The sequence below is a fragment of the Algoriphagus sp. genome (genome assembly GCF_013373065.1).
Taxonomy (GTDB): domain Bacteria; phylum Bacteroidota; class Bacteroidia; order Cytophagales; family Cyclobacteriaceae; genus Algoriphagus.
Genome location: NZ_JABXIN010000015.1, coordinates 1 through 57,671 on the forward strand (window position 1 = coordinate 1; position 57,671 = coordinate 57,671).

Below are 57,671 nucleotides of genomic sequence, written 5' to 3' on the forward strand. Positions count from 1 at the left end.
AACGTAATTTCCATTACGGACGGTCAGATCTTCTTGGAGACCAACCTATTCAACTCTGGTATTCGTCCTGCGATTAACGTAGGTATTTCCGTATCCCGAGTAGGTGGTAACGCCCAGATCAAAGCGATGAAGAAAGTTGCTGGTACCTTGAAATTGGATCAGGCGCAGTTCCGTGAATTGGAAGCCTTTGCTAAATTCGGTTCCGATCTAGATGCGACTACGAAGCGAACCATCGAAAGAGGTCGTCGTAACCAAGAGATCTTGAAGCAAGCGCAGTATGCTCCTGTTTCTGTAGCACATCAGGTAGCGATTATCTATGCTTCTACAAGAGGCTTGATGGATTCTGTTCCTGTTGAAAAGGCACGCGCATTTGAGAAAGAATTCTACACCTTGTTGGATACTTCTTATCCTGAGGCATTGGAATTGATCCTGAAAGGCGACATCGACGGTGCTGGCGAAGTATTGAAGAAAGCAGCCGCTGAATTGTCTCCAAAATTCGCAAACTAATTATTGAATCTGATCCGGAGGCATCGTCCTCCAGCATTTATACCACGTAGTAGAATAAGGCACGAATGGCTAACCTGAAGGAAGTAAAGCAGCGAATCAACTCGGTAGTTTCTACCCAGCAGATCACCAAAGCGATGAAAATGGTGTCTGCTGCGAAACTGCGTAGAGCACAGGACCGCATTATTCAGATGCGTCCCTATTCTCAAAAGCTGACCAATATCCTAAACAATGTTTCTGCAGCTTCTGAAGGAGCAGCGGATATTGTTTATGCCCAAAAGCGTGAGGTAAATAAAGTATTGCTTGTACCGGTAACCTCCGATAAGGGCCTTTGTGGCGCATTTAACTCCAATATCATCAAGGCTACAAATGCTGCCATCCGTGAGCAGTTTGAAGGAAAAGAAATCAGCATCCTTCCGATCGGAAAGAAAGCTTTCGAGACCTTCAAAAAGCGTGAGTTTACCTTAATCGATCAATTTTATGGGGTGTTCTCTGACCTTTCATTCGATGTGGTTCGAGAAGCTGCTGAATTTGCGATGAAGGGATTTGCTTCAGGAGAATACGATCAGGTGGTATTGGTCTATAACGAATTTAAAAACGTAGCTACGCAGATAATTCGTACAGAGCAATTTTTGCCAATGGCAAAAGAAGAAGCTAACCAAGAGGAAGTTACAGTTGAGACGGACTACATCTTGGAACCTTCTCGTGCGTATATCATCGAAGAATTGGTTCCAACTTCCTTGAAGATTCAGTTCTACAAGGCGGTGTTGGAAAGCAATGCTTCTGAGCATGGTGCCCGTATGACAGCAATGGATAAGGCGACTGAAAACGCCGGTGAATTGCTGAAAGAATTACGATTGATGTATAACAGAACGCGTCAGGCGGCTATTACCAACGAAATCTTGGAGATTGTGGCAGGTGCAAATGCACTCGAAGGAAGCTAATTATCAATCAACCCATATTCAAAACCACAGCTCAAAAGGCTGTGGTTTTTTATTATCTCTTCTTTAGCATGCCATCAATCGAAAACTTACCTCCTCCAAATACAGCCAAGCCTAAGAAGGTTAGGAAAAACATAAGTGGAAGTTCTTTCCTTGAAAAAGGATCGTCCCAATGGGCATAAAAAGCAGCCGTCAGCATGGTAATCATCAAAGGAATAGTAGCAAGACGAGTTTTGAATCCGATGATGACCAATACCGCACAAACTACCTCTGCGAAGGTAGCAAGAGCCAAAGAAACGGTTGGTCCTAGACCAAATGGGTCCGCAAATTTAACTTCATCAGCCATCAGTCGACCAATTTTTGGAATGCCATGTGTCATGATCATTGCTCCTGCACCGAGACGAATGATTAATAGAACGAGACTTTTTTCGATGGTTTCACGCATAAGATTAAGAGGGTTAGTTGGTTGAGTAATTCAAAAATATAACGCGAACCCAAAGGCAGAAGTTAAATTTTATTGGCTTGAAATTACTTGGGATGATTGGTTTAAGCCTTTGTTGTCTTGACTTATATTTCCCACAGATTTTCAAAGAAAAAGTCACCGATTAGCTCAGATGAGTTTCTATTAATGGAAAAAAGAATTTTTCAATTAAATCTATCTACTTCAAAACCAGCCAATTCCATCGCTGCCTCTTTTTGTTGATGCAGTTCTGATAAAAGCTTACCGGTAGCCGGGGCCATAGAAATTCCCATCATTGAATGTCCGCTTCCAACCAAGACATTGGAATAGCCTGGAGCAAAACCGATATAAGGAAGCCCATCGGGTGAGCAAGGGCGCAATCCTTTCCAAATATCTTCCTGCTTGGGGAATTTGGCTTGAAAGTCGGGGTAATAACGATTGATGGATTCAAAAATTCCCTGCACCCGCTTCATGTCGATTTTTTGATTGGTTCCGGCGATTTCGAGGGTTCCTCCAAAACGGACCTTATTTCCGTATGGACTGACAGCTACTTTTCGTTCAGTCAGGATAGTAGCCTGTTTGATTTCGGGTTGATTTTCTTGCAGGAAAGAATAGCCTTTTCCCCCCATCATAGGTAAGGTGAAGCCGAGTTTTTGGGCAAGTTCACCTGACCAAGAACCTCCACAAAGCATCACCTTTTCTGCTTCGATTTTTCCATTGTCGGTTAAAACAGCCTGCACTTTTCCACTTGACTTTTCAAATCCCAATACTTGTGTTTCTGTTGAAAATTTTACGCCTTTTTCCTCGAGATACTTTTTCAAAAAACTGTACAACGCTCCGGGGTCCAAGTGAGCATCTCCCGGAAAAAGTACTGCTCCTTTGGCATTGACTTCCAAATTGGGTTCTACTTGGCGAATATCAGCGGGGCTAAGAATTTCAGCCTCTAGTCCATATTTTCTTGCTAAATGAGCAAACTCTACCTCTTCCTTTTCTACGGCTTCCGTTTGGTACAGCATCATCAGGCCCTTTTCCTGAAAGGCTAAGCGGGCTTCCGGATGTTCATCTCGAAACTGTAGGTAAAGTGACTTGGAAAGCAAAGAGATCGTTTTCAGATAGGGGATGGCTTTTTCCACCTGCTTTTGGTTTGCAGCTTTGAAAAAAAGCAGACTCCATTGGAGGAGCTTGTAATCGAATCGTGGATGGATGTAAAAAGGGCTTTTGGAAGAAAACATCCAAGAAATTCCTTTGGCTACCATTCCTGGTGCTGCGAGTGGGATGATATGGCTGGGTACAATCATCCCAGCATTACCCGTGGAGCAATTATCCTTTAAGTCTGTCCGATCTACTAAGATAACTTCGACTCCTTCTTTTTGAAGAAAATATGCCGTAAACAGACCGACAATACCGCCGCCGATGATGATGGTTGGTTTCATAACATTTGTACCAAGTACGAGGTATAAAGTACCAAGAAGCATTGAAATGCTTTGTACTTGGTACTTTTTACTTTATACAATTAAATAACTTGAAATCCGTGCACATAGGGATCATCATCGTCTAAGATGATGGTATTATAACCATAAACTTTGGCCCAACCTTCAATACTGGGAACGATCGCGGGCTTTCCTGCAATTTCGGTCACTTCCTCGATCCTTCCGATGAATTTGGAACCTATAAAGCTTTCATGAATGAATTCATCACCGGGTTTCAACCACCCTTTGGCATACCACTGAGCCATCCGAGCTGAGGTACCGGTGCCACAAGGGGATCGGTCGATGGCTTTGTCTCCATAGAATACAGCATTTCGGGCCGTGCTGTATTCATCCAAGGGTTTTCCGGTCCACATCACATGGGATAGGCCTCGGATTTTTTCATATTCTGGATGAATGAAGTCATAGCGCTCGTTCATTTTTCTACGAAGATTTCTAGCCATGCTAATCAGTTGCTCCGCTTTGAAGTGTTCCAAACCGGGGAAATTTTCCTGTGGATCGACAATACAGTAGAAGTTTCCTCCGTAAGCCACGTCTACGCGTAACTTTCCGAGTTCCTCGATCTCTATCTCCAGATTTTCAGCTGCCAAATAGCTTTTCACATTGGTCAGCTTAACTGATTTGACCTTTTTTCCTTCCTGCTTATACTCGACTAAAACCAATCCTGCAGGGGCTTCCATACGAAGAAATCCCGGTGTTTTCGGATTGATCAATCCCTCTTCAATAGCGATGGTGATAGTTCCGATCGTCCCATGTCCACACATAGGAAGGCAACCCGAAGTCTCGATAAAAAGGATGGCGAAATCATTCTCTGGGTCATGGGGCGGGAAAAGCATGGATCCCGACATCATATCATGGCCACGAGGCTCAAACATCAGCCCGGTTCGGATCCAATCGTAATTTTCAAGGAAATATTGACGCTTTTCCAGCATGGAATTTCCTTTCAAAAAAGGAACACCACCGGATACCACTCGGACGGGATTGCCGCAAGTATGCGCGTCGATACAACTAAAGGTATGGCGGGACGACATTTTAGAGGGTTAGCAGGTTTTTAAAATTAAGAGCCAGAAATACGATTGAAATATAGTTGAAATAGGCCCCGCATGCGGGACGAAATAATAAAGGCGGCATGTTTCAAATTATTTCGCCCGACGAAGGAGGGCATATTTTCACCTTATTTCTATTGTGTTTCACCCGACTAGGGAGAATTTATTTCTATTGAATTTCATTTTTTATATTCTCCATCCACCATTCTCCATATCCCCAAAGGGTTACTATCCCGAAGTGCATCCGGTAGTAATTCTTCTGGCATATCCTGGAAAGCAATCGGACGGGCAAAACGCTTGATGGCGTATACACCCACCGAGGTGCTTCTGGAGTTGGTAGTAGAAGGATAGGGACCTCCGTGCTGCATGGCATAACCCACTTCCACACCGGTAGGTACGCCTTTAAATAAGAGTCTACCGCATTTCTCTTCTATGAGACTCAATAGGAACAATTGGTCTTGAAGTTCCTCCTGCTCCGCCCAAACCGTCACTGTCAACTGTCCATGTAGGTGTTTGGCAATTTCGATTAATTCATCTTCCGTTTCATACACTACCATCATAGCAAAAGCACCAAAAACCTCTTTTTGGAAAACCGTATCCTTTAGCCAATCCGAAGCTTTGATCTCTGCAAGTGCAGTGCTTCCGTTAATCAGGTGCTGCGCATCAGCAACTTTCACCCAGCGTAACTCTTCACGGGATTGTAAATATTGAATGGAATTGTAGTAGGCCTCCGTAATTCCCGGATGCAACATGGGAGCGGAAGCAATGTCGTTCAATTCATCGGCAATAGCTTTTTCAAATGCCTTTGCTTCTGATTTTGGAACGAAAATCAATCCTGGGTTGGTGCAGAATTGACCGACTCCCAAGGTCAAGGAAGCCACAAATGCTTTTGCAAGGCTTTCATTTTCTTTTTGAAGCTTTTTGGAAAAACAGAAAATAGGGTTCACTGATCCCATTTCGGCATAGACTGGAATGGGCTCTTCCCGTTGGTTGGCTAAATCAAACAAGGCTTTTCCACCTGCATGGGATCCAGTAAAAGCTACTGCTTTTGCCAAGGGATGTTTCACCAAGGCTTGGCCTTCAGGAATTCCGCCTTCTACATGGGTGAAAAGCGCTGAAGGCATATTGGTTTTCAAAATCGCATCGTGGATACATTCCGCTACTTTTTGGGAAGTTTTGGGATGGGCAGGATGCGCTTTGTAAATAACTGGACAGCCTGCTGCCAAGGCAGAAATGGTATCTCCTCCAGCAGTTGAAAATGCCAAAGGGAAATTGCTCGCTCCAAAAACAACGACAGGGCCTAGTGGGGTCAACATCCGACGGATATCAGCACGGGGTAGAGGAGTCCGATCGGGCATGGCCGGGTCGATGGTTGCTTCCACCCAGGTACCTTCTTTTACCATCTTGGCAAAGAGTCGGATTTGGCCTACGGTTCGTCCCAATTCCCCATTGATTCGTCCTTCTGGCAAGTTGGATTCAATAACGGCGAGAGAAACGATTTCATCTCTGTTAGTTTCTAATGTATCGGCAAGTTTCTCCAAAAAAGCTCCTTTTTCCTGTCCTGAGACATTTTTGTAGAAAAGAAAAGCTTCTTGGGCAGCGTTGAAAAGATTGTCTAGGTTCATTGAATTATACTATTTCAAGATTGAAAGATTGGAAAATTTAAAGTCCAAAATCAAGGAAAATAATTCTTGGACTTTTCTACAATTTAGGCCTTTTGGCTATGCCTTCCTTAATGATTCTTTCAATTCTTTCCCGCTCTTCTCCAATCAACGTCAATCGAGGGGCACGCACATGTTCCGAACCGATGCCACAGTGCTGTTCTGCAAGTTTGATATACTGAACCAATTTGGGATGAATATCGAGTTCCAACAGGGGTAAAAACCATCGGTAAATTTCCCTGGCCTCTTCGATTTTGCCCTCCTGAACCAGATTGTAAATGGTGACAGTCTCTTTTGGAAAGGCACAAACCAATCCAGCTACCCATCCTACAGCTCCCATTAGCAATTCTTCCATGGCTAGGGTATCCACACCACAAAGGATTTGGAATCGATCTCCAAAACGGTTAATCATGCGGGTCACATTGGAAATATCCCTTGTGGATTCCTTGATCGCCTGAATATTGGGACACTCCGCCAATTCAGCAAACATATCAATTGTGACCAAGGTCTTGTAATCCACCGGGTTGTTATAGATCATCATGGGAAGATTGGTGGAATTTGCCACGGTCTTGAAGTACGTGACTACTTCATGCGCATCGGCGGCATAGCGCATCGGCGGCAAAATCATTAATCCAGAAGCACCCAATTCCTCTGCTTTTTTCGCCCAAAACAGTGCGTCCTGCGTAGCTCCCTCGGCAATATTAAGGATGACAGGTACTTTGCCGTTTACATGTCGAACCGTTTCTTTGGTGAGGGTAATTTTTTCTTCTTGAGATAAAACAGAACTTTCACCCAAGGTCCCTCCCAAAATTATGCCATGGACACCGGACTCCAATTGGAAATCTAGGTTTTTGAAAAATAGGTCCATATCCAGACTTCCGTCTGCGTGAAATTTGGTGGTGACAGCAGGGAATACGCCTTTCCAGTTCATAGGATTTTGGTTTTTTTTATACAGAGAATTCTGTGGGGTTGAAAGAAATTTGAATGAATCAAAAGTAGGCTTGCTTTCCTGGAAATTCTTTTACTGAATTAATAAATAGTAATACAATATTGACTTCTATTTTTATTTTAAGATTGTTTTTGATTCAATTTCATATCATTTTTGGGTAATGGCAAAGGTAATTTCCTTTCAGGTACCCAAATCCCAAAAAGAGTTTGTCCGCTACCAGGAAGACAGAGGAAAGCATTTTTATGACAAATTGCATCAGCACCCGCAACTGCAATTGACGGTAATTTTGGAAGGCAAAGGCCAATTTTTGAGTGGGGATTATGTGGGGAGGTTTCAACCGGGAGATGTATTTTTTTTAGGCGAAAATGCACCTCATGTTTTTCGAAATGATTCAGAGTATTTCGAAGATGAAAGCTCTCTTCAGATAGCTGGAAATACGATTTTTTTTGACTTTGAGGCTATTCAGCTTCTGGGTGAATTAGAGGATTTGGAGCGATTGGCTCACTTTCGAGGTTTTTCAGGCAGATGTTATCAGCTGAAAGGGGATTCTCAGCAAGAGATAAAGGAAGCTGTAAATGGATTTTCCTTCTTAAAGGGACTTGACCGTTTTCAATCCGCTTTCAGATTATTGGCGATACTTGACCGGGCAGGGGATGATTTGATTTCATTGAATGAGTCTGTGCCTAATCGAGGATTTACAGAGCGGGATGGTTCGCGAATGAATCAGGTCATGCAATACTTGCTGGAAAAGCGTTTTGAAAAAATCACCTTGGAAGAAGTAGCAACAGTTGCAAATCTATCGAAAGAGGCTTTTTGTCGATTTTTTAAACTTCGAACGCGAAAGACATTTACCCAATACTTGTTGCAGCTTCGAATCAATGAAGCCCAGAAATTACTTCGAGAATCCGAAATGGGAATTGCTGAAATTGCGTATCAGGTAGGTTTTGATAATTTGTCCTATTTCAACCGGGGTTTCAAGAACATTACTGGGATTACTCCCAAAGAGTGGAGGAAGATTAACGCTTAATATTGGGTCATTTCTTAAGGATTAAAAACTTGGAATCCATCACATTTCCCAAAAACAAATAATCGCCAAAAGGAATGGCTACGGAAGTAGCTGAAAGTGTCTTGCCATCATCTAACCAAATAGATTCAGTGTTGGATTCACCTGCTTGGTAGGAGATTTTCAAAATCTCGGATGGAGCATATTCCTTTTTCCCTGCAGCATAGGCAGAAAATGTCATTAGATTAGGGTGAGCACCAGTCCAAATTTCCCCATTTTTATCCAATTCCAAATTATCGACTCCAGTCCCTACCGGAATATCTTCTATCTGTTCCAAATCACCATTTTCTAGGATGTCAAAAATCCGAATCAAAAATCCTCTGGAAGAAGCGACGAAAAGTTTTTCCCCAGAAGAATTCATTACAAGTCCATTTGGGTAAGCCATTTTATCAGCTACAATTCGAAAGGAATTCCCATCGAAATAACCCACGTTTGCAGCCGCTACTCCCAAATAGTTCTCGGCAAATACTCCCAATTTTGAGGTATTGCCATGATCATTGGAGTAGTAAAATTGATCTTTTCCTACTAAGACCAAGTCATTGGGGGATATGAGGAGTGGGTCTCGCAAGCTTCGGTCGTATTCTACTTTTCCATCCTGAATCAAAAATAATTCGATGGAATGCTTGCCTTCCACATGGTTGATGACAGCCAATTGATATTGATTTGGCCCCAATTCTAAAAGACTGATACCATGTGGAAAAAGCGTCAAATCATCAGGCAAGGCAATCCGTTGGGTCTCGAAGGGAGTTTTTGTCAAATCCATCCAATAGAGCCCATGAAGGCCTTTTTCTCCAGCCCGTCTTTTGGCCCGATCATCCACAGAAAGAATCAAAAAACTGTCCTTTCTTGCTAAGGCCATATCTTCTACCCCGGGAAGTTGAACCGTTTGAAATATCTCTCCAAAACTATGATTGGGTTCGATTTTTCGAAAAAACCCTGTGGATGAAAAAGTGTGGAAGACAAATGCAATCAATCCTAAAATCAGGATTAGAAAAATTAGGGCAATCTTCTTCATGCTGTTTGATAGTTTTGGATAAGACAATATACTTTATTCTAATGTCCGAAATCAAAAGCTGGGATAAAAAGTAGAAAGGCGTGGAATTTTCCACGCCTTCATTGGTTTAGCTTTCTTTATTTTCTTATCAGTTTTCATTGATGACTTTGGCTGCATCCTCTGTTTTCACGTTAATGGTTGGGTTTCCTTTGTAACTAATTTTTGAACCATCAGTGGCTTTTCCCTGTAGGTGATCGATTACAGAAATTTCTAATTTGGATGCATCTTCGGACTTTAGATTCACTGTGTTTGCAAGAAATTCGTAGCCAAAAACCTTACTGGCATCTGTCATATCGATATTCAGAACAGCTGCATTTCCCATTAGGTAAATTTCAGCAGCATCATGCATTTCTATCGTAACCTCATCAGACATTAAGAAAAGTTCTCCGTCTACGGCATCATCAAATCTCAATTTTTTCAGATCAGGAATCTGAATATCGACAATGAAAGTGGAACTCCTGTAGGATCCATTTTTAAGGTCAATTCGCAAGGTGTTGTCCTCAACCAGTGTGATTAAATTTTCGGTCAGATTTGAGTTAGTTGTGACAGATACTTGCTGCACTGGACCTTGGGTAATATTGACGGTCATATGATCTTCGGCAATGATATTTTGGAAAGAACTTAAGTCTCTTTCGATAGTTATCAAGTCATTTGATCCTCTGTAGTCTTCTGTCAAGTCGCAACTGGCTAGAAGGAAAAGGCTAAGTAAGATTAAGCTGTTTTTCAAGGTGTAGTTTTTCATAGTTTTTGGAGTTTAGTTTTATTAGAAGAATCGGATACCGGCTTTCATTCCATACCAGAATTGACTGCCAATATTTCCATTGTCATATGTGCGCTCATGCTGGATTTTGGGATTTCCATAGGCAAAGAGCTTGGGATGGTTTTCTATACCAGTTTCGAATACCCGGAAATTCATAGTAGGGCCACCGAAAACAGCGATTTTAGGATTGATTTGATATTCGAAACCTAGATAAAATCTATTGACTAGGTTCAGGTCTACCAACTCTCCTTTGCTCACTTGTTCGGAGGTCGCTTCAATATTCAGGTAAGTCTTTTTTCCAAGCCTTGGCGATGTACCTATACCATATCCAAATGACCAGGTGACTTTATCCTCAATTTCTGGTCGAATACCTGCAATCAGGATGTTGTAGAAAGGCCTAACCCCCGTTCGCCAGGCAATATTGAATGGCATGACTTCATTGGTGCTCAGCTCCAGCGTGTGATATCCGGATTTAACCACACTCAACAGGCCGATAGGTATTCCAGAAATACTATCGGAATAATTAAAAAGGCCAATTTGAACCCCATTCACCTTTCTGGCAAAGTTGAGGACTCCACTGATCTGAGTTCCATTCACATCGCCGATGGAAAAGTTACTTACTCCTGCAAGTTGGGTTCCTTTTAGGTTTCCAACGGCGAAGTTCATAACTCCGGCTCCTTGAAACCCTTTTACACTTTTTGTGGTGAAATTCAGAACCCCGGCAATTTGGGCTCCATCTACATTTCCAGTTGTGAAATTGGTAACGCCTGCTGCCTGAAAGCCATTAACAGAATCCAAGTTTGAGTTGATTACCCCAGCGAATTGCGCTCCTTTTACTTTTCCATTTACCTGATTAAAGACTCCAGCAAACTGAGCATAACGTGCATCGCTGCGATTGATGTTGAATAATCCGGCAATTTCCAGTTTATTGGTCCCCGCAGAAAATCCTCCCAATACATTGATGGAGTAGTCATTGATAGTGACTCCCGAATTGACCCCATTTGTTCCAACAAATGGAACAATTGAAATCTGAAAATCTTGGTGGAAATACATCCTAGAGTTTTCTTCCTTTTCTGTTTGGGCTTGAAGAGTATTCAAGGTGAAGAGGAAGAATACTGCAAAAATCCGATTTAAATTTTTCATTGGTTTAGTTTTTTTTCGCTTATATGACAAGAGAAAAAGATCTTACCCCTATGAGAGATTTAATTTTTTTTGAAAAAAGTTAAAAAATAGCCTTAGGTGCTTAAAAAAAGCGGATTCCAGCTCTAAATCCCCACCAAATTTCTTGTCCCAGATTTAGGTTTTCAAAGCTTTTTCTTCCAAAAACCCTTGGGCTGAAATAGCTAAACGTTTCCGGATGATCATCATAGCTAGTGTCAAAAATCCGAATATTGAAAGAAGGTCCTCCGTAGAGTGCTACTCCTTTGGCCAATTGATAGTCTAATCCTAAATAAGCGCGATTGATAAGATTGGTAGCAAGTACATTCCCTTTATTCATTTGGGAAGTATTCAATTCGAAGTTGAGATAGGTTTTTTTTCCTAGCCTAGGAGAGGTGCCAATTCCATATCCGAATGACCAAGTAATGGAGTCAGCCTTTTCTGGACGGATCCCTGCAGAAAGAATATTATAGAATCCTCTCGTACCAGTTCGCAAACCAATATTGATTGGGTAAATCTCATCTGCCCCAATCTCCAGGGTATGATATCCTTTTCTTACAAAACTTAATAATCCTATGGAGGCACCGTTAACACTGTCTGCATAATTGAATAGGCCGAATTGAAACCCTTCTACATAGCCGCCTGCAATATTCCCGATAATTCCGGTCTGCACCCCCTCCACATTTTTATGGGTGTAGTTTATTAAAGCCGAAGCCTGAAAGCCATTCATATTTCCTCCAGAGATATTCAACAATGGAGAAATTTGAACTCCCTCTACACTCCGAAGTGCAAAATTGATTAAACCTGCTCCTTGAAATCCTGATAAAGAATCCAGGTCTATATTGGCTAATCCAGCTAGTTGAACCCCTTGTACGTTTCCTCCTACTTGATTAAAAAGCCCTGCCGCCTGAACACCACTGACCTTCCCTCGGTCCAAATTAAAAAGTCCTCCCAACTCGAGTTTATTGGTCCCGGCTGAGTAGCCTCCGAATAGGTTAATGGAATAATCATTCACTACGCTTCCGGAGAGTTTTTGATTGGTTCCGACAAAAGGGACTACTGAAAACTGGAATTTTCGAGCAAGTGTATCCCTTATGTTTTTACTGTTTTTGACTCCCATCGACTCTTTTGCCCATTGGAGGAAATCTTTCATGGGTTTAGTCAATGTCTCAGCGGTCTCTTGCGTCAGAAAAAATCTTTTAAAAGAAGATTTCTCTTGATCCACCAAAAGTGTATCCACATATCTCTCTTGGTTGATAATCAATTCGAAATTCTCATTTGTAGGATTTTTTACAGAAATCTCAAAGAATCCAAATTCATCAGATGTGGAAGATTTGAGTGTGATAGGATCGTAAACCGTAGCATTTCGTATTCTTTCACCAGAATTTTCATCAACTAGGTATCCACTGACCGTGATTTCTTTATCTGAAGGAGGAGCTGGTGAAAGGATAATGTAATTTCCCTTTTGTTTATATCTGATTCTTCCTTGGAAGACTTCTTCAAGAATTTCCCTGCATGACTTGTCGTTAAATTCTCCTGTAATTCTTTGGCTTATATCAATAGCTGAAGGACTGTATGAAAAAACTCCTCCTATCTCTTGGGAAAGTCTATTTAGAAAGTCGTCCAAACGCTCATTTTCTGCTTTTACAGTTACTTCTCTTTCCAGAAGTCTAGTGTCCTCACTATAAGTGGTGAAGTTGATAATAAGAAAAGTGGATATGTAGAATAGGATTTTTCCCATCGATCATGGTCTAATAGCACCCCTCACCTGAAAGTGTGATTCCTTCTTCTGTTTGGATTATTCCCAAACCAAGAGTTTCGGAAATAATAGAGACAATATCTTCCAATTTTTCATCTTCAAAATTCACGGTTAACGTACAATTTGCGATATCTCCTTCAAGGAAAATTGGGACTTGATATACTTCACTTAGCTGTGAGACTATAGTCTCGAGGGTTTGGCCTTGAAATGTGAATACTTTTGATTGATAAGCAGTGACATTACGGTCTGCCAAGTCGATCTGGAATTCACTGGTAGTTTTATTGTAAATAGCCCTTTCTCCTGCTTGGATGTTTATTGCTTCTTGACCTAATTTGTAGATACGAACCTCTCCGGAAATAACGGATACTTCGACTTTGGAGCTCTGGGGATAGGCTTTCACATTGAATTCCGTTCCTATGTCCTCAATGATAAGTTCTTCTACTTTGACCTGCCAGTTTACTTTTTTGTCTTCAGGAATGGATATTAGTGCTTCCCCGATTAGTTCTATGACTCCTGTATTTTTCCGCTTGTTGTAAGTTACTTTCGATTCTGAATCACGGTTTAGGGCAAGAGTGGTCTGATCTGGTAAGGTGTGAATTTGTACTTCTGTTTCACTCGTATAGTTAAACTCTGCTTTTGAACCTATCTGCTGATAGAAAAGGTAGGAAAGAGCTGCTATGAGTATCAATCCTGCTGCAACTTTCCAAAAGCCGATAAATGCTGTTCCTCCTTTAGGTTTGGTTTCTATTCTAGCTGAAACCTTTTTCCAAGCTTCTTTAGAGTCGAATTTTTCATCTACAGCGAATTTTGCTCGCTGAAAAATTTCCAAGGCATCAGCTACGTACTTTTCATTTTCTTCGGATTGAGAACGCCATTTTTCAAGCTGTTTAATTTCAGCTTGATTGCATTCATCCGTAATGAATTTTGCAATAAGGGTCTCTATTTCAAATTCTTCTTTTTCGCTCATGGATCAAGAAAATTTTTCAATAGCAAAAGGATTAAAGGAAGGTATTCTTTGAGTTCCTGACGCATTATTTTCAATGCTTTCCCCATTTGATTTTCTACCGTTTTGACAGAAATATTGAGTTGATCCGCAATTTCCTTGTATTTCAAATCCTCAAATCGGCTTAGAGAAAATACTAACCTGCACTGTTCAGGTAATTTCTGCATGGCCTGTTTGATTTTCTCCTCTAGCTCGCCACGGATAGCCATAGAATCAGAGGACTGTTCCATTCCGTCGCCATCCATTGTGCTCCATTTCTGGTGTTGGATTTTTACCTTTTGGTGTTTTAGCTCATTCAGACAGGAATTACGAATCACCCGATATAAATAGGCCTTGGCAGAAGTCTGAATCGAAATCTCCTGTCGCTTTTCCCAGATCCGTACAAAGGAATTTTGAACAACTTCTTCTGCTTCTTCCCGATCGTTTAGAAAGGAAAAAGCAAACTGACAAAGAGGCTGATAATATTCATGAAATAGCATTTCCAGAGCTTTCTCGTCACCGAGTTTGATAGAATTAAAAATCTCCTGATCAATGTTTTGCATGAAAATGAATTATTCCTTCAAGTTAACACATAAGGAGATTTAATTATAGGACAATCAAAAGCTCTTTTACCCCTATCTCATGAATAAAGAATTAGAAAATAAACGTCAACCCGAAATTTTATTTTTTGAATTCCCGAGTTGAAAATTTCAGTCTATGAAATTCTCCTTATGAATTCAATTGAAGTTCTTAATTAGATGATAACTAAACTGAATAATCTCCTTGTAATTTTCTTTGCTGATTTTTTCATCAATCCCATGAAATCTCTCCATGGACTTTGGATCAAGTCTAACGGGATAGAAGCGATAAACATCCTCAGAAATATCAATGAAGTAGCGGGAGTCGGTGGCTCCGCCCAAAAGTCCTGGGACTACTACTGTCTCCGGGAACATGCTTCGGATAGTTTTCTCAAGGATTTTGTAGGATTCAGAGTCTGCTCTGGATACAGCCGGAGGGTTGGTAAGGAAACCTACCGGTTCGACTTGTACCTTATCCGAAACAATACTTTCAATATGGGCTTGGACGGATTCAATGGTTTCACCCGGAAGAATTCGAAAGTTGATGGTGGCCTCTGCGATCGTTGGGATAACATTATTTTTCACCCCGCCATCAATAATGGTGGGAGCGGTTGTCGTATGGGCATTTAGTCCTTCTAATAGTTGCTTTTTGAACAACCAAGGGTTTGCAAAGGCTACACGAGTCATAAAGGGAAGTTCGGGGCCGAGGTATTCCAATTGTGAGTCAATCGGAGGGATTAGCTTGTAGGGCAACTGATTATTTTCCAAATCCACGATAGCTTTAGCAAGGATGCCGATGGTATTTTCTTTGGGTGGGGCGGAACTGTGACCCCCGTTCGTTCGCACGATCAATCGAAAAGAGGCAAAACCTTTTTCTCCCAAATTAATCATAGCCACAGGTGCTGATACGCCGGGAACCATTCCCTCTGCGATATACCCTCCTTCATCAATGGTCATCGCAGCCTGAACGCCCTGTGCTTTGAGATATTCGGCTATTTTTCCTGCTCCTTTGGGACCGCCTACCTCTTCATCATGTCCAGAAGCAATATAGATGGTTCGGGTTGGCTGAAAATTTTCTTTTAGGAGCATTTCGATTGCTTCCATTACGGCAATCAAGGTGTTTTTATCATCCAATGTTCCTCTTCCAATAATGTGTGTATCGGTGATTTTTCCCTCAAATGGTCCAGCTTCCCATTGTTCTAGGGTAGGTTCATCGACAGGAACTACATCCTGATGGGACATGAGAATAATGGGTTTCAAAGATGCATCGGATCCCTGCCATTTGTACAAAAGGCTGTAGGTGTTGATTTTTTCGAGGCTGAGGTTTTGGTGGATAAGAGGAAATGTTTCTTCCAGAAATCGATGAAAACCAAAAAATTCAGCAGAATCTGGAATGGCATCTTCATTGAATGAAATGGTTTTGAATTGGATGGCTTTGGAAAGGTTTTCATAAACCTGATCCGAAATAGCTACTTGCGGTAGCGGGTCCGCATCTACCTGTTTAGAAGTCATTCTAAGTGTATTAAACAAAAGAATTGCTACTAAAAGGACCAATGCTACTAACAGGCCTAATAGGATTTTTTTCATAGGAGAAGCGTTTACTGGGAAAATCAAGAAAGTGAAAATAGTCAAAAAAGAGTTGGTAAAAGGATCCGATCAGTTGATTTTAATATGACATTTCCCTGGAGCTCATTTAAGGATAGTTCTAGGACAAAATAAAAGTTGACCAGATCGGTTCAAACTATACGCATGATTTTATAGTGTAGCTTTTAACGAACTGTTATATGAAAGCAGTTTTGCTTTCTTTCTTTGATTACGTAGATCTTATTTTCTTTTTGGAAGTGACTCAGCACCTTCTCCAATTGCTTTTGCTTTTTCCAATCCCAAGACTTCTCTCCATCAAATCGAATGTAGGAAATATCAAAGGACAGCCCGAAGGAATGCGAGCTATTTCCTTTGGTAGCATTTCGGTTTCTACGACCCAATTTTTTTTGCTGCTCAATGGTGCGTGTGCCTGAGGTGACGGTAAAAAAGCTATCTCCTCCAACAAGGGCCTGATAAGTTTTACCAATTTGCCCCAAAACTTTTTTGGCCTCCGGAGTAAGGTATGGGTGGCTATGAGTAAGTTTTTCCACTTCATAGCCTAGGCCAGCGTCGATTTCCAATAATGCTCCATCTTTCACCAGTTGAAAAAGCCCCACTTCATCCATGATAAGACCGGCTCCATTTTCCTGGGCAGCAGAAAGGTGATTGGAATAAGCATCTTTACGGAGTCGTGCTTTGTAATCCTTTAAGTCAGGAACGATAAATATTTCCTCCGGCGCTGGTATAGATTCTGGAGTTTCAGTTTCCTCTAGATCTTCGCTGTTTATAGAAAAGTCCAGAAGACTGAGGTAGTTTTCGGAGAGTTGTTTTTTGAGGCTAGGTTGATAGGCGACCATGGCAAGGGTGCCAAGTGAAAAAATCGTTAAAAATGAAAATACGAAGAACAGGGTGGTTTTCTTCATGCGATTTGAAATAGCGCGTATTTAATATGATGTTGGAAGTTAAGAATTGGATGTACCTAAGTCAAATCTAACTATTCCAACGGTCCGAATTCCTGCTTTATTGCAAATTTCATTCTTCACTCAATCAGTTAGGTTGAGCGGCATCGAGAAGTTTTCGACACCGCTCAACTTGACCTAAACTACTGGAGGAAATGCGTTCGCACAGTTACTCAATTTCCACCGAGATGGTATTGTCATCCGGAATTCGATCGATCAGTTTATTGTAAGGATCGATTCCAGCTTTTGCGGGTTCACCTTTTACCCGAACCGTAATGGTGCTCTGACCCGGTTTGATTTTGTATTTCTGAAGGTACAAGGGATTGACACGTGTTCGGCCATTTTCGTCGGTGTCTTCTTCTGCGAATACCCCGATATCGATGTAATCTCCTTCGTACTGAGCCTCGGATTCTTTACCTGTTTCATCTGCATATAGCTTCTGGGATCGGATATTCAAAGTGATCTCGTATTCATCATCTGAAACTTTGGTTGCAGTTACCTCTTCCGCTCGGTTATCGTACAAGGTGATTTTATTCCAGGTGTCATCCAAGTAATAGTGAATACTATCCGGCGTAACTGCCTTTAAATGGCGATAGAGATCTGTACTTCCTGGGAAAGGAGGGCTTTGGCGAAGCCCAAATTCTTGATTAAATGCATGCAAGGCAGAATCCATGGCTGGGGCACCAATCAGATCTCGTAGCCCATACAAAATCAAACTACCCTTATTATACCATTGGTAGGGCCGATTACAATTGATGAAGACATTTTCCTTTTTGCTTTCGTTGGACCGGCCTCGGAGGTAATCATCCAATTCATCTTTAAGGAAGCGCTTCATATTGTCTTTTCCATATCTTCTTTCCGAAAGGATCAGGGCGGAAAATTCAGCCAAGGCTTCTGAAATTAGGTTCGACCCTCGGGTGTAATTTGGTGTGATCTGATGTCCCCACCATTGATGTGCTAGCTCGTGGGCGGTTACATAGTACACATAATCAAAGTCATTAGGATCTGTGAAATTGGCCACCCAGCCAAAGCTTTCGGAGAAGGGTACGGTGTTAGGGAAAGACTGTGCAAAACCTGCATAGCGTGGGAATTCCAGAAGACGCATTTGCCGGAACTGAAAATTGCCATAAGTCTCTGAGAAATAAGTTAGCCCATCTTTGTAAGCCTGTAGGAACCGGTCTAGATTGTATGGATGCTGTTCATCGTAAAAGATCTCGATGTTCACTTTTTGCCCATCCGGAAGGGTGGCTTCGTCACGAAGAACTTCATAATCTGCAGAAACAAAGGTGAAGAAAGCCTGAATGGGAGTATCCTGAATGTAATGGAAATATCGTCTTCCGTTTTCTTCCCATTCTCGCTGCAAATATCCCGGAGCTACAGCAATCTGGGAAGGCACCGTACTCACTACCGCTTCAAACTGAATGAAGTCTGCGTCGTCGGCAAATAAGAGGGTACTTCTTCCTGCAGGGTCATCATGTGGAGGAAGATCTTCGGGTTTTTCGGGTAAGTCATATTTCCTCCTATCCTCGTCAGAAGAAATTTCAGCTTGAGAACTGTACCCAATTTCTGGGATTCCCCCCGAGAAGAATGTTCCATTGTAGACGATTTGTCTTCCAAAGCCAGAATTTGGAAAACCCTGGTAACCTGCTTCACTGATTATTGTGAAATGTAGGGTGTCTCCTGGCATCATGGTTTCTGGTAGCGCGGTGATTTTGTACCATTCCCGCTCAGCTTTCTTTCCAAACACCTGAAATTTGCTTGGCTCATAAACCATTGGAAACCTGTAGTCCAAGGTGTCTCCATCCAAAATGACTTTGAAATCACTTAAATCCGTGGAGTTAAAATGAATGGAATCAATCGGGCTGTCTGTTTTATTAACCATTTCGACTTCGGCTTCGAAATAAGCTTGACGCTCCATGGGATAGAGGTCGGCTTGAATGTTCACCTTAGTGTATTTCGGCTGAGGAATTCCTTCATATTTTTTTAGCTGCTTTTCATAAGCAACTAGTCTCATCGTGCCTTCATCAGGGGTGCGGTAGTTATTTTCGTAAACTACATTATTGTAGATATATGCTCCTGAAAGGATTGCGATGACCAAGAATAAATAGGAAAGTTTAGGCGCTGGATTTGAAAGTTTGGCTTTGGCATTTTTCCATCTGCTTTTCCAAGAGTGCTCTGTTCCTCGAGTGAAGAAAATACTGAAAAACAGTACTAAGAATATTCCTAAAGCCGTCCAATAGAGGTTGAACCAAAATAGAGGTTCTCCAAAATGTCCTAATCCGTTCATGTCACTCCAAGTATATCCCGGCTTGTAACTGTAGAAGAACAAATTGAAATTGTAATCAGCAAAATTCCTTAAAATCAACATCACCAGCCAGATGGCGATGGCAGTCGCATGGCCGGCGAATTTATTATTGACTACCACGTGCACTGCAAATACCAGCATCACCATTTGAAGATAATCTGGCAAGGAAATCAAGTAGCTATCGATCAGGTAGACCGATAGGTCGTAGTTGAAATAACCTTTAAGGCTTTGGATTACAACCCCAACTACAATGGGAACGGTAGTCAGCACCAAGCAAATGAAGGCCATCCCCAAAAATTTGGAGGTAATAACCACGCTGTCTTTCACCGGGAAGGTATCGTTGATGACAGAATATCCGGTCGATTGGTCCCGATGCAAGGCCTCACCCGTGAAGAACACAATGATGATGAATACAAAAAGATTGTAGTCAAAGGTTTTGTACTCCATCAAAAAAGAAGTGGAGGGATAGTTGGGAACACTATAGAGTGTCATTCCAATCCAGAAGTCTAATATCAGGAATATCAGGCCACCCAATAAGATTGAGCGGAAATACACATCCTTGGTGATGTTTTGAACCTCGATGCGAGTAAGTGTTTTAAGGCTATTCCACTGGTATTTATTAGAGAAGTCCGGAATAACGGAAATCATTTTTTGGACAAAACCTGTAGCTTCTTCTTTTTGGGCTTTGCTTTTTTTCTGAACATTCTGGAAGAAATAACTGAAGCTAAATCGGAAATAGGAAGCAACAAAGAGTACTATCCCGACACTAAACCAAAGGATACGGTTAAGAAGTAAGTTGCCCTCTAATGGCAGGAAAAAGCTGTTTTGCTCATAGGGAGTCAGGTACCGTGTCTGAAGATTAAAGGAGTTTATTCCAAATGGGTCGATGATTTGAACCAGGTCTTTGTTTTCGATATCCTGAGAGAGAAAATTTGCCAACAGATAAATAATGAAAACCACAATCCCACCGGAATAAATTGATCGGATATTTCTGGTGAAAATGATTAGAGCAAAAAACAAGGCGCTTGCCAGCCAGAGATTAGGTAAGAGTAAGGTGAACCAAGGTTGGAGGTAATTCACCAATAAGTTAGGCCCATATCGTTCGGCTTCTGTGCCAAATACAGGTCCAAGTAAGCTCCCCAAATAGATACCTATAAGCGCTCCAAGAGAGATGAATAATAGTGTTACAAAGGAGCCCCAAAACCTTCCCATGAAATACCCAAACTTTGTGATGGGATAGCTAAATAGGAAGGTGCCGGTTTTATGTTCCAAGTCCCTGTATAAAGGTACTCCCATGACTGCTGAGGCGATCAGGATTCCGAAAATGGAAATCAGTAAGAGTAGATTGGCGATTACAATGGGGGCATTGTGGTAGACTTTTTCAGATGCCGGAGTATTTCCAAAACCAATCAATAACGTGGCTACCACCAGCAGAAGTAGAAAGTAAATCCAAGTCGCGGGCCGCCCAAATCGGTATTTGAGTTCGAATAAAAAGATGTCTTTGAACATGATCGGAAATTAAATGGTGATTGGATCTACTTTCTTAGAAATAAAGCTGAAGTACACATCTTCCAGATCAGCTGGAGTAGACTCGAATCCATTTCCGGGATCGGTTTCACTTTCAATACGAAGACTTAATTTACCTGAGATCAATTTGGTGGAAATGACATGGAAGTCTTTTCGATAATGATCCAATTCTGATTTTTCAATGGTTTTTTGATAGATTTTCCCATCTACCATAGCCAACCCATCTTTTGGAGTTCCTTGCATCAAAACCTCACCGGTACAAATGATGGCCATGTTGGAGCAAAGTGTATTGACATCTTCCACGATATGAGTGGAAAGAATCACGATCGTATTTTCTCCGATTTCGGAAAGTAGGTTATAAAAGCGGTTTCTTTCGGAAGGATCCAAACCCGCTGTCGGTTCGTCCACAATAATTAAGCTTGGGTTTCCTACCAAGGCCTGTGCAATTCCAAATCGTTGCCGCATCCCTCCTGAATAAGTCCCCAAGGCTTTTTTCCGGTCCTTGTAAAGATTGACCCGGTTCAAAAGTGAGGCAACAACCTCTTTCCGTTCTGATTTATTCCCTATGCCTTTCATTTGGGCAATATGGTCCAACATCGTTTCCGCATTGATTCTGGGATAAAGACCAAAATCCTGGGGCAAATAGCCCAATCGCTCCCGAACTGCTTGTTTATCGTGGAGGACATCGATTCCATCCAATTGAATCGTTCCAGAATCAGCTTCTTGTAAGGTTGCGATTGTTCGCATCAGCGTAGATTTTCCCGCTCCGTTTGGTCCCAATAGACCAAACATTCCTTGAGGAATGGTGAGTGATATCCCGTTCAAGGCTTGGACGCCGTTGGGGTAAGTTTTGGAAAGGTTGTTAATGATAAGTTCCATAGAAAATTTGTTAAGGAAGGCTATGTATTGAAAATTAGAATAATAAAATATGTAGGTTCAATATAAGGAATTGATTTTATGCAACTTAGGAAAATAAAAAATCGCTTGGATTTTTTATAGGATGCAGATTTTATGTGGATGGATGCATAGAGTTTATGAAAAGTCCTTAATTCGGTATCTTCATCATCAAAAGATCTCTTTGCATGAAAACTGATGTTTGGTTTTTATTCCTTCTTGGTTTCCTTAGTGTGGCCTGTCAATCCAAAACTTTTGAAAAGGAATCAGGTCAGGTGGAATCATTTGCCGAAATGGTAGCAGCCGGAGTCAAGCCCATTGCTCTAGGTTCACCTATGCGAAGTGCGGAATTGGATTTGTTTATGCCTGAGGCTGAACGATTGGCTCAGAAATATCAAGTTGAGTTTATCCGAGAATCTGATTTTCCCAAAAATCTTCTTTTCCCGAATGCACTGCAGGAAGGGGAAGAAGTGTTGATTTTTTATGCTGGCGATGAATTGGCAGCCTATCAAAGTTTGAAATCTTCGATTGAAAATTCGGACGGTTCTTTGGCTAGTCAGCTTAAAAATTCGCGGCGATTAGGAAGACTGCTAGGTTATCCGGTATGGAAAATCAACGAATTGATAGAGCAAAACTCTCCTTTTCGAGATTTGGAAGACTTTGGGATTTTGGGACAGGAGTTGAATTGGTACTACCAGGATCTCGCTAGGGCCAAGGCTTTTTATTCCCAAAAAATAGGATTGAAACTTTTGGTAGAGACCGAGTCTTCTGCAACTTTTGAAATAGCCGGAGATTCCCGCTTGGTACTTTATGATCTGTCTAAATCCCCCTATGAAGGAAGCGAGCCCAAATCTGTGGCTTTAGCTCTTTTGACAACCAATTTGGATAGTTGGTATGCTCATTTACAAGCTGAAAACATCCCCGTCAAATATCCCCTGAAGAGGAATCATTCAGGCCCACATGATGGGTTTGTAGCTGTGGATCCAGAGGGTTATTTATTGGAGTTTGAAACCTTTTATCAGCATCCTGAAAATGAGGGATTGATTCCTGAATTAGAAAAGCTAAGTCCTCAAGAGACTAGTTTGGGAGCTGATTTTTCTTTCGTAGGAAGTATAACTTGGCTGTATTATAAGGACATGTTACCGGCTCAGCAATTCATGGAGGAAAATCTAGGACTCCGACTAAGTGCTGATCAGGGATGGGCAAAAATTTATCGTCTTTCATCTAATTCCTACATTGCATTGGTGGACGGATTGAGGGGGATGAATTCCTTTTCGGAAGAAAAGCTGGCTGATTTGAAAATCAGCTTACAGGACCCGGAAGGCTGGGAGGAATATTTGCAATCAACTTCAAGAGACTCTTCTCGTAAATCCGGTAGTTTTAAGGATTCGGGACTATATACCATTTATTTCAAATAAGCTTTTGCTATGAAAAAATTATTACTTACCCTTTCATTCAGTCTGTGTTTAAGTTTGGCATGGGCCACCGAGCTTGCTAACATGATTCAAACCTATCAGGCCGATCGTGGAGCACTCAGTCGTTTGTATACCAATCCACTTTCAGAGGAATATTTCGATCGAATGGAATCCTTCAATAAGGAGTATTTGCAAACTCTTGAAAGCTTCAATTATGATTCTTTTTCTGAAGATGGGAAAATTGATTATGTCCTGTTTCGAAATTATCTGGAAAAAGAACTGGCTGAGCTGGATTTGGAGCGTAGAGCCTTTGATGAAATTAAATCCGTGGTCGCATTTGGAGCTCCTTTGCAAGAATTCGTAGTTGCCCGTAGAAGAGCAAAACAGCCCCAATCCCAAGATTTGGCGGCTACTTGGAACCAAGTTGCAAAAGCAGTGGATGCTCAATTGGCTTCACTTTCGTCTACGCCTAAATACAATTCCTGGCAGAAAGCAGATTTGGCAGCTTCTGCAGTGGAAAGCCTTCAGCGAACAGTCAAAGAGGCCTATGATTTCTACTTCGATTACGATCCGGGATTTACCTGGTGGATGCCTGAACCCTGGAAGAAATTAAATGCGAGTCTTGGCGCTTATGCCAAAGCTTTGCGGGAACATTATACCAATTCTGTCAAGGATGATGGGAGCGGGATCATTGGGAAGCCTATTGGTAGAGAGGCCCTTTTGAATCAACTGGCGTTTGAAATGATCGCTTACTCTCCTGAAGAATTGATCGCAGAAGCTGAGCGGCAGTTTGAATGGTGTGAGAAAGAAATGCTCAAAGCCTCCAATGAATTGGGTTTTGGAGATGATTGGAAAGCAGCCTTGGAAATGGTCAAGGAAACCTATTTACCTGCTGGAGCTTGGCCTGAGGAGGTGGTTCGATTGGGGGAGGAAGCTATAGGAATTATGGAAGAAAATGACTGGATTACCGTTCCGGAATTGGCTAAAGAGACTTGGCGAACGAGCATGATATCTGCAGAGCGACAGCGGGTGAGTCCTTTCTTTTTGGGAGGAGAGGTGATTCAGATTTCTTATCCTACTTCCGAGATGAGCCATGAAGAAAAAATGATGTCAATGCGGGGAAATAATCCTCATTTTTCTCGAGCCACAGTACAGCATGAATTAATTCCTGGGCATCATCTGCAGCAATTCATGAATCAGCGCTACATGACTCATCGCAGATTGTTCCGCACCCCATTCTGGACAGAGGGTTGGGCTTTATACTGGGAATTTGTGCTTTGGGACCGGGACTTTCCTAGAGATGCCAAGGATAAGGTAGGGATGCTATTCTGGAGAATGCACCGTTGTGCGCGCATTATTTTCTCTTTGAATTATCATTTGGAGAAAATGACCCCACAGGAATGTATTGATCTATTGGTTGACAAAGTCGGTCATGAATATGCCAATGCTGAAGCGGAGGTACGTCGTTCCTTTGAAGGACGCTATGGGCCCTTGTATCAAATTGCGTATATGATTGGGGCCTTGGAGTTTTATTCCCTGCGTCAAGAAATGGTGGATTCAGGAAAGATGGAAGAAAAAGCCTTTCATGATTTGATTATGCAACAAAATACCATGCCGGTGGAGATCCTAAGAGCAAAAGTTACCAGTCAGCCACTGGATAAAAATCACAAGGCAACCTGGCGATTTTTGGATGAATAAGGTCTAAGCGGATCCAATTAAAAATAAAAAAGGAGGCAACTGAATTCAGCTGCCTCCTTTTTTATCAGACCATAGGATTTTGAATGAAAAACAGTTCTCTAAAGGAAATTAATTCTAATTCCCGACCAAGAAGTACAAACCAGCAGCTAAAGCAGCTCCAGCTATGGGTCCTAAAATAGGTATCCAAGCATAGGGCCAATCCGAGCTTCCTTTTCCGCTAATGGGTAATAGTTGATGGACAATTCGTGGACCTAAATCCCGGGCAGGGTTGATGGCATAGCCAGTCGTTCCACCTAAAGCCATGCCGATGACCCAAACCAAGAATGCCACAGGCAAAGCCCCCACAGAGCCCAGGCCAATAGGGGTTTGGTTTGCATCTTCGATTTTCGCACCCGTGATGTAAAGTATCACAAAGATCAATACGAAGGTTCCAATCATTTCAGAAAGGAAATTGTTTTTCAAATTTCTGATAGCGGGACTGGTGCCAAAGGGAGCGGCAATTTCCCCCGGGTCCTGCGTTACTTTGAAATGGTCTATATGTACAACATAGGATAAAAACGCTCCCAAGGAAGCCCCGACGACTTGGGCTCCTATATAGCCGGGAACCATTGACCAATCGAATTTTCCCGCCAAAGCCAAGCCAATAGTTACAGCTGGATTCAGATGGGCCCCACTGTATGGTCCAGCTACAACCACCCCAACAAAAACAGCCAAGGCCCAAGCGGTGGTGATGACCAACCAGCCCGAGTTGTTCCCTTTGGTTTGTGGTAATACAACGTTAGCGACCACACCCGAGCCTAATAAAAGCAAAAGGCCTGTTCCGATAATTTCTGCAATGTATGGATTCATGTTATTCTACCCAGTTTTTAGATCTTTCGACTGCTTTGTGCCAAAAATGCAATAATTTTTCTCGCTTTTCTTTTTCCATTTCAGGTTGAAAGCTTTTGTCTGCCTGCCAAAGTGATTGAATTTCAGATTGATCTTTCCAAAATCCCACAGCCAAGCCTGCTAGGAATGCTGCTCCTATGGCAGTCGTTTCGATGATTTGTGGACGTTTGATTTCACAATCCAAGAGGTCAGACTGAAATTGCATCAAGAAGTTATTGGCAGTAGCACCTCCATCGACTCGGAGCTCTTTTGTTTTTTCTCCTGCATCCTTTTCCATTGCTTTGATGACGTCGTAAACTTGGTAGGCAATTGCTTCCAATGCCGCACGGGTAAAATGAGCAGTAGTGGTACCTCGGGTAATTCCAAAAAATGCGCCTCTGGCATTTTGGTCCCAATGAGGTGCGCCCAATCCGGCCAATGCAGGTACAAAATATACGCCCTCATTATCATCTAGGCTTGTAGCTAGTTTTTCAGATTCTTTGGCATGTTTGAATAATTCCAAACCATCCCGAAGCCATTGAATAGCGGCTCCTCCGATAAACACAGATCCTTCTAATGCATAATTGGTTTCATTGCCGATTTTCCAGGCTACGGTGGTAAGCAGTTGATTTTTGGATCTTACGGCCTCTTTTCCTGTATTCATCACCAAAAAGCATCCTGTTCCATAAGTAGTCTTGGCCATGCCGGGCTCGGTACAGAGTTGTCCAAAAAGAGCTGCCTGTTGATCTCCTGCGATTCCGGCAATGGGGATTTTGCTTCGCAAAACATCTCCGGCAGTTTCACAGTATACTTCCGAACAACTTCTCACTTCGGGTAACATGGACTTAGGGATTCCAAATACGTCTAAAAGTTCCTCATCCCATTGCTCGGTGTGGATGTTGAACAGCATGGTACGACTGGCATTGGTGATATCAGTGAGGTGTTTCTCGCCTTTGGTGAGTTTCCAAATCAACCAAGAATCTACGGTTCCGAAGGCTAATTCCCCAGCTTCCGCTTTTTCCCTAGCTCCTTCCACATGATCCAGAATCCACCGGATTTTGGTGGCCGAAAAATAAGCATCGATGATCAAGCCTGTTTTGGAAACGACTAATTCTGCATGTCCTTTTTCTTTCAGTTCATTACAAAAAGCAGCTGTCCTTCGATCCTGCCAAACGATCGCATTGAATACCGGTTTGCCTGTTTTTCGGTCCCAAACGATGGTGGTTTCCCGCTGATTAGTAATACCGATTCCTGCTATTTCGTCGACTGAAATCCCCTTGTTAACCAAGGATTCGATCATGACTGAGGATTGGGAAGTCCAGATTTCTTCGGGATCATGTTCCACCCAACCTTGCTTGGGAAAATGCTGCTTGAATTCTTTTTGGGCGACAGAGATGATTTGCCCTTGCTTGTTAAAAATGATGGCTCTTGAACTCGTTGTGCCCTGGTCCAAGGCCATGATATAGGGTTTACTTTGGGTCATTTTTGGGTTATTGTTTTTTTTTGAAAAAAGGTGGTTCGAAATCTAGGCTTTAATTAAATACTTTTCGCCTACTTTTCGAAAATCAACCAGTTCCTGTTCGATCCAATCATTGTCCTTCTGCAGTTCTTGGGCCATGATTTTTGCAACTTTTTCCGCTGAATCTAAAGCTGCTTGTGCGTCCAAAATCAGCATCCGAATTCTTCGAGAAAGAATATCCTCCACTTTTACTGCCATCTCTTCCCGAACTGACCAAACTACTTCAGCCAAGATATTTGGGAAATCGGGATGGATTTTTTCGGCTAATTCCGGACGATTTTCGGCCAACTTTTGAATCTTGGCAGCGTCTGACCCATAGACTGTCCAGTGTCCACCAGGCAGTGTCGAGGTATATCCATGTAGTTTCATCTCAAAGGATTCACTCGGAGCCAATAGTTCTTTAGTGATTTCCTGATAATGATTCACTGTGTCTTCACCCATTTTGCGGAAGGTGGTCCATTTCCCTCCTGTGAGGGTCACGAGATTGCTTTCCGATACGATCACTTTGTGGGAGCGGGAAATTTCCTTGGTTTTAGCTCCTTCTTCCTTGGGCCGTGCTAAAGGTCGTAAACCGGCAAACACCGCCTTGACATCGGCTCGGGTTGGTTCCTTTGTGAGATATCCTGCAGCAGTTTCGAGGACAAAATCAATTTCTTTTTGTAATGCTTGCGGTTCCAATTTCGCTTTTTCCCGAAGGGTGTCTGTGGTCCCGACGACCAATTTCCCATGCCAAGGAACTGCAAAAAGAATACGTCCATCCTTGGTCTTTGGAATCATTAAAGCATCTTTTCCACCCAAAAAATCCAAATCCAGCACCAAATGAATCCCCTGACTGGGCTGTATCATTTTTGCAGCATCGGGATTGTCCATTTGAAGGATTTTATCAGCAAAAACTCCAGTCGCATTGACAATCATTTTTGCTTTTAATGTATAGTTCGTCTTGTCCAATTCATCCCGAACTTTCAAGCCGGTCAGTTTTCCGTTTTTGTCCTTGATTAGACTTCGAACTGAAGCATAATTGAGAATACAGGCACCGGCATCATCAGCAGTCATGGCAATTGCCAAAGCTAAACGTGCATCATCAAATTGACCGTCGTAATAGACCACGCCTCCTAGTAAACCTGTGGACTTGATACCTGGAAGTCGCTCTAATGTTTCTTCTTTTGAAATAAAGTGGCTTTTTCCGATCCGCAGTTTTCCAGCCATCCAATCGTAAATCTTTAGGCCTGTATTGTATTGGATTCGGTCAAACCAGGAATAAATAGGAATAATAAATGGCTGATTGGAGGTTAGATGTGGAGCATTTTGTAAAAGTTTTCCTCGCTCCTTCAAGGCCTCCAATACCAATCCGATATCACCTTGAGCCAAATAACGTACCCCTCCGTGAACCAATTTGGTACTTCGGCTGGAAGTCCCTTTTGCAAAATCGGCCTTTTCTAAAAGTATGACGGAAAGCCCTCTCGAAATCGCGTCAAGAGCCACGCCTAAACCTGAGGATCCTCCGCCTATTACAGCAATATCCCAAGTTCTGGATGAATCCGAGATTTGCCTAATGTTTTCTTCCCTATTCATATCTATTAAAAATAGCTGAATTGGGCGGAAGGGAAAAAATAAAGGGAGATTATTCTAAACCAAAATTAATCTCGGATAATGAGGATGATCATTTCCTTAAACCAAACACCATTAGGTATTTGCTAAATAATATGATGGCTTTTTTCTAATAATCCTTATACAATTTTCTGACAACCGAACTTCCATTTTTATCTAAAGTCACTTCATAGATAAAATCATATTCGATTTCTTCTAAATCTTCGAATTTTTCCCCGTCACCCACAAAATAATTTGCCAATTGACTAACTGTATTGCTATGACCGACAACCAGGATGTTTCCTTCCAAGCTTCGTAACTGTTCCACAAGCGCATCTTGATTTCTTGGATCGTAGGATTGAATATTCAAGCCAAATTGCGCTGCTGTTGGTTGGGCTGTCTGACGGGTTCGCTTATAATCCGAACTGAAAATATGCTTGATCTCCTCACCTTCAAGAATCTGAGCTAGCTTTTTTGCCCGAACCTGCCCCACTTGAGCCAAATCAGGATCAGGATTATCCACCAACTGCTTTTCAGCATGTCGGACGATATAGATGGTTTTGGGAGAATTTTGGGTTGTGCAGGATGCTAGTAGAAGAATGAAAGCGAAAAGAAGAAGTAGGTTTTTCATGAATTTTAGAAATATGCTTCGCGAAATATAGTGGAAATAGGCCTTCGGCGAAAAATAACTCACTTCATTCGTTGAAATACGCCTTCGGCGAGATATAGCCTCGTTCCTCGGCTGAGATACGGCTTCACCAAAATATTTCGCCCGACGAAGGAGGGCTTATTTCCATAGTATTTCTACTGTATTTCAATCGCCCAACTTGGCGGGAGATTTTTACCCGGAGAAGGTATTATCAATATGCTGATCTTTTGCTTTTACAGCTTCAAACTCATAAAACTGCTCCCAGAATTCATTTTCCGGCAAGGCAGCACGCAAATAGAGTTTTTCCTTTTTAATCGGATGTACAAAAACTAACTGGAAAGCATGCAGATTGATGCTCGCATCAGGATTAGGCTTTGGGAAACCATACTTCAAATCTCCCCGTATCGGGCAGCCCATAGACGCTAATTGTACCCGAATCTGATGAGGACGACCAGAAATGGGACGCACTTCGAGTAGCCAATGATCATTGAGTTTACCAAGGGTTTTGTAGTTCAGTTCGGCCTTTTGTGAACCTGTGACCTCCCTGTCATGTGCTGTGACGATATTTTTTTGTTCGTCTTTGGTCAGCCAATGGGTCAGTTTTCCCATTTCTTCCCGAGGTCGCTTTTTGACGATCGCCCAATAGACTTTATGGATGTCCCGCTTTCGGAATACTTCCATCATACGTTCCAAGCCCTTGCTGGTACGAGCAAAAACAACCAAACCACTCACTGGCCGATCCAAACGATGTACGGGATGTAAAAAGACTGCACCGGGTTTGTTGTATTTTTTGGCAATGTAATCCTTGCAATAGTCAGTCAAGGTTTTGTCACCGGTTTTGTCACCTTGGACGAGAATTCCAGCGGCTTTATTGACCACAAGCAAATGATTGTCTTCGTAAACGACGTTGAAAGGCTGCTTTTTCATAGATTCTGCAAAGGTAGCCAATAAAAATGAGCTTAATTAGAAAGCTTTTCTTTGATGTCCTTCATAATCGACTCTGCATGCACAATGGAGTTCTCGATAAAAAACTCCCGGGTATTCAATCCACCACAGACTACTCCTGCCAAGTAAACTCCCGGTACATTGGATTCCTGATTGGCCTGATCGTAGCAGGGTTGACGTTTTTCATCAAGTGATAATTCCACCCCAAGCTGATCCAATAGTGCAAAATTGGGTTTGTAACCTGTCATCGCTAGGACGAAGTCATTTTCAAATGTGACCTCTCCATCGGGAGTGAAAATCACTACTTCATGCTGTCGAATTTCTTTTACTTTTGATCGGGTGAATGCTTTGATAGAACCTTCCTTGATACGGTTCATGATGTCGGGGCGAACCCAATATTTAACATTTTCATCCACTTCATCTCCCAGCAAAACCATGCTGACTTCCGCTCCTTTTCTCCAGCATTCCAACGCCGCATCCACGGCAGAATTTGCGCCTCCGACTACCAATACTTTCTGTGCTACAAATGGCCAGGGTTCCTTATAATAGTGCATCACTTTTGGCAATTCCTCACCTGGAACATTCATTAGGTTTGGAAGATCATAGAATCCAGTAGCCAAAACAATTTTTCGAGTATGGTAAACTCCTTTCGAGGTGGTGATTTTAAAATTCCCATCTACTTTTTCGAGGGTTTGTACCGCTTCGTAAAGATTGACTTTAAGCTTGAAGTGGAAATAAATCCTTCTATAGTACTCTAAAGCTTCCGTTCGCGTAGGTTTATTCCCAATGGACATAAAAGGAATTCCTGCCATTTCCAACCGGTCAGAAGTGGAGAAAAAAGTCATGTTTACAGGGTAGTTGTAAATCGAATTGGTTAAAGCTCCTTTTTCCAAAATCAGGTAATCCAATCCGTTTTTTTGAGCTTCTACCCCACATGCCAAGCCAATAGGGCCTCCTCCTACAATGATGACGTCATATAGATGATTCATAAAAGTTATTGATTAGGTTCGAGTTCAATGAGCGTATTTGTATCTGTAAAATTAGCATAATCCCATTCAAAGGTTCGTTCTTGGATTTTTAATCGGCCATCTTGGGTTTGAATAACGGCACTGGAAGACCGTGTGCCATAATTTCCATCCGTTCGGATTAATTGAGCTGAGAGTGCTTTTTCTAAGCTTTGGGGAGCTCCTGTATCGGGGAGTTTCTCGATAGGATAAGTTTTCGTGGATTTTAGAATTTGGAGAAGTTTTCCATGATCGATTTTGTCGCTCAAGGTTTCTTCCAATTGCCTTTTGGCAAGTTCTACTTTTGGCCAGGGGTCATTGATCAGCCCATTGCTTAATCCATAAATTCCCGGTTCGATTTCTTGAATTCCTTTTCCATAATTGCTAAGGTAAAAAAGGGAATTTCCGTCACAAACCAGCAGGTTGAAGCCTTCGTAGCGATACTGATCTTTTTGGATTTCAAGAAGGTAATCCTCAGGGGAAATCGAATTTTCGAGAAAGTCTTGGACTAGTTTGCCACGCGAGATTTCTCCGTGACCCATCTTGCGGAAATCACGGTAATTGGTCAAAAGAGACCAACGGCCATTCGGATGAAAACCCATCCAAGTTCCTCCACTCCGAAGATCTTTTCCTGCAAGTATCCCGCTCTCCCATTGGTGAAGGGGAGCTGTAGGGCGATCGAAGAATTCATCTCGATTTGCCGAAATGATCAGTGGCAGATACGAATGGTGTTTCCAAGAAAAGGCTACGAGGCACATAGTTTTTTGGTCTAGAAATTCAACCCAAGACCAGAAGTCTAGGTTCAAAAAAAAGACCGCTTTTATCTTAAAAGCGGTCTAAAAAAATTGGGAAAAGGATGATTAGAAAGTCACCGTGACCTCATTGGAACAAATAGATGTTCCTGCTTCGCAAACTTTATAAGTCATGCTTCCTCCACCTTTATTGGTAGTTTGATCGGTATAGCTTGATGCAGTTACTCCCGAAGCAATTATTTCACCATCTCGGAAGATATCTACTGCCCCTGTATTCCCAGACCAGGAAAGATTGGCACCCCATCTACCCTTAACTTTAAATCCTTGGGCGCTTAGGTCGATTCCTGTTGGATCTCCTGGGTCGCCTCCTCCATCGCCTGGATCACCTCCTCCATCACCCGGAGTTCCCAAGGTGTAGATTAGGTCATTGTTTACGCTAAGAGAATTGGTCACAACTGATTTTTCGGAAGTGCTTGAAAGGTAATCATATACCTCCTGAGCAGATGCGCTTGGATTGGATTCCAAATAAAGTGCGGCCGCACCTGCTGCATGAGGGGAAGCCATGGATGTGCCGCTCATAGTTGCAGTAGCAGTTTGGCTAGTGTAATAAGCTGATCGGATAGAAGATCCTGGAGCAAAAATATCTACGCAATCCCCATAATTAGAGAAAGAAGATCGACTGTCACTACTAGTGGTTGATCCTACTGTGTAAGCATTTGGCGCGCTAGCTGGAGAATAGTTACAGGCATTCGCATTGCTATTTCCTGCAGCTACCATTACTGCAACACCTGCATTATACATTCTATTGACAGCATCATTGATTGAATTGCTTCTTCCTCCTCCAAGTGACATATTAGCCACAGATGGCCCGGAAGCGTTGGATGCTACCCAATCCATCCCTCCAATTACTCCACTAAAGCTGCCCGAACCATTGCAATCCAAAACACGAACCGCAACTAAAGAAACATTTTTTGCAACTCCGTAGATAGTGCCGCCTACAGTCCCGGCTACATGCGTACCATGACCATGGCAATCTTCTGAATTTCCTCCGAAGGCGTCAAAGCCTTGTTGCGCTCTTCCTCCAAATTCTACATGATCTGTACGGATACCCGTATCAAGGATGTAAGCGGTTACACCTTGTCCAGTTGTATTGTAGGTGTAGGTTCCATTTAGTGGAAGAGTTGCTTGATCGATTCGATCAATGCCCCAAGTAGCATTGGTTTGAGTTGCTGTGGTATAGACATAGCCATCAGGCTCGATATAACTAACTGAGGGGTCTTTTTCCAAATCTGCTAATTGGGTTGGGGTTAACTCCGCAGAGAACCCTGGAAGAAGATTTCCATAGACTCGTTCAATTCGCTCTTCCTGAATATTGTGTCTTGCAGCGATTGAATTTGCCACAACGCGCATCCCTGCCTGAACAGATTCGTAGTCATCGGTTCTTCTAAACCGTACGGTTTGATCATTCAGTACGACAATGTATTTTCCTGGAATAAATCCAGGTTCACCCATGTGTGCTGCTTCTTCTAATCCGGATAGTTGGACTTCTTGTTCGACTTCCGAACAAGCACCTAGGATCAAAACCAAACCTAGCAGGATCCCTCCAGTAGGTTTCAAAAATGATTTGAATGATGAGAACATAGTCATGTTTGTTTTTAAATAGGTGTACAAATAGCGAATAAATTTTGAAAAAAATAAAAAATGGTAAATAAAATTTTGTTTTAATAATTTTTACAGAATAAAAATAAAATTTTATACTGATAAAATGGTATTTTGTCTTTTGAAACTTGCATTTTGAATCAAATCATGGATATAAAAAAAATTAGGATCATCACGGGTGCTGGAAGTGGAATAGGGCTCCATCTTGCACAAGTGCTTCAGGAACAGGGTGAATCTTTGCTTCTAATCGATAAACGAGAGGAATTGCTAAAAAAGAATTTTCGAGCCTCTGATCAAGTTAAAATCAAGGTTGGGGATGTTTCTCAAGAGGCGTTTTGGGAAGCAGTGATTGGATCCGTTCAAGAATCTTCTTATCAGATTTCCCATTTGATTAACAGTGCCGGGGTAATTCGGCCCGGCTTCCTGCAAGACTTTGAAATCTCAGACATTGATTTACATCTTGATGTAAATGCGAAAGGAAGTATACTTGGGACAACCTTGATTGGGCGCGTCATGAAAGCTCAAGGTTTTGGTCACATTATCAATATTTCTTCACTAGCTGGTTTAGCTCCCGTTTCGGGGCTAAGTTTATATACTGCCTCCAAGTTTGCCATTCGAGGTTTTTCTCTTGCCGTAGCTCCTGAGTTGGAAAAATGGGGAGTCCATGTATCCGTAGTTTGTCCAGATTTGGTGAATACTCCGATGCTTGACCTCCAATTGGATTATCCGGAAGAAGCAGTTTTGACCTTCAGCGGACCAAAAAAAATCCTTGAACCCGAAGATATTAGCCGTGTACTACTCAAGTTGATGAGTAATCCGAAGCGCTTGGTTTGTATTCCCGAGCATCGGGGACTACTTGCAAAAATTGCCGGGAGCTGGCCAAGAGTAGCTGAAATTTTTAGAAAAGGACTTGAAAAGAAAGGGAAAGAGACGATTAAAAGGTTGAAGTAAACCCTTGACTTTGTTCATTTAACACATTTTAATACGAATACCATCGTACTTTTTTTGGATATTACGATTCCTTTCGTATAACTTTGTACGAAAGCTATCGTATAATGTGCCATGAATAAACCTACAGAAGCAGAATTAGAAATACTTTCCCTGCTTTGGGAAATGAAGGAAGCAAATGTCCGTCAGATTCACGAGCGACTATTAGAGAAAAAGGAAACCGGATATACTACCACGCTAAAAATTATGCAAATCATGCATGCGAAAGGAATGGTAACCCGGGATGAGAAAAGTCGGACTCACATTTATCGGGCAGCGATTAAACAAGGAGAGACTCAAAAGTCCTTGTTAAAGAATCTGATGAACTCAGCCTTTGGAGGGTCAGCGAAGTCACTGGTCATGCAGGCACTCGGTCAAGAAGAACCTAGCAAAGAAGAGTTGGATGAGATTCGAGAATTTTTAGACCAACTTGAAAACAAAAAGTCATGAACCTTTTAAATGATTGGATTCCGAATCAATTGCTCCAGGCCATAGGATGGGCCTTGGTGCATTCCGTATGGCAATGGATCCTAGTTGCAGGATTGCTTTGGGGAGGGTTACGGATTTTTTGCAAGAAATCTCCCCAATTCAAATACAATCTTGCTTTGGTGGCATTAAGCCTGGGAGTTTTTGTTTCGATTGGGACTTTGATTTACGAATGGGTTTTAATTAGCGATGCATCCCAAAATCCCAGTGTGGTTTGGGCTGTTATCGAATTTCAAAACCGTGAGATCCACCAAATGAGTTCTTGGGGAAATATTGTCATTTGGATTGAATCGCAGCTGCCTTTTCTTGTGAATGTATGGTTTTTGGGCGCCGTCCTTTTTCTCTTCCGCCTTTTCAATAATCTATCTGCAGTTAGAAGCCTTCGTTTAGGAAGTACTCCTTCTTCGGATCCAAGATTGAATGAGTACCTGCAAAGAATCACTGAGCGATTGAAAATTTCCCGAAGAGTTTCCTTAAAAATTTCTTCTGAAGGAATGTCTCCCATGGCATTCGGTATTCTTAAACCTATAATTCTTATTCCAGCAGGATTGGTTTTTCAGCTTTCTTCTGGCCAACTAGAAGCGATTTTGGCCCACGAATTAGCCCATATTAAGCGGAATGATTACATCATTAATTTAGCACAGTCCATGCTAGAAGTGGTCTTCTTTTTCCACCCATGTTTTTGGTGGATCAATCAGACCGCCAAAGAACTTCGGGAAAATGCAACAGATGATTTGGCACTTTCTACCGGAATAGAGCCGCAAACTTTAGCCAAAGCACTTGCGGAAGTACTGAACTATTCCCACCAACATGTGCCTGAATTGGCGCTGGCTGCCTCTAAACGGAGAAATCCAACACTTCACAGAATTAAACGCATGCTGGGTTTTCCAGCACAGAACTATCCACAAAACCCTATTATTTCACTACCTATGTTATTTACTTTATTACTTACCGCAGGAATTCTGGCAAATGCCAGTCAACATGATTCTCCAGAAAAGATGGAGGTTAATCCTTTAGTCACTCTTGAAAACCCCGAATTGGGTTTTATCTCTCAAAATCAACAGGTTGATCCATTGATGATTTTGGTTCAGGATACAACCGATCAAGAGAAAAAAGTAATTGTTAATCCAGAAAATGGTGAGCAAACCTGGACGAATGAAAATGGTGCTACCTATGTATTTCGTCAAAACTCAGGGAATCAAAAATTCCACTATGAGATCAAGGGTGACACCTTGATCGTGGATGGAGACACAATTGTGAAGAAAGGAAAGAATGTCTTTGTGGTGCGCGGTATGCCTGCTCCGGAATTTGATTTTGAATCCATGCCAAAGCTGGAATTGGATGAGATGATTCCCGTTCCCGAAATACCTCAAATGCCTTCATTCCCATCTGATTTTGAATTTTTTGCAGAGGCTCCTGTTTTCTTTGAGCCAGGAGAGCCGATGATATTTGACTTTGAAGATTTTGACCAAAGCATGTTCTTTTTCTCCGATACCGCTAACATGAGTAAGGAAGAATTGAAGAATTGGGAAAAAGACCGTGATCGGAAAATGAAGGAATGGGAAGAACAAAGAAAGGTGCATGAAGAGCGTGCGAAAGAATGGTCCAAGCAGATGGAAGAGCGTGCTAAGGAGTTTGAAAAAAGATGGAAAGAAAATGAAAAGGAGCGAGAGGAACAGCTGAAAATGTGGGAGAAACAAATGGCTCCAAAGTTAGAAGCTTGGGAAAAAGAAATGCAAGCTTGGCAAAAACAATGGGAAGAAACTCAAGCTCCAAAAATGGAGGAATTTCAGCAAAAACTGAAAGAGTGGGAAAAAAGTCAAGCACCTAAAATTGAGGAGTTCCAGAGAAAAATGGAGGAATGGAGAAAGGAAAATGAAGCAAAAATTCAGGAGTTTCAGCGATCAATGGAAGAGAAAATGCAAAAACTAAAAGAAGCAGAAAAAGACAATTAAATTTGTGTGTTGATACCTTATGAAAAGCAGTGGCTCCTGGTCACTGCTTTTTTTATGTTTGGGAATTTCTCCCACTTTTTTCACGAATTTTTCCGAGGATAAAATTTTTTAGCGAGCTCTCTTCTGGAAAATCCGTCAAAATCAGCAAAAAAAGGCGTTTTTTGTCGAGTAGGCTTTAAACTTCTAAGCTGCTGATAACCAATTAAAATTCCTTGATTTTTTTTCAAAAATATTGGCATGGTTCAAACTTTTAGCTACTTTTAAGTCAAAGTGGGAAAAAGTGGAGAAAAGTGGTAGAATGTGAAAATCATTTTATTACTTTTGTTTTTACGAGAAACTTGTCCAAAGCGCTAAGGGGAAATGTTTAATAGCCATTACGATTGTAAGCTTGATCCAAAGGGTCGTCTGGCGTTGCCTTCAAAGATAAAGGCATCGATACCAGAGGCTAATGAGTCTACTTTGATGCTTCGAATGGCAGAAGATCGATGTCTGGCTTTGTATCCTATGGTGGAGTACAAAAAGTTGGAAGGTCAGATCAAATCCCTCAATATCAATAATCCCGAACAGCGTGCACTTCAACGGGCATTTTTTAATTCGGTCGTGGATGTGGAGTTGGATAGTGCTGGCCGATTGTTAATCCCGAAGCAGTTTCAGGCATATGCAGGTTTAGAAAAAGAAGTAGTAGTCGCCGGAAATGGAATTCGCATTGAAATCTGGAATCCTGATAATCATGCGAAACATGTTATTCCAGATCCTGCAGACTTGTCAGCACTGATGGAAAAATACCTCTCCTAAGTTATGACAGCTTCTGTGTACCATATTCCAGTGATGCTCGCCCAATGCACTGAAGGCTTGGCTATTAACCCTAACGGGGTCTACGTCGATGCGACTTTTGGCGGAGGGGGTCATTCCCGGGAAATTCTCCGGAACCTGGAACACGGACATCTTTATGGATTTGATCAAGACCCTGATGCTGAGGCAAATGCAATTGCGGATGATCGATTCACCTTTGTTGCAGCCAATTTTCGGGATATCAAAAAGTTTCTTCGACTCTATGGCGTTCGGCAAGTGGATGGAATTTTGGCGGACTTGGGTATTTCATCCCATCAGATTGATGAGCCTAAACGGGGCTTCTCTACACGTTTTGAGGGGGAGTTGGATATGCGAATGAATCCCATGCAAGGGAAAAGCGCGAAAGACGTGCTCAATACCTATGAAGAATCCAAGTTGCATCGGATTTTGGGAATGTATGGTGAGGTAAAGAATGCCAAAACCCTGGCTCAGGGGATTGTATCTGAGCGAATGGAAAGGCCATTTGAAACGACAGAGGGCTTTACGGCTTTTTTGAAAAAATATGCTCCAAAAGGGAGAGAGTTTAAATATTTCGCGCAGGTATTTCAGGCATTGCGAATCGAGGTGAATGATGAGTTGGGTGCTTTGGAGGAATTCCTTCTTAGTGCTGTAGAGCTTTTGAAGCCTGAAGGGAGATTGGTGGTCATGAGTTACCATAGCTTGGAGGATCGACTAGTCAAAAACCTCATTACCAAAGGGAAATTTCAAGGCGAGCTGGAAAAAGATTTTTTCGGAAATCCCATTCGTCCTTTGGAACCTGTCAGTAGAGGTGCCATCACTGCAGATGCGGAAGAAATAGCAGCAAACCCTCGGGCAAGAAGTGCGAAGTTGAGAATTGCAAAGAAACTAGGGAAATGAGTCAAAACACATTTAGGAAAAAATTGAAGTCAGGGAATCGGGCCAAGTCAACGGCTACCCGGAAGACGATTTTCTCTTGGATGGAGGAAAAGCTCAATGTGACCAGAATTTTGGGGGAAGGAGTTCCTGTACAATTGGTTCCCCCGGTTGGCTTTGTGGTTTTGTTGGCTCTGATTTATATCTGGAGTAATCACCGGGCGGAGAATATGGTCCGGAAAATTGAAAAAGTACAACAGGAAGTGGAGGATATCCGCGCTGATGTCACGACGCTGGAGGCAGAGTACATGCTCAGTAGCATGCAGTCCGAATTGGCAAAAAAAGTGGCGAATAAAGGAATTATTGAATTAAAAGAACCACCGGTTAAAATAGAAATCGAAGAGTGAATATTAAGCGTTCCATAGTGCTTCGAGTGAGGGTTGTTTTTATCCTCATTGCGCTCGTCACCACGGCGATTCCTCTTCGTATTGCCAAAATCCAATTTGAGCAAGGGGATAAATGGCGAGAAAAAGCACAAACGATCAATTTTCAGTATCGCGAGGTTCCTGCTACTAGGGGGAATATCTATGCGGGTGATGGTAGTCTTTTAGCTACTAGCTTGCCTTTTTATAGAGTGGCTTTGGATCCTACCATGTCCAAAAATTCAACATTTGAAGAAGGGATCGACTCTTTGGCTCAGTTGCTTTCCGGTTATTATAAAGACAAATCAGCCAAGGCGTATAAGCGCATGATTACTGATGCTCGCTTGGATAAAAAGCGGTACATCGTGTTGAATAGGAGACAAATTGGCTATCAGGACATGCAGAAAATGTCTCAGTGGCCGATCTTCCGGGAAGGCAGACTGGGAGGAGGAGTACTTTTTGAAAAAGTTGAAAAGCGGTATCGCCCATTCAATTCTTTGGCTAGTAGAACCGTTGGTTTTATCAATGAGGTTGAGTACGGTGCCGGTATTGAATACAGCTTTAATGATTACCTCAAAGGCAAAGACGGAAAGGCCCTGTTTCAGCGATTAGCTGGAGGAAGCTGGAAGCCTGTTTTTGATGCCGAAGATATCAAGCCGGAAGACGGATATGACGTAATCACCACTTTGGATGTCAACATTCAGGATGTGGCAGAGACTGCTTTGCTTCGACAGTTGGAAGCTCGTGATGCAGCCTTCGGTTCGGTGATCGTAATGGAAGTCAAAACGGGTAAGATAAAAGCCATTGCCAACTTGCAAAAGAACAAAAGTGGTCGAGGCTATGGAGAGAATTACAACTTCGCCATCGGTGATCAGGGAAATACGGAGCCGGGTTCTACATTCAAGTTATTTTCCATGCTTACACTTTTGGAGGAAAATAAAATTTCCCTTGACGAAAAAATCGAGACCGGAAATGGAGCTCACCGATTCTACAATCAGGTAATGCGGGATGCGAAAAATGGAGGATACGGTACAATCACTATTCGGGAAGCTTTTGAAAAATCTTCCAACGTGGCAATCTCCAAATTGGTAGATGAGCATTTTGGTTCTAGCCCTTCCAAGTTTATGGGCTATTTGGAAAAGGTTGGATTGAATGAAGCTTTTGGGTTCCAATTGGCGGGAGAAGGGAAGCCATATTTCAAGAAGCCTGGCGAAAAGGATTGGTATGGAACTACCCTACCTTGGACTTCTATCGGCTATGAGAGCAAATTGAATCCTATCCACACCTTAGCCCTTTACAATGCTGTTGCCAACGATGGAAAAATGGTCAAGCCTTATTTGATCCAGGCCATTGTAAAAGGCAACAACATTGAAAAAGAATACGGAACAGAAATTATCAGAAAGCAGATTGCTTCTGAGAAAACGATCAAACAGTTACAGGGATTGCTTGAGGGAGTAGTTGTCAGAGGAACTGCCAAAAATATTGCAAATGCAGAATACCCGATTGCGGGGAAAACAGGTACAGCTCAGAAACTAGTGAATGGACAATATACCCGGAAGTATTACACCAGCTTCGCAGGGTACTTCCCAGCTGACCGGCCTAAATACTCCATGATAGTTGTGATTGATAGTCCTACCGGGTTTGCAGCTTATGGAGGAGATGTTTCTGCTCCTGTATTTAAGGAAATCGCTGATAAAATCTACGCTTTGGACTTGGAGTTGAATCCCAATTCCCAAGCTCGAATTGCTGCTGCAAGCCCAGTTCCAGCCTTGCCTTATGTGCGTGCCGGAAAGGCCGAGGAGATCCATCAAATTTTTGAGAAGCTAGGTATTAAAGCTACTCCAACCCAACCTGAAGAATGGGTGAAAGTAGTGGCAAACGAAAATAAAATTGACTGGAAGGTAAATGAGAGTGATCCAGGTACGGTTCCAGATGTGTCTGGTCTTCCCTTGAGAGACGCTTTATTTATTCTAGAAAATAAAGGAATGAGAGTCAATTACCATGGGAAAGGCCTTGTCAAGAGTCAGTCTCTTATTCCAGGAAGCAAATTAGAACCCAATACAACGATCAATCTCGAGCTCGGATAAGTGAAAGTTTTAAAGGACATATTATATAAGGTATCCCTTCTCACCACTCAGGGAGATATGGAAGTAAAGGTGAAGGATTTGGTTTTTGATAGCCGAAAGGTATCAAAAGGATCTGCCTTTATTGCCATTATTGGAACACAGGTGGACGGACATGACTTTATTTCCAAAGCCATTGAGCAAGGTGCTCGGGTAGTAGTTTGCGAGAAATTGCCGGAAGTCTTGGATGAGAAAGTGACTTGGGTGCAGGTACTTGATTCTGCAAAAGCCCTAGGAATCATGGCGTCCAATTACTTTGATAACCCTTCTCGTCAAATCAAAGTGGTCGCAGTAACCGGTACCAACGGAAAGACCACCACGGTAACCTTGTTGCATCAATTGTTTATGGCCATGGGCTATAGCACAGGGCTACTATCAACGGTAGAGAATAAAATCAATGAAGAAATAATCCCGTCAACACATACCACTCCAGATGCGGTAAGTATTCAAGCATTGTTGCGACAAATGGTTGATGCAGGTTGTACTCATTGCTTCATGGAGGCGAGCTCCCATGCGATTGTACAGGAGCGAATTGCGGGTCTACGATTAATAGGAGCCATTTTCACCAATATCAGTCACGACCATCTGGATTATCATAAAACCTTTGATGAGTACATCAAAGCGAAGAAGAAGCTGTTTGATGAATTGCCAAAAGATGCTTTTGCGCTGGTGAATGGGGACGACAAGCGGGGTTTGGTTATGCTTCAAAATTGCATGGCTACCCATCAAACATACGCGTTGAAATCAGCAGCTGATTACAAAGCAAAAATCATTTCAAATACACTTGAAGGTCTCGAATTGGATCTCAATGGGAAGCAGGTTTGGTTTCGACTTATAGGTGCATTCAATGCCTACAATTTACTGGCTGTTTTTGGAGCAGCGGTGCTCTTGGGAGAAGATGAGGAAGAGGTTTTGCAGCATTTATCTGCCATTCCGGGGGCTAAAGGTCGGTTTGATCGCATTTCAAGAGCTGGAATTACAGCCATTGTGGATTACGCTCACACTCCTGATGCCTTGGAAAATGTGCTTAAAACCATTAATGGTGTACGAACCGGTGGCGAACAGTTGATTACAGTTGTGGGATGTGGGGGAAATCGGGATAAGGCCAAGCGGCCTGTTATGGCAAAAATAGCCGTTAAGGAAAGTGATAAGGTCATTTTGACCTCTGATAATCCCCGTTTTGAAGACCCTGAGGCGATTCTTGATGATATGCAACAAGGAATAGGTCCTTCTGACCTTCGAAAGGTGCTTCGAATTGTAGATAGAAAAGAAGCTATCCGGACAGCTTGTATGCTTTCGCAAAAAGGAGACATTATCCTGATTGCCGGGAAAGGGCATGAAGATTATCAGGAAATCCAGGGAGTCAAGCATCATTTTGATGATGCCGAAGTGGTAAGTGAAATTTTAGATCAATTGAGTCAAAACTGATATGCTATATCCGATTTTTGAATATTTGGACCAAGTTTGGGATGTGCCGGGAGCAGGGGTATTTCGCTATATTTCCTTCCGTGCGGGCATGGCTGCATTGGTTTCGCTCATTATCACCATCACTTTTGGAAATCAAATCATTAACTGGATCCGGAATCGACAAATTGGTGAGACCGTACGGGATTTAGGATTGGAAGGTCAGGCTCAGAAAAAAGGAACTCCAACCATGGGTGGTTTGATGATCCTTGCTGCGATTGTGATCCCAACCCTTCTTTTTGGTGACTTAGATAATATTTACATCATTCTTCTCTTGGTGACTACGATCTGGTTGGGAGGAATTGGTTTTGTAGATGATTACATCAAAGTATTCAAAAAGAATAAGGAAGGGCTTAAAGGCCGGTTCAAAATTGTAGGGCAGATCGGTATCGGTGTGATTGTAGGAGCTACCCTCTATTTTCATGAGGATGTGGTTATTCGGGAATTTTCTACACCAGTTTCCGTAGAAAGTGGGGTTGTTGAAACTCCAGCTTTTCAGGATGTCAAAGCCTTAAAAACAACCATTCCTTTTGTAAAGAACAATGAACTGGATTATGAGCGATTATTAGGATTTTTAGGCGAATCCGTCACGCCAATCCTTTACATTTTGGTAGTGATTTTTATTATCACAGCTGTATCGAATGGCGCAAATATCACGGATGGAATCGATGGACTTGCTGCTGGAACCTCGGCTATTATAGGGCTGACCATCGCCATTTTTGCCTATCTCAGTGGGAATGCCATTTTCTCTCAATACCTGAATATCATGTACATCCCTAACTCTGGGGAGTTGGTGATTTTTGCATCCGCATTTATTGGGGCTTGTATTGGATTTCTGTGGTACAATGCCTATCCGGCTCAAGTTTTTATGGGAGATACAGGGTCCTTGATGTTGGGTGGAGCGATAGCCGTCATGGCTTTGACCCTGCGAAAAGAACTTTTGATCCCTATCATGTGTGGGATTTTCGTGATCGAGAATCTCAGTGTGGTTCTTCAAGTCAGCTACTTCAAATACACGAAAAAGAAATATGGGGAAGGACGTCGGATTTTCCTAATGTCTCCTTTGCATCATCATTATCAAAAGAAAAATATACCTGAAGCAAAAATCGTCACCCGCTTTTGGATTGTGGGGATTTTACTGGCAGTCATCACACTAGCAACCTTGAAATTGAGATAAATCTTGAAAAACGTAGCCATCATAGGAGCAGGAGAAAGTGGACTGGGAGCAGCATTGCTAGCCCAGCGGATGGGCTATGGGGTTTTCGTAAGTGATGCTGGCCAGATCAATCCAGATCGGAAGCAGCGTCTGATGGATGCAGGGATTGAATTTGAGGAAGGAAAGCATTCAGAGGAGAGAATATTGGATGTGGATTTGATTATCAAAAGTCCTGGTATTCCATTTTCGATTCCGATTATTCAAAAAGCCTTGGATCAAGGGCTGGCTGTTGTGGATGAATTGGAGTTGGCCCATCATTTTTCGAATGGGAAAGTAATCGCAATCACAGGAACTAACGGAAAAACGACTACCACTTTACTAACCTACCATTTGCTTAAAGAAGCTGGATTAAATGTCGGTTTGGCGGGAAATGTTGGTCATAGTTGGGCAGCTCAATTGTTGGACTCGGATAAGGATTGGTGGGTAATTGAAACGAGTAGTTTCCAGATCGATGGCTTACAGACTTTCCAACCGCATATTGCAATCCTAACCAATATTACTCCTGATCATTTGGATCGGTATGAGGGGAAAATTGTGAAATACATCGTTTCCAAATTCCGACTATTTATCAATCAGAAGAAACAGGATTATGCTTTGTTTATGAGCGAAGATCCACTTAGTCGGAAGGGACTGGATTCTTCCAAAATCAGAGCTAAGAAAATTTTCATCTCCCTTCAAGAATCTGATGCGACCAGCTATTTGGATGGAGAAATGCTCCATATCGGAATAGGAGATGAACCCATTCAGATTTCTGTTGATCAACTTCCGATTCAAGGGAAACATAATGTCCTCAATGCCTTATTCGCCATCTCAGCAGCTCGTTTGGTCGGTCTAAGCCAGGAGGAAATAGAGAAAGCTATAAAAACCTTCCAAAATGCTCCCCACCGCATGGAAAAGGTGGCTGAGTTAGATGGGGTGCTGTATGTGAATGACAGCAAGGGGACCAATGTGGAAGCCACGGCTTATGCACTTGAAAATTATCCATCAGGGATTGTTTGGATCGCTGGTGGGGTGGATAAAGGGAATGATTATTCCTCCATTCTCCCACTAATTGCCGGGAGGGTGAAAGCATTGATCTGTCTTGGAAAGAATAATGAAAAGCTTCTAAAGGCATTTTCAGGAGTTATTCCTGTCATTCGGGAAACACAAAATATTGACGAAGCCATCAACTGGGGAAGGGAATTATCTCAGCCTGGGGATGTGGTATTGCTCTCTCCAGCCTGTGCGAGTTTCGATCTATTCCGAAACTATGAAGATCGAGGTAAGCAGTTTAGAGAAGGAGTGTTGAACCTTAAAATGAAAGTCAGCGCATGAGCCAGTTTAAGTCATGGATCGATGAGCATTTCAAGGGTGATCCCATCATTTGGGGGATCGTGATACTGCTATCTCTATTCAGTATTCTTGTGGTGTATTCAGCGACAGGTTCTTTGGCTTATAAATATGCTGGAGGAAACACTGAATTGTACTTGGTGCGCCATTCCGTTTTGGTTTTTGTCTCCTTAGGAGTCATGTGGCTTGCACATAAAGTACCCTATAGAAACTATGCCTTGTATGCAAGGTTGGCAATGTACCTGTCCATGCCTTTGCTTTTGATTACCTTCCTATTCGGATCCAATATCAATGAAGCGAATCGTTGGTTGACGATTCCGGTAATCAATCAGGCTTTTCAACCTTCGGATTTGGCTAAGTTGGCCTTGATTGCCGCCTTGGCTGCAATGCTGGCCCGCCGTCAGAATAACATCTCTGACTTCAAAAGCACCTTCTTGCCTATCATCATTGCAATAGGGATTATCTGTGCGTTGATCGGTTTAGCGAATATGTCTACAGCCATTTTGTTGCTGTCAACCTGTCTCTTGATCATGTTTATTGGCCGGGTGCCGCTCAAATACCTCATGATTGTCGTGATGGTCGGGGTACTTGGTTTGACTTCTGCGATTTTCCTAGGGCAACGAGGCGAGACTTTCAAGTCACGAATCCAGGACTTTGTAGAGTCCTCTACAGATGAAAGCAAGATCCCATTCCAGGCAGAACAATCTTATATCGCCATTGCTACTGGAGGGATTACCGGTAAAGGTCCCGGTAATTCCGAGCAACGAAATTCACTTCCTCACCCTTATTCAGATTTCATCTACGCCATCATAATAGAAGAATATGGGATGATAGGTGGTATTTCCGTCCTCTTCCTATATCTGGCTTTGCTTTATCGTGGAATGCGCATTGTCGCCAATTCGAATAAGGCCTTTGGAGGCTTACTTTCCGCAGGATTGAGCTTTGCTCTTGTCATCCAAGCCTTGGTGAATATGGCCGTTGCTGTAGGATTGGGTCCAATTACTGGTTTGCCTTTGCCTCTTCTTAGTATGGGAGGGACTTCTTTAGTATTTACCGGGATTTCCTTAGGAATTATTCTTTCTGTTAGCCGTGGTGATCATCAGGATGAAATGCAGACTGGAAGTGCCATGAATAGACCAAAATTTAAAACTGCTTAACCATTAGTACTACACCTACATATCGCCTAATGATCAGTGGAGGAGGAACCGGAGGACATATCTATCCGGCGATTGCCATTGCCAATGCCTGGATGGAAAAGCATCCGGACAGTGAGGTGCTTTTTGTGGGTGCTTTGGGGAAAATGGAAATGCAGAAAGTGCCCGAGGCTGGATACAAAATCATTGGTTTACCAGTAGCTGGACTTCAACGGAAATTGACTTGGGATAATCTCAGTTTCCCGATTAAGCTTTTCAAAAGTTTGATCCAAGCAAAACGAATTGTAAAGGATTTTGAACCACAAGTGGTGGTAGGAGTAGGTGGCTATGCAAGCGGACCGGTACTTTATGCTGCGCAGGGTAAACAAATTCCAACTTTGATTCAGGAACAGAATTCCTATGCAGGCTTGACGAATAAAATTCTCTCTAAGAAAGCGAGCGCAATTTGTGTAGCCTATCCCAATATGGAAAAGTTTTTTCCGGCTGACCGAATCATCAATACCGGAAATCCTGTGAGAAAAGATCTTTTGAATTTGGAAGGAAAGCGTGAAAAGGCTCTAGGGTATTTTGGATTGGAGAGTGACCGAAAAACTGTCTTGGTGCTTGGTGGATCCTTAGGTGCAAGAACCTTGAATCAAGGTATGCTGAAGGATATGGAGGCTTTTGAAAAAGATGGGTATCAGGTGCTTTGGCAATCTGGAAAATATTATTTCAAAGAAATGGCGGAACGGACCGAAAAGTCCGGCCTACAACATATTCATGTACGAGAGTTTATCCGCGAAATGGATTTGGCCTATGCAGCAGCTGATGTGATTATTTCACGAGCGGGGGCCTTGTCTGTCTCTGAACTTTCCCTTGTTGGGAAGCCCGTGATTTTTATTCCTTCTCCGAATGTGGCAGAAGACCATCAAACCAAGAATGCGATGGCATATGTGACCCATCATGCAGCGGTTTTACTAAAAGATGGGGAAGCCATTGGGAATATGAAAAACGAGGTTGACCTGATTTTGAATAATCCAGAATTAGCCCAAAGTCTGGGTTCGAACATAAAAAAATTGGCTAAACCACAGGCCACTGAAACTATTGTCCATGAAATCGAAAAACTGGTAGCGTGAAATTGGAAGGCATACATAGCGTCTATTTCCTAGGAATCGGTGGAATCGGCATGAGTGCTCTTGCACGCTGGTTCCATCAGGCTGGCTATGCTGTTGCTGGATATGACCGCACGCCTTCCCCGTTGACCGATCAATTATTCGATGAAGGGATTGCTATTAGTTTTGAAGACCAGGTTTCAACGATTCCAGAAAATTTCCTTAGAGATAAAAACGGTTTACTGGTGATTTGGACTCCTGCCATTCCGAAGGAATCAGCCTTGTATCAGTTCTTTTCTTCCGGATCATTTACCATGAAGAAAAGGTCTGAGGTTTTAGGTATGCTCACAGCGGAACATTACACTATTGCAGTTGCGGGAACCCATGGTAAGACAACCACCTCCTCTCTAATCGCGCATTTGCTGAAGTCAGCAGGGAAGCCTGTTACGGCATTTTTAGGAGGAATTACCCAAAACTACCAAAGCAATCTGATCCTAAATTCATCCAAAGAAGCCACTATTATGGTAGTGGAGGCGGATGAATTTGACCGGTCTTTCTTAAGGCTTCATCCCGATGTGGAAGTGGTGACAAGTGCTGATCCGGATCATTTGGATATCTATGGAGATGAATCAACTATTTTGGATGGGTTCCGAGAATTTATCCAGCTGCTTAAGAAAAAAGGCAAACTTTTGATTCAGGATAAGGCTGCTTCCAAAATCGGTCAGGATAATCTTCCACAAAAAGGAACAAAGATCTATGGACTTCGCGCCACCTCTGGAATTTACGCTGAGAATGTCCAAGCAAGACCAGGTTCTTTTGCCTTTGAATATGAAGACGGAAAGGTTCAAATCAAAAATTTGGAATTGTTCATTCCAGGCTTTCATAATGTAGAAAATGCGCTTTCGGCTATAGCGATTTCCCTAGATCATGGTCTCTCTCCACAAGAGATAAAGACAGGTTTAGCCACTTTCCGTGGTGTGAAAAGACGATTTGAAATTTTGGTTCAGGAAGGAAGCAGAGTCTATATCGATGACTATGCACATCATCCTGAAGAAATTAGAGCCTGCTTGAGTTCAGTGCGAGCGATGTACCCTGGTAAAAAGCTGACAGTGGTATTTCAGCCACATCTTTTCTCCAGAACCCGAGATTTTGCAGAAGGTTTTTCGGAAAGCCTTTCTTTGGCAGATCAGGTGCTGCTTTTGGATATCTATCCAGCCCGGGAATTACCGATTCCAGGGGTAAGTTCCGAGATGCTTTTTGATGATATCCAAGCCTCGAACAAGAAGATGGTTACGAAGGAGCAGCTTTTTGATGTATTGGAGGATTGGGATCCAGAAATTTTGGTGACCATGGGTGCCGGAGATATCGATCGATTGGTACCAAGAGTACAGGATTGGATGCGCTCACGATTAAAACCACAGGTACTATGAAAAAGATGCGGATTCGAAAGTTAATCGGCTTCTTGATTCTAAGCGTGATTTTGCTTGGGTTCATAGGCTTTGTCGAAAAGCAAAGTCAATACAAGACCTATCAAGGATTAGAAGTACAGATTCAAGGAATCAGTGGACTTTATTTCGTGGATCAAAAGGAAATCGAATCACTTATTCAAGCAGGTTTTCCAAATCTAAAGGCCGGAATGATGCTAGAGGAGGTTCCTTTGAAAGAAATTGAAGATCGCCTCAAGGGGCATCCTTTTGTTAAAGACGCAGATGCCATTTTGGGACAAAAGGGGATTCTTCAGCTTTGGATCGAACAGCATCAGCCGATCGCGAGAATCACTCGCCCACTTGCTGCGGATGCCTATATAACTACAGAAGGAAAAATCATTCCCACCTCGCCTAGTTATACGAGCCGCGTGTTGATCCTCTATGGGGCCCAATTGGAAAAGCTTTTGGATCAGGGAGATGTGATGACAGAAATGCCCGAATTGATGGATTTGATTCGGTATATCAATGAAGATGAATTTTGGAAGGCTCAAATCACCGAAGTAGAGGTGAATAGTAAGACGGATATCCGCTTGTATCAACAGGTGGGAAGACAAGTCATCGAACTTGGAGATGCGGGTAATCTGGCCGATAAGTTTGAGCGGATCCAGATTTTTTACAGCGAAATCTTGCCCCGAAAAGGGTGGGATGCCTACGAGAGAGTCAGTGTGAAATTTAAAGAACAAATAGTCTGTGAATAATAGCTTGGGTATGGAAAATGAAAAATTAATCGTCGGACTGGATATCGGTACCACTAAGATTTGTGCCATTGTCGGCCGGAAAAATGAGTATGGAAAACTCGAAGTGCTCGGAATGGGCAAAGCGGTGTCGGATGGAGTAGAGCGTGGGGTTGTCACCAATATTGACAAGACCGTGCATGCCATCGAAAAGGCAGTGGAAGAAGCATCGGATATGGCCGAGGTTGAAATTGCCGAAGTAATCGTCGGAATCGCCGGTCAGCATATTCAAAGCAAAATCCAGAGCGGAAGCATCATGCGTCAGCCTACCGAAGATGAAATTACGGTAGAGGATGTGCGTCGACTTTCTTCCGAAATGGAGAATATCCTTGTACCGCCGGGGAATAAAATCATTCACGTGATGCCTCAGGATTATACTGTGGATTATGAAGGAGGGATCAAAGACCCTGTGGGGATGTCCGGTACACGCCTAGAAGCAGATTTTCACATCATTACTGCTCAGACTACAGCAATCAATAATATCAACCGCTGTGTTCGAAGAGCCAACCTTTCCTCCAAACAATTAATCCTAGAACCTTTAGCAAGCTCGCTGGCAGTACTCAGTGATGAGGAAAAAGAGGCAGGCGTATGCTTGGTGGATATTGGAGGTGGAACCACAGACGTTGCCATTTTTTATGAAAATATCATTCGCCATACAGCAGTGATTCCTTTGGGGGGAAATATCATCACCAAAGACATCAAAGAGGGCTGCATGGTGATGCAAAACCAAGCTGAATTGCTGAAGACGCGATTTGGAAAAGCTATTGCAGAGGAAGCCAATCCTAACGAGATCGTCTCCATACCAGGTCTCAGAAATCGGCCTCCTAAAGAGATTTCAATCCGAAATCTAGCGAGCATTATCCAAGCCCGAATGGAAGAGATCATTGAGATCGTCCAAAATGAAATCATGCAAAGTGGATACTACAAAAAATTAGCTGGAGGAATTGTCATCACAGGCGGTGGTTCCCAATTGCAATTTGTAGCCCAACTATTTGAGTATATGACAGGCTTGGATACTCGCATCGGTCATCCCAATGAGCATTTGGGTAAAACAGTGATCGAGGAAGTCAAAAGTCCAATGTATGCCACATCGGTGGGTTTGGTTCTGGCCGGATTTAAATCCCTTGATGACCGAGAGGAACTCTACAATCAGCGAATTGCAAATGCTGGCGGGACGACTACCAAAGCAATCAAAAGAGAATTTAATGCAAAAGATATTTTCCGAAACATCGGTGAAAAGCTGAAAAGTATCATTCACGATGATATCGGGGACGATAGTAATTACTAGGGCTTATGATTGGGGGGAGATCAGGGATCCTGTCCTTGATTTCCCCGATTTAACCAGGTTTTAAAACAAGAAAATAACTAGTTCACCAATTCAATAAATATGTCAGATAACATGAAAGATTACAGATTTGATCTTCCAAAGAATCAAAAATCGATTATCAAGGTAATCGGTGTCGGAGGTGGCGGTTCGAATGCCGTCAACCACATGTACAATCAAGGAATTAAAGACGTGGAGTTTGTGGTAGTCAATACCGATGCACAAGCTTTGAAGTCTAGTCCGGTTCCTTTGAGGCTTCAATTGGGTGCCAACCTAACCGAAGGTTTAGGTGCAGGTGCTAATCCTGAGCAAGGCCGAAATGCCGCTCTTGAATCCCAAGAAGAAATTCGAGAACTCCTTGCTGATAATACCAAAATGGTCTTTATCACCGCAGGAATGGGAGGCGGTACAGGAACAGGTGCAGCTCCTGTTTTGGCTAAAATCGCTAAGGAATTGAATATCCTAACTGTAGGTATTGTCACAGCGCCTTTCATGTTTGAAGGCAAGAAAAAAATGGCTGTTGCACAGGCAGGGATTGAGTCACTCCGTGAAAATTGTGATACGGTTTTGGTCATCTTAAATGACAAGCTTCGTGAGATTTATGGAAACTTGGCGATTCGAACTGCTTTTGGAAAAGCTGATGATATTTTGACGACTGCGGCTAAATCAATCGCTGAAATTATTACCGTTCATCAAGATGTAAACGTTGATTTCGAAGATGTTAAGACAGTAATGAAAGATGCGGGTGCTGCCGTGATGGGATCTTCAACTGAGGAAGGTGAAGGTCGAGCTATCCGGGCTGCTGGGGCTGCAATTTCCTCTCCACTATTGAACAATGTCGATATCAAAGGAGCTCAGAAAATCCTTCTTTCCATCATGTCTGGTGAGGAAGAAGAACTTTCTATGGATGAGTTGAGCGAGATTACCGAGTATATCCAAGAGAAAGCCGGTGACAATGCCGAGGTGATCTTTGGTCAGGGAATTGATCCGGAATTAGGAAAGGCAATTCGAGTTACTGTGATTGCTACTGGCTTTGAAATGGATAAACTTGATAAAAGTTCTACTTCAACTGTAGCTACAAAAGCTCAGCCTGCTCCAATTGTATCCGCTACTCCGACAGCTACTCCTGAAGTGCAAGATGAGGACGTGAAAACTGTCATCAACTTGGAAAGCGGGAAGTCTGAAAAAGTGAAGGAAGAGCCGATTTCTAACGGAAGCACCTTCGTTTTTTCTACTCCAAAGACCCCTATTCAAAGTACAGAAGGACCTGTAAAAGAAGAGCCAAAGCAAGAAAGTTTCAAGTTCGATTTCCCATCAGCACAGGAAAAAGCAGCAGAGGTGAAGCCAACTCCTGAGCCTGAAAAAATTGTTCATGATTTGTACGAAGAAGAAGAAACCCCAAAAAAGGAGGAATCTTCTGAGGAACCTTCAAATGAGCCTTCTAAGCCAGTTTTTGCCAATGATTATTATGAGCAAATGAAGCAAAAGGCTATTCAAAGAGCTCATGAGCGCTTTGAAAAATTGAAGGGAAGCCGTTCGTTGAATCCAAGTCCTGAAGAGTTGAAGGAGAAGTTGGAAGTTCCGGCCTACCTTCGAAAGAATGTGACATTGAATGAACCTGAGCACAGTTCGGAAAACCCGATCAGCAAGTTCAATATCAATGATGAAAATGAGATTCTAGGAAATAACAGATTCCTTCACGACAACGTGGATTAATCTTTAAAATTCCAGAAGCATTTCCGCTTGGGTGTGTAGCAATTCTAAATACAACTTGTTGGTGAGCAAGTTATCTGACATATTCTGCTCTATTTTCGCCAGTTTTGGTTTTAGAGCTAGGACATGCATTCCCAAGTAGTGAAATATATCAGTGAGGTGGCTCAATGCGATGCCACCTCCTCCTATTCCAGAAGAAAGGCCGACCAGTGCGGCCTTTTTGTTTCTAAAATTGTTGGGGTAGGTCATCCCATCGATAAAGGTTTTTAAGATTCCTGGAAAGGAACCATTGTATTCTGGAACGATAAAGACAAACTTTTTCCCTTCGGAAACCCGCTTGTGAAATTCATTGAAGGCCTCATTCTTACCATTATTCTCATAGAGGGCAGTTTCTATAAAATCAGCTGGTAAATCCTCCAATTCCAGAATTTCAGAATCAGCTCCCTTTTCCTTTAAAATTTGCTGGTATTGTTGTGCAATCAGTTTCGAAACAGAGTTTTTTCGATTGGTGCCTAGGATGATTTTTATCATAGCAAGAATCAAGTATGAAAGCAATACAAGCTTTGGCCCCCAAAAGTTCGAAGAATCATCGAGTTTCCTATCTTTAAGCTAAAATTTTCCAATATGAACTACCTGTCCCAAATTCATGAAGCTGCCCAATTTTTAAAAAATCTATATCCGGAGCCGATCGAAAATATGATCATTCTAGGTACTGGATTGGGAAAGTTAGGAGAGGATATTAATCCTATTTTGGAGGTGGATTATGGGGATATTCCTCATTTTCCGGTATCTACAGTAGAAACTCATTCCGGAAAACTGGTGATGGGAACATTGGCCGGGAAAAAGGTCTGGGCAATGAAAGGCCGCTTTCATTATTACGAAGGCTATTCCATGAAACAGGTTACTTTCCCTGTTCGGGTTTTACGACAATTAGGAGTAAAACGACTTATCGTTTCCAATGCATCTGGTGGACTGAACCCTGAACAAGCGGTAGGGGATGTAATGATTTTAACCGATCACATTGATCTTTTTCCGGATAATCCGCTTCGGGGAGAAAATCCAGCTGAATTTGGACCAAGATTTCCGGACATGAGCGATGCATATTCAGAGCGCCTTGTACAACTAGCCTTGTCAATTGCTCAAGAAAACGACTTTAAGGTGCACACGGGGGTTTATGCTGGAGTCGCTGGGCCCAATCTGGAGACACCTTCAGAATATAAATACCTCCGAATCATAGGGGCTGATGCCGTAGGGATGAGTACTGTTCCGGAAGTATTGGTTGCCCGTCAATCCGGTATGGAGGTTTTTGGGATTTCGGCCATTACAGATTTAGGAGTCCCCGGTAAAATCCATAAAATCACCCTTCAAGACGTAGTAGACGCCGCTGCCAAAGCGGAGCCTGTCTTGAGCAAAATCATTTATCAGTTAGTGGAGAGAATTTAGTCCTGAGGTAGTTGATCTATTGCGTTTAATACTGATTCCATGTAGGGTTTTATTTCTTCCGGCCAAGTAGCAGGGTCAGTATCTATTTGCCAATACAAGGCCCCTGAAGCATTTTCAAAAGCTAAATAAATAGCCCCTTGGTCATAGCAATCCGGACATCCGATTACGGAGAAAGGATCGTTCCTTAAGTATTGCGGGAAGTTTTGTTCCAAATTTTCCGCAATTGGAACCCACTGGGAATTTAAAGGATTGGGTTTGTAGGTAATTAAGGCAGCTTCTCGGAAACTATTCAGATTGTCCACATAAAGTTTCCCGTTCTCCAGTTTGTAAATTTTAATACAGTTTCCTGTACATAGTGCTGACCACCAACCAAATATAAAGGCATCTTTTTGAGGCTCCTCATCTTCTTGCTTACAACCTCCTAAGAACAATAGTATCAAGAGTCCATAAACATACAATCGATTCATTGCGCTGATATTTTATCGAGATTTACGTGAGATTTTTGATGTAAGTTTCTAAATTAAATTTGAATTCCAATTTGTAAAACCCTGTTTAACCTCATGAGGTTTTTTTTAATTTTTATACTTCTTTTTCTTTCCTCGGTTCAGGTTTTTTCACAGGCTGTTCCAGATTCTTTGAGGTTCAATTTTGGTAAACAAGGAGGTCAGCAACCTTCGACCTATGTGTTGACTGGGAAGATTATGGACAAGGATTCTGGGGAACCTATTGAGGGAGTAGGATTACATGTGGACGGATTTTATGGGGGAGTGAACACCGATCGTTTTGGAACTTATTACTTAACCTTGACTCCTGGTTTTCATCGGGTGACCTTTCGACATTTAGCAAAAGTTCCTGTTTTCACTGAAGTGACCTTATATGACAATGGTGTGGTGAATCTGGAAATGGTGGATAAGAACTACGAATTGGACGGGGTGGTGGTATTATCCGAGGAACCGGACCGAAATGTGCGGAATCCTATAACTGGAATTACCAAATTGACTACCCGGGAACTCCAAGCTATTCCCGCTTTTCTTGGAGAGGCTGATATATTCAAAGGACTTCAATTATTACCCGGCGTAAGTTCGGTAGGAGAGGGGACTTCAGGGATTAATGTGAGAGGTGCAAAAACTGATCAGAATCTTTTGCTAATGGATGAGGCGATTGTGTTGAGTTCTAATCATGCCCTTGGATTCTTGTCCGCTTTCAATACAGATGTAACAGAAACTTTTACCCTTTACAAAGGAAATCTTCCGGCCTCATTTGGTGGCCGAGCGGGTTCAGCTTTGAATATTCAAATGCGGCCGGGATCCGATGAGGATTGGAAAGGACAGATAGGTTTGGGGACATCCAACGGGAAATTGGTTTTGGAAGGTCCTATTAAAAAAGAGAAAGCAAGCTTGATTTTTGGAGGGAGGATTTCAAATGCCAATTGGCTTTTGGGACAAGCCCGGGATTTTGATATCAAAAACTCAAAATTGAATTTTTACGATGGGTATTTCGGAGTCGCTTGGAATATTTCTCCGGGGCATGATATAGAAGCCAGAACCTTATTGACTGGGGACTACTTTAAGTTTTCCAATGAATTTGGCTACGATTGGTCCAATCGGGTAAGTAGTTTGAATTATCGGGGAATATTGGGAGAAAATTGGTCTATACGGGGTATTTTTGCAGATGGTGATTTTACAAATTCGTTTTTTGACCCCGAGGGATTAGATGCTGCTGAGGTTCGCAATGGCATGCGCTATCAACAGGGGAAGGTGACCTTAACCTGGGCCAATCAAAATTTAGCACTTAGCTCTGGATTGGAAGGGGTAGCCTATTCAGGTAAAGATGAAGAATTACGACCCTTCTCCTCTGACTCGAATATTAATCCAGAAAAAATCGGAAAAGAGCAAGGACTCGAATTGGGAGTTTTTACAAGCCTGGAATGGGATTTTTCTGAAAAGACCGGTTTAGTGGCAGGATTGCGATATTCCAATTATCGTCAATTAGGCCCCGACACCGTTTACCTTTATAATGAGATTGGTCCGATTTCCGAGGACCGAATTATAGGAGAGGAAGTATTTGGAAAAGGGACTATTCAATCCTATTCAGGATTCGAACCTCGCTTATCGGTTCGGCATAATTTAGCCAATAATACTTCCGTCAAGGGAAGCTATGCCCGATTATACCAATATATCCAATCGGTAAGCAATACCTTTGGCCCGACCCCTATTGACCTATGGCAACTCAGCACGCGCTATATTCCTCCTCAACAATCCGATAATTTTTCGCTGGGATTTTTTAGAAATAGCATTGAAAACAAATGGGAGTTTTCAGTGGATGGATTTTTTAGAACAACTCAAAATCAAGTAGAGTACCGTGATTTTGCGCAAGTGTTTTTAAACAATCATCTAGAAACGGAGGTGGTTTTGGGAGAAGGGAAAGCCTATGGAGTGGAGTTTTTGATCAAAAAAAATCTAGGGGTAGTGACAGGGTGGATTGCTTACACTTACTCTCGTTCATTTTTCAGAAGTTCAGGTCAATTTGAAGAGACTCAAATCAACAGGGGCGAGTGGTTTCCTAGTAATTATGACAAGCCGCATGAGGTCAATTTTATTTTTAGCAGAAAGATGTATCCAAGAGGTTTGTTTAATCTAAGCGTAAATTATGCTACCGGACGACCCGTGAGTGCAGTCAATGCCAGTTATGTGATTAATTCCTTGGTAATTCCAGAGTATAGTGATCGGAATCAATATCGAATACCTGACTATTTCCGAGTGGATGTTTCGTATACCTTGGAAAAAGTCTTTTCAAAAAAGGGGGATAGCTTGAATTTCAGTATCTATAATTTACTAGGTCGGCGAAATGCCTATTCGGTTTTTTGGCAAAAGGATGGAGATAGCCGACAATTAAGACCCTATCGATTGGCTATTTTGGGATCGATTTTCCCTTCAATTACTTATAGTATTCAATTTGGAGGAGGTGAAGATGAATAAATATGGTAGTTGGGGAATTCTGGGATTGATTTTCTTTCTATTCAATTCCTGTGTGGATCAAATCAGTTTTCCACTGGATCGAGGAGTGGAAAAACTAATTGTCTATGGTCAATTGAGTAATCTGGATGAAGATAAGTTTGTATTCTTATCAGAAACCACTTCTGCAGATCGTGAACCTCTGTTTGCTGGCCAATATTTGGTGCTTAATGATCTTCCAAGACCCGTGACTACCGCTCAAGTTTTTGTTGTCAATACAGAAAATCAGCGCTATTCTCTGAATCAAATTGAGCCTGGAAAGTATATGCTACCTAGG

General features: G+C 42.3%; 48 protein-coding genes and 1 pseudogene (1 of these 49 running past the window's edge). 24 read left to right on the forward strand and 25 right to left on the reverse strand.

The window, feature by feature from the left end; translation table 11 throughout:
• Positions 1–507: pseudogene (locus tag HWE15_RS11025) on the forward strand (F0F1 ATP synthase subunit alpha); the annotation flags it as partial.
• Between the two features lie 65 nt (positions 508–572).
• Positions 573–1,448 carry an ATP synthase F1 subunit gamma gene (atpG, locus tag HWE15_RS11030; protein WP_290507591.1) on the forward strand — a complete coding sequence of 292 codons (876 nt, stop codon included), beginning with the start codon at positions 573–575 and terminating at the stop codon, positions 1,446–1,448.
• Between the two features lie 52 nt (positions 1,449–1,500).
• Here the strand turns inward: atpG and HWE15_RS11035 are convergent, their stop codons facing one another.
• From HWE15_RS11035 to HWE15_RS11055, 5 genes are all read right to left on the reverse strand, one after another.
• A complete protein-coding gene (locus HWE15_RS11035; protein ID WP_290507592.1) occupies positions 1,501–1,890 on the reverse strand; it encodes a DoxX family protein in 390 nt (129 codons plus the stop codon).
• A 200-nt stretch (positions 1,891–2,090) separates the two neighbouring features.
• The gene (locus HWE15_RS11040) at positions 2,091–3,338 is read right to left on the reverse strand and encodes an FAD-binding oxidoreductase (RefSeq protein ID WP_290507593.1); all 1,248 of its coding nucleotides are present in this window, start codon (positions 3,336–3,338) and stop codon (positions 2,091–2,093) included.
• A gap of 80 nt (positions 3,339–3,418) precedes the next feature.
• Positions 3,419–4,423, reverse strand: a complete 1,005-nt coding sequence (locus HWE15_RS11045; protein WP_290507594.1) for a 4-hydroxyproline epimerase — start codon at positions 4,421–4,423, stop codon at positions 3,419–3,421.
• A 194-nt stretch (positions 4,424–4,617) separates the two neighbouring features.
• Positions 4,618–6,063, reverse strand: a complete 1,446-nt coding sequence (locus HWE15_RS11050; RefSeq protein WP_290507595.1) for an aldehyde dehydrogenase (NADP(+)) — start codon at positions 6,061–6,063, stop codon at positions 4,618–4,620.
• 76 nt (positions 6,064–6,139) lie between these two features.
• Positions 6,140–7,030: a dihydrodipicolinate synthase family protein gene (locus HWE15_RS11055; RefSeq protein WP_290507596.1), complete on the reverse strand. Its 891-nt coding sequence runs from the start codon at positions 7,028–7,030 to the stop codon at positions 6,140–6,142.
• A 178-nt stretch (positions 7,031–7,208) separates the two neighbouring features.
• Between HWE15_RS11055 and HWE15_RS11060 the strand changes: the two genes are divergently transcribed.
• Positions 7,209–8,075 carry an AraC family transcriptional regulator gene (locus HWE15_RS11060; protein ID WP_290507597.1) on the forward strand — a complete coding sequence of 289 codons (867 nt, stop codon included), beginning with the start codon at positions 7,209–7,211 and terminating at the stop codon, positions 8,073–8,075.
• A 7-nt stretch (positions 8,076–8,082) separates the two neighbouring features.
• Here HWE15_RS11060 and HWE15_RS11065 read toward each other — a convergent pair whose 3' ends face one another.
• From HWE15_RS11065 to HWE15_RS11110, 10 genes are all read right to left on the reverse strand, one after another.
• On the reverse strand, positions 8,083–9,126 hold the full coding sequence (locus tag HWE15_RS11065) for a strictosidine synthase family protein (protein WP_290507598.1): 1,044 nt from the start codon (positions 9,124–9,126) through the stop codon (positions 8,083–8,085).
• 127 nt (positions 9,127–9,253) lie between these two features.
• Complete coding sequence (locus HWE15_RS11070) at positions 9,254–9,907, reverse strand: DUF2807 domain-containing protein (protein WP_290507599.1); 654 nt, start codon at positions 9,905–9,907, stop codon at positions 9,254–9,256.
• A gap of 21 nt (positions 9,908–9,928) precedes the next feature.
• Positions 9,929–11,068 (reverse strand): hypothetical protein, encoded by a 1,140-nt coding sequence (locus HWE15_RS11075; protein ID WP_290507600.1) that lies wholly within the window; start codon positions 11,066–11,068, stop codon positions 9,929–9,931.
• Between the two features lie 100 nt (positions 11,069–11,168).
• Positions 11,169–12,824 carry a hypothetical protein gene (locus HWE15_RS11080; RefSeq protein ID WP_290507601.1) on the reverse strand — a complete coding sequence of 552 codons (1,656 nt, stop codon included), beginning with the start codon at positions 12,822–12,824 and terminating at the stop codon, positions 11,169–11,171.
• 10 nt (positions 12,825–12,834) lie between these two features.
• Positions 12,835–13,809 carry a FecR family protein gene (locus tag HWE15_RS11085; protein WP_290507602.1) on the reverse strand — a complete coding sequence of 325 codons (975 nt, stop codon included), beginning with the start codon at positions 13,807–13,809 and terminating at the stop codon, positions 12,835–12,837.
• A complete protein-coding gene (locus HWE15_RS11090) occupies positions 13,806–14,387 on the reverse strand; it encodes an RNA polymerase sigma-70 factor (RefSeq protein WP_290507603.1) in 582 nt (193 codons plus the stop codon). Before HWE15_RS11090 ends, HWE15_RS11085 begins: the two co-directional genes overlap by 4 nt.
• A 174-nt stretch (positions 14,388–14,561) precedes the next feature.
• Complete coding sequence (locus tag HWE15_RS11095) at positions 14,562–15,989, reverse strand: M20 family peptidase (RefSeq protein ID WP_290507604.1); 1,428 nt, start codon at positions 15,987–15,989, stop codon at positions 14,562–14,564.
• 182 nt (positions 15,990–16,171) lie between these two features.
• A complete protein-coding gene (locus tag HWE15_RS11100; protein WP_290507605.1) occupies positions 16,172–16,909 on the reverse strand; it encodes a DUF5715 family protein in 738 nt (245 codons plus the stop codon).
• Positions 16,910–17,114: 205 nt separating this feature from the next.
• On the reverse strand, positions 17,115–20,759 hold the full coding sequence (locus tag HWE15_RS11105) for a M1 family aminopeptidase (RefSeq protein WP_290507606.1): 3,645 nt from the start codon (positions 20,757–20,759) through the stop codon (positions 17,115–17,117).
• Between the two features lie 9 nt (positions 20,760–20,768).
• Complete coding sequence (locus HWE15_RS11110; RefSeq protein WP_290507607.1) at positions 20,769–21,656, reverse strand: ABC transporter ATP-binding protein; 888 nt, start codon at positions 21,654–21,656, stop codon at positions 20,769–20,771.
• A gap of 203 nt (positions 21,657–21,859) precedes the next feature.
• On the opposite strand from HWE15_RS11110, the gene HWE15_RS11115 reads away from it, so the two are divergent.
• On the forward strand, positions 21,860–23,089 hold the full coding sequence (locus tag HWE15_RS11115) for a VOC family protein (protein WP_290507608.1): 1,230 nt from the start codon (positions 21,860–21,862) through the stop codon (positions 23,087–23,089).
• 9 nt (positions 23,090–23,098) lie between these two features.
• On the forward strand, positions 23,099–24,784 hold the full coding sequence (locus tag HWE15_RS11120; RefSeq protein WP_290507609.1) for a DUF885 family protein: 1,686 nt from the start codon (positions 23,099–23,101) through the stop codon (positions 24,782–24,784).
• Positions 24,785–24,898: 114 nt separating this feature from the next.
• Here the strand turns inward: HWE15_RS11120 and HWE15_RS11125 are convergent, their stop codons facing one another.
• From HWE15_RS11125 to HWE15_RS11160, 8 genes are all read right to left on the reverse strand, one after another.
• Positions 24,899–25,633: an MIP/aquaporin family protein gene (locus tag HWE15_RS11125; protein WP_290507610.1), complete on the reverse strand. Its 735-nt coding sequence runs from the start codon at positions 25,631–25,633 to the stop codon at positions 24,899–24,901.
• 1 nt (position 25,634) lies between these two features.
• Positions 25,635–27,134: a glycerol kinase GlpK gene (glpK, locus tag HWE15_RS11130; RefSeq protein ID WP_290507611.1), complete on the reverse strand. Its 1,500-nt coding sequence runs from the start codon at positions 27,132–27,134 to the stop codon at positions 25,635–25,637.
• A 42-nt stretch (positions 27,135–27,176) separates the two neighbouring features.
• Positions 27,177–28,742, reverse strand: coding sequence for a glycerol-3-phosphate dehydrogenase/oxidase (locus HWE15_RS11135; protein WP_290507612.1), 1,566 nt, complete (start codon positions 28,740–28,742; stop codon positions 27,177–27,179).
• A 145-nt stretch (positions 28,743–28,887) separates the two neighbouring features.
• Complete coding sequence (locus HWE15_RS11140) at positions 28,888–29,388, reverse strand: histidine phosphatase family protein (protein ID WP_290507613.1); 501 nt, start codon at positions 29,386–29,388, stop codon at positions 28,888–28,890.
• A 210-nt stretch (positions 29,389–29,598) separates the two neighbouring features.
• Positions 29,599–30,333 carry an RluA family pseudouridine synthase gene (locus HWE15_RS11145; RefSeq protein ID WP_290507614.1) on the reverse strand — a complete coding sequence of 245 codons (735 nt, stop codon included), beginning with the start codon at positions 30,331–30,333 and terminating at the stop codon, positions 29,599–29,601.
• A gap of 32 nt (positions 30,334–30,365) precedes the next feature.
• The gene (locus HWE15_RS11150) at positions 30,366–31,340 is read right to left on the reverse strand and encodes a YpdA family putative bacillithiol disulfide reductase (RefSeq protein ID WP_290507615.1); all 975 of its coding nucleotides are present in this window, start codon (positions 31,338–31,340) and stop codon (positions 30,366–30,368) included.
• A gap of 5 nt (positions 31,341–31,345) precedes the next feature.
• Positions 31,346–32,113 (reverse strand): NRDE family protein, encoded by a 768-nt coding sequence (locus HWE15_RS11155; RefSeq protein WP_290507616.1) that lies wholly within the window; start codon positions 32,111–32,113, stop codon positions 31,346–31,348.
• 102 nt (positions 32,114–32,215) lie between these two features.
• Positions 32,216–33,748 carry a S8 family peptidase gene (locus tag HWE15_RS11160; protein WP_290507617.1) on the reverse strand — a complete coding sequence of 511 codons (1,533 nt, stop codon included), beginning with the start codon at positions 33,746–33,748 and terminating at the stop codon, positions 32,216–32,218.
• A gap of 165 nt (positions 33,749–33,913) precedes the next feature.
• On the opposite strand from HWE15_RS11160, the gene HWE15_RS11165 reads away from it, so the two are divergent.
• The 16 genes from HWE15_RS11165 (at position 33,914) to ftsZ (ending at position 52,940) form a co-directional block, all read left to right on the forward strand.
• The gene (locus HWE15_RS11165; protein ID WP_290507618.1) at positions 33,914–34,717 is read left to right on the forward strand and encodes an SDR family oxidoreductase; all 804 of its coding nucleotides are present in this window, start codon (positions 33,914–33,916) and stop codon (positions 34,715–34,717) included.
• Positions 34,718–34,828: 111 nt separating this feature from the next.
• Entirely contained in the window at positions 34,829–35,203 is a 375-nt protein-coding gene (locus HWE15_RS11170; protein ID WP_290507619.1) for a BlaI/MecI/CopY family transcriptional regulator, read from the forward strand.
• Entirely contained in the window at positions 35,200–37,194 is a 1,995-nt protein-coding gene (locus HWE15_RS11175) for a M56 family metallopeptidase (RefSeq protein WP_290507620.1), read from the forward strand. Before HWE15_RS11170 ends, HWE15_RS11175 begins: the two co-directional genes overlap by 4 nt.
• Positions 37,195–37,554: 360 nt before the next feature.
• On the forward strand, positions 37,555–37,989 hold the full coding sequence (gene mraZ / locus HWE15_RS11180) for a division/cell wall cluster transcriptional repressor MraZ (RefSeq protein WP_290507621.1): 435 nt from the start codon (positions 37,555–37,557) through the stop codon (positions 37,987–37,989).
• Positions 37,990–37,992: 3 nt separating this feature from the next.
• Positions 37,993–38,904 carry a 16S rRNA (cytosine(1402)-N(4))-methyltransferase RsmH gene (gene rsmH, locus HWE15_RS11185; RefSeq protein WP_290507622.1) on the forward strand — a complete coding sequence of 304 codons (912 nt, stop codon included), beginning with the start codon at positions 37,993–37,995 and terminating at the stop codon, positions 38,902–38,904.
• A complete protein-coding gene (locus HWE15_RS11190; protein ID WP_290507623.1) occupies positions 38,901–39,287 on the forward strand; it encodes an FtsL-like putative cell division protein in 387 nt (128 codons plus the stop codon). The genes rsmH and HWE15_RS11190 overlap by 4 nt, the downstream gene beginning before the upstream one ends.
• Complete coding sequence (locus HWE15_RS11195) at positions 39,284–41,389, forward strand: penicillin-binding protein (RefSeq protein WP_290507624.1); 2,106 nt, start codon at positions 39,284–39,286, stop codon at positions 41,387–41,389. The genes HWE15_RS11190 and HWE15_RS11195 overlap by 4 nt, the downstream gene beginning before the upstream one ends.
• Positions 41,390–42,853: a UDP-N-acetylmuramoyl-L-alanyl-D-glutamate--2,6-diaminopimelate ligase gene (locus tag HWE15_RS11200; protein WP_290507625.1), complete on the forward strand. Its 1,464-nt coding sequence runs from the start codon at positions 41,390–41,392 to the stop codon at positions 42,851–42,853. It abuts the gene before it with no gap.
• 1 nt (position 42,854) lies between these two features.
• A complete protein-coding gene (gene mraY, locus HWE15_RS11205) occupies positions 42,855–44,066 on the forward strand; it encodes a phospho-N-acetylmuramoyl-pentapeptide-transferase (RefSeq protein WP_290507626.1) in 1,212 nt (403 codons plus the stop codon).
• Between the two features lie 3 nt (positions 44,067–44,069).
• Positions 44,070–45,419 carry a UDP-N-acetylmuramoyl-L-alanine--D-glutamate ligase gene (gene murD / locus HWE15_RS11210; RefSeq protein ID WP_367203941.1) on the forward strand — a complete coding sequence of 450 codons (1,350 nt, stop codon included), beginning with the start codon at positions 44,070–44,072 and terminating at the stop codon, positions 45,417–45,419.
• Positions 45,416–46,591, forward strand: a complete 1,176-nt coding sequence (locus HWE15_RS11215) for an FtsW/RodA/SpoVE family cell cycle protein (RefSeq protein ID WP_290507627.1) — start codon at positions 45,416–45,418, stop codon at positions 46,589–46,591. The genes murD and HWE15_RS11215 overlap by 4 nt, the downstream gene beginning before the upstream one ends.
• Before the next feature lie 29 nt (positions 46,592–46,620).
• Positions 46,621–47,703, forward strand: coding sequence for an undecaprenyldiphospho-muramoylpentapeptide beta-N-acetylglucosaminyltransferase (gene murG / locus HWE15_RS11220; protein WP_290507628.1), 1,083 nt, complete (start codon positions 46,621–46,623; stop codon positions 47,701–47,703).
• Complete coding sequence (gene murC / locus HWE15_RS11225) at positions 47,700–49,109, forward strand: UDP-N-acetylmuramate--L-alanine ligase (protein WP_290507629.1); 1,410 nt, start codon at positions 47,700–47,702, stop codon at positions 49,107–49,109. The genes murG and murC overlap by 4 nt, the downstream gene beginning before the upstream one ends.
• Complete coding sequence (locus HWE15_RS11230) at positions 49,106–49,864, forward strand: cell division protein FtsQ/DivIB (RefSeq protein ID WP_290507630.1); 759 nt, start codon at positions 49,106–49,108, stop codon at positions 49,862–49,864. Before murC ends, HWE15_RS11230 begins: the two co-directional genes overlap by 4 nt.
• A 10-nt stretch (positions 49,865–49,874) precedes the next feature.
• On the forward strand, positions 49,875–51,188 hold the full coding sequence (gene ftsA, locus HWE15_RS11235; protein WP_290507784.1) for a cell division protein FtsA: 1,314 nt from the start codon (positions 49,875–49,877) through the stop codon (positions 51,186–51,188).
• Positions 51,189–51,299: 111 nt separating this feature from the next.
• A complete protein-coding gene (ftsZ, locus tag HWE15_RS11240) occupies positions 51,300–52,940 on the forward strand; it encodes a cell division protein FtsZ (protein ID WP_290507631.1) in 1,641 nt (546 codons plus the stop codon).
• Positions 52,941–52,943: 3 nt separating this feature from the next.
• Here ftsZ and HWE15_RS11245 read toward each other — a convergent pair whose 3' ends face one another.
• Entirely contained in the window at positions 52,944–53,468 is a 525-nt protein-coding gene (locus HWE15_RS11245; protein ID WP_290507632.1) for an NADPH-dependent FMN reductase, read from the reverse strand.
• 93 nt (positions 53,469–53,561) lie between these two features.
• On the opposite strand from HWE15_RS11245, the gene HWE15_RS11250 reads away from it, so the two are divergent.
• Positions 53,562–54,380: a purine-nucleoside phosphorylase gene (locus HWE15_RS11250; protein ID WP_290507633.1), complete on the forward strand. Its 819-nt coding sequence runs from the start codon at positions 53,562–53,564 to the stop codon at positions 54,378–54,380.
• On the opposite strand, the gene HWE15_RS11255 is transcribed toward HWE15_RS11250, so the two are convergent.
• Positions 54,377–54,847, reverse strand: a complete 471-nt coding sequence (locus HWE15_RS11255; RefSeq protein ID WP_290507634.1) for a hypothetical protein — start codon at positions 54,845–54,847, stop codon at positions 54,377–54,379. The two genes, HWE15_RS11250 and HWE15_RS11255, sit on opposite strands and share 4 nt — an antisense overlap.
• A 93-nt stretch (positions 54,848–54,940) precedes the next feature.
• Between HWE15_RS11255 and HWE15_RS11260 the strand changes: the two genes are divergently transcribed.
• Together HWE15_RS11260 and HWE15_RS11265 are read left to right on the forward strand one after the other, a co-directional pair.
• Entirely contained in the window at positions 54,941–57,358 is a 2,418-nt protein-coding gene (locus tag HWE15_RS11260; protein ID WP_290507635.1) for a TonB-dependent receptor, read from the forward strand.
• Positions 57,351–57,671, forward strand: partial view of a DUF4249 family protein gene (locus tag HWE15_RS11265; protein ID WP_290507636.1) — the start only. It continues 774 nt past the right edge of the window; 321 of the gene's 1,095 nt are visible here — the first part of the coding sequence; it begins with the start codon at positions 57,351–57,353; its stop codon lies off the right edge, out of view. Before HWE15_RS11260 ends, HWE15_RS11265 begins: the two co-directional genes overlap by 8 nt.

What these genes read in the sequence shown, in the direction of transcription:
- atpG (WP_290507591.1), top strand. Translation starts at nt 573, where the DNA reads ATGGCTAACCTGAAGGAAGTAAAGCAGCGAATCAACTCGGTAGTTTCT.
- HWE15_RS11035 (WP_290507592.1), bottom strand. Translation starts at nt 1,890, where the DNA reads ATGCGTGAAACCATCGAAAAAAGTCTCGTTCTATTAATCATTCGTCTC.
- HWE15_RS11040 (WP_290507593.1), bottom strand. Translation starts at nt 3,338, where the DNA reads ATGAAACCAACCATCATCATCGGCGGCGGTATTGTCGGTCTGTTTACG.
- HWE15_RS11045 (WP_290507594.1), bottom strand. Translation starts at nt 4,423, where the DNA reads ATGTCGTCCCGCCATACCTTTAGTTGTATCGACGCGCATACTTGCGGC.
- HWE15_RS11050 (WP_290507595.1), bottom strand. Translation starts at nt 6,063, where the DNA reads ATGAACCTAGACAATCTTTTCAACGCTGCCCAAGAAGCTTTTCTTTTC.
- HWE15_RS11055 (WP_290507596.1), bottom strand. Translation starts at nt 7,030, where the DNA reads ATGAACTGGAAAGGCGTATTCCCTGCTGTCACCACCAAATTTCACGCA.
- HWE15_RS11060 (WP_290507597.1), top strand. Translation starts at nt 7,209, where the DNA reads ATGGCAAAGGTAATTTCCTTTCAGGTACCCAAATCCCAAAAAGAGTTT.
- HWE15_RS11065 (WP_290507598.1), bottom strand. Translation starts at nt 9,126, where the DNA reads ATGAAGAAGATTGCCCTAATTTTTCTAATCCTGATTTTAGGATTGATT.
- HWE15_RS11070 (WP_290507599.1), bottom strand. Translation starts at nt 9,907, where the DNA reads ATGAAAAACTACACCTTGAAAAACAGCTTAATCTTACTTAGCCTTTTC.
- HWE15_RS11075 (WP_290507600.1), bottom strand. Translation starts at nt 11,068, where the DNA reads ATGAAAAATTTAAATCGGATTTTTGCAGTATTCTTCCTCTTCACCTTG.
- HWE15_RS11080 (WP_290507601.1), bottom strand. Translation starts at nt 12,824, where the DNA reads ATGGGAAAAATCCTATTCTACATATCCACTTTTCTTATTATCAACTTC.
- HWE15_RS11085 (WP_290507602.1), bottom strand. Translation starts at nt 13,809, where the DNA reads ATGAGCGAAAAAGAAGAATTTGAAATAGAGACCCTTATTGCAAAATTC.
- HWE15_RS11090 (WP_290507603.1), bottom strand. Translation starts at nt 14,387, where the DNA reads ATGCAAAACATTGATCAGGAGATTTTTAATTCTATCAAACTCGGTGAC.
- HWE15_RS11095 (WP_290507604.1), bottom strand. Translation starts at nt 15,989, where the DNA reads ATGAAAAAAATCCTATTAGGCCTGTTAGTAGCATTGGTCCTTTTAGTA.
- HWE15_RS11100 (WP_290507605.1), bottom strand. Translation starts at nt 16,909, where the DNA reads ATGAAGAAAACCACCCTGTTCTTCGTATTTTCATTTTTAACGATTTTT.
- HWE15_RS11105 (WP_290507606.1), bottom strand. Translation starts at nt 20,759, where the DNA reads ATGTTCAAAGACATCTTTTTATTCGAACTCAAATACCGATTTGGGCGG.
- HWE15_RS11110 (WP_290507607.1), bottom strand. Translation starts at nt 21,656, where the DNA reads ATGGAACTTATCATTAACAACCTTTCCAAAACTTACCCCAACGGCGTC.
- HWE15_RS11115 (WP_290507608.1), top strand. Translation starts at nt 21,860, where the DNA reads ATGAAAACTGATGTTTGGTTTTTATTCCTTCTTGGTTTCCTTAGTGTG.
- HWE15_RS11120 (WP_290507609.1), top strand. Translation starts at nt 23,099, where the DNA reads ATGAAAAAATTATTACTTACCCTTTCATTCAGTCTGTGTTTAAGTTTG.
- HWE15_RS11125 (WP_290507610.1), bottom strand. Translation starts at nt 25,633, where the DNA reads ATGAATCCATACATTGCAGAAATTATCGGAACAGGCCTTTTGCTTTTA.
- glpK (WP_290507611.1), bottom strand. Translation starts at nt 27,134, where the DNA reads ATGACCCAAAGTAAACCCTATATCATGGCCTTGGACCAGGGCACAACG.
- HWE15_RS11135 (WP_290507612.1), bottom strand. Translation starts at nt 28,742, where the DNA reads ATGAATAGGGAAGAAAACATTAGGCAAATCTCGGATTCATCCAGAACT.
- HWE15_RS11140 (WP_290507613.1), bottom strand. Translation starts at nt 29,388, where the DNA reads ATGAAAAACCTACTTCTTCTTTTCGCTTTCATTCTTCTACTAGCATCC.
- HWE15_RS11145 (WP_290507614.1), bottom strand. Translation starts at nt 30,333, where the DNA reads ATGAAAAAGCAGCCTTTCAACGTCGTTTACGAAGACAATCATTTGCTT.
- HWE15_RS11150 (WP_290507615.1), bottom strand. Translation starts at nt 31,340, where the DNA reads ATGAATCATCTATATGACGTCATCATTGTAGGAGGAGGCCCTATTGGC.
- HWE15_RS11155 (WP_290507616.1), bottom strand. Translation starts at nt 32,113, where the DNA reads ATGTGCCTCGTAGCCTTTTCTTGGAAACACCATTCGTATCTGCCACTG.
- HWE15_RS11160 (WP_290507617.1), bottom strand. Translation starts at nt 33,748, where the DNA reads ATGTTCTCATCATTCAAATCATTTTTGAAACCTACTGGAGGGATCCTG.
- HWE15_RS11165 (WP_290507618.1), top strand. Translation starts at nt 33,914, where the DNA reads ATGGATATAAAAAAAATTAGGATCATCACGGGTGCTGGAAGTGGAATA.
- HWE15_RS11170 (WP_290507619.1), top strand. Translation starts at nt 34,829, where the DNA reads ATGAATAAACCTACAGAAGCAGAATTAGAAATACTTTCCCTGCTTTGG.
- HWE15_RS11175 (WP_290507620.1), top strand. Translation starts at nt 35,200, where the DNA reads ATGAACCTTTTAAATGATTGGATTCCGAATCAATTGCTCCAGGCCATA.
- mraZ (WP_290507621.1), top strand. Translation starts at nt 37,555, where the DNA reads ATGTTTAATAGCCATTACGATTGTAAGCTTGATCCAAAGGGTCGTCTG.
- rsmH (WP_290507622.1), top strand. Translation starts at nt 37,993, where the DNA reads ATGACAGCTTCTGTGTACCATATTCCAGTGATGCTCGCCCAATGCACT.
- HWE15_RS11190 (WP_290507623.1), top strand. Translation starts at nt 38,901, where the DNA reads ATGAGTCAAAACACATTTAGGAAAAAATTGAAGTCAGGGAATCGGGCC.
- mraY (WP_290507626.1), top strand. Translation starts at nt 42,855, where the DNA reads ATGCTATATCCGATTTTTGAATATTTGGACCAAGTTTGGGATGTGCCG.
- HWE15_RS11215 (WP_290507627.1), top strand. Translation starts at nt 45,416, where the DNA reads ATGAGCCAGTTTAAGTCATGGATCGATGAGCATTTCAAGGGTGATCCC.
- murG (WP_290507628.1), top strand. Translation starts at nt 46,621, where the DNA reads ATGATCAGTGGAGGAGGAACCGGAGGACATATCTATCCGGCGATTGCC.
- HWE15_RS11230 (WP_290507630.1), top strand. Translation starts at nt 49,106, where the DNA reads ATGAAAAAGATGCGGATTCGAAAGTTAATCGGCTTCTTGATTCTAAGC.
- ftsA (WP_290507784.1), top strand. Translation starts at nt 49,875, where the DNA reads ATGGAAAATGAAAAATTAATCGTCGGACTGGATATCGGTACCACTAAG.
- ftsZ (WP_290507631.1), top strand. Translation starts at nt 51,300, where the DNA reads ATGAAAGATTACAGATTTGATCTTCCAAAGAATCAAAAATCGATTATC.
- HWE15_RS11245 (WP_290507632.1), bottom strand. Translation starts at nt 53,468, where the DNA reads ATGATAAAAATCATCCTAGGCACCAATCGAAAAAACTCTGTTTCGAAA.
- HWE15_RS11250 (WP_290507633.1), top strand. Translation starts at nt 53,562, where the DNA reads ATGAACTACCTGTCCCAAATTCATGAAGCTGCCCAATTTTTAAAAAAT.
- HWE15_RS11255 (WP_290507634.1), bottom strand. Translation starts at nt 54,847, where the DNA reads ATGAATCGATTGTATGTTTATGGACTCTTGATACTATTGTTCTTAGGA.
- HWE15_RS11260 (WP_290507635.1), top strand. Translation starts at nt 54,941, where the DNA reads ATGAGGTTTTTTTTAATTTTTATACTTCTTTTTCTTTCCTCGGTTCAG.